Here is a 42,589-nt window from a genome sequence, read left to right as displayed (position 1 = left end):
ATGTCTGTCGGGTTCGATGCCGCGCATGCCGTGGCAGGTACGGTCGACGCCGCCGGGCCGCTGTCAGACGCCGAACGGGAACAACTGCTCACCTGGGGCCTCGGACCGGTACGGGAAGTCCCGGCCGAGCCGATCCACGACCTGGTCCTGCACTGGGCCCGACACACCCCCGACGCCGTCGCCGGCATCGCCGGTGACGAGACACTGACCTACGCCGAACTCGACCGCCGCTCCGCCGCCCTCGCCGCCCACCTACGCGCCCACGGCGTCGACGACGGCGACGTCGTCTCCCTCGCCCTGGACCGCAGCCTCTGGACCCTCGTCGCCACCCTCGCCGTCCTACGCGCCGGCGCCGCCTACACCCCCATGGACACCACCTGGCCCACCGCACGCATGCACATGCTCCTCAACGACCACGGCGCACGCATCGTCCTCACCACCAGCCACACCGCCCCCCACATCCCCCGCACCGACAACGTCCACGTCATCGCACTCGACGACGACTGGCCCACCATCGAGGCCTGCGAGCCATCGACGCTGCCGACCGTGCCCGCCACCGCCCCCGCGTTCGTCATCTACACCTCCGGCTCCACCGGCACCCCAAAGGGCGTCGTGCTGACCCACCAGCAGCTGACGAACTTCCTGGCCTGGATGAGCGACGAGTGCGCCGTCGGCCCCGACAGCCGGATGCTGCACTGCTGCGCGCCCGTCTTCGACGTGGCGCTGGGCGAGATCTACACCGCCCTCACCTCCGGCGCGCGGGTCGTCGTCTGCTCCCGGGACGAGTTGCTCGACAGCCGCCGGCTCACCGACCTGATCGCCAAGGAGCAGGTGACCCACGCGTTCTGCCCGCCGACCAATTTGGCCGCCGTCGACCCGGCCGACTGCCCGAGCATGTCCTGCCTGACCCTGGCCGGAGAGCCGGTGCCGCCCCAGATGGCCCGCCGCTGGACGGCCGCCGGCGCCCGCCTGCTCAACGCGTACGGGCCGGCGGAGGCGGCGGTGGCGTGTACCTGGTTCGACGCGTCGACCGGTTGGGACGGGGCGTACGTGCCGATCGGCTGGCCCATGCCCAACCGGCAGATCCGCGTCGTCGACACCGACCTGAACCTCGTTCCCGCCGGGACACCCGGCGAAATCCTGATCACCGGATTCGGCGTCGCCGACGGATACCTGCACCGTCCCGAACTCACCACCGAACGCTTCGTCACCGACCCGCACGGCGGCGGCCCCGCCTACCGCACCGGCGACCTCGGCCGATGGAACGCCGCCGGGGCGCTGGAGATCCTCGGCCGCATGGACCACCAGGTCAAAGTCAACGGCATCCGCATCGAACTCGGCGAAATCGAAGCCGTCCTCGCACAACACCCCGATGTCGACGCCGCCGTCGTCGTCCGCCGCGAGGACCGAGGCGTCGCCCGACTGGTCGGCTACGTGACCGGCCGCAACCCCGCCGTCGCCGCACTCCGCGAACACGCCGCCACCCAACTACCCGCCTACATGGTCCCCGCCGTGATCATGGTCCTCGACCGGTTCCCCACCGGCGACACCGGCAAGATCGACCGGCGCGCCCTACCCGAACCCACCACCCAACGCCCCGACCTCGACATCGAGTACGCCGCACCCACCACCGATCAGGAACGACTCCTCACCGGCATCTTCGCCGACGTCCTCGGAATCGACCACGTCGGCACCCACGACAACTTCTTCGACCTCGGCGGCACCTCCCTGCAATCCGCCACCGTCGCCACCACCATCGACGAAACCACCAACACCGTCGTTCCCGTCTCCCAGATCCACCGCACCCCCACCCCACACACCCTCGCCCGGTGGCTGGCCACCGCACCCCGGCGTCCCGAGGCCGAACCGGAGCCACCCGTCACCGGCCGCTCCGGCCCGGCCAAACCCGTCCCGCTGACCCTGTCGGTCGCCAAGTGCGTCTGGCTCCCCTTCGAGCTGGTCTGCCCGACCACCTGGTGGATCGAGGGCGAGCTGAACCTGCGCGCCCTGATGGCCGCCCTCGGCGACGTGCACCGCCGCCACCAGGCGCTGCACGCCCGCTACCGCCGGGTCGACCCCGCGGTGGCGCTCGTCCCGCCGAACCCGGGCATGCCGCAGCTGCAGTTGCTGACCGACGCCACCACCGAACAGGAAGCCCTGGACCAGCTGGCAAACGCCGTGCAGCAGCCGCTGGACTACACCCAGGGCCGCAACTGGCGCGCCGCGCTGATCCGACACCCCTCGACCAACCGGGTCCTGTTCGGCATCGGCATCCACCACATCGCCTTCGACGGCTGGTCACACGCCCTGCTCGTGCGCGACCTCAGCCACGCCTACACCGCACGGCTCTCCGGCCAGGCCCCGGCCTGGGACCGACCCGCACCCACCCTGCGCCAGTCCTACGACGAATACACCCGGCTGCGCGAGGCCGCCGACCTCCAGGCGCAACGCGCCTACTGGCGCGAACAGTTGCGCGGCCTGCCCCGCCAGGGCGACGGCCAACTCACGGTGCCGCTGGAGCAGGCGCTGGGCTGGGGTCCGAAGGCCGGCCACATCCTCACCGTCGCCCCCGAGACGATGCAGCGCTGGGACCGGGCGGCGCGCGAACAGCGGTTCAGCCGCTCCAGCTACTTCGCCGCGGCGTTCGCGTCCGCCCTGCGGGCCGTGCACCGGCAGGACGACATCGGCCTGCTGATGATCGTCGCGAAGCGCGGCAGCCGCATCCTCGACTCCGCCTTCACCACCCGGATCAACTCCAACTGCGTCCGGGTCCGGTTCCAGCCGGGCCGGGACCTGCTCCGGCACGTCCAACAGACCGTCGACGAGCTGATGGCCGCCCAGGACATCCCCTTCTCGGAGAGCGCCGCCGACCCGGCCGTGGGGCTGCCCGGCGAGGTGGTGGCCGGCCTGCCGGGCTTCGCCTTCCAGGACAACGTGGTGCTCCCCCTGGAGCTGCCCGGCTGCCGGACCGAGGAGGTCGTCGAGCCGTACGCCCGGGAGGTGATGAGCGGTCTCACCGTCGAGGCGATCCCCCGGCACACCGACGCGCTCCTGCGCATCACCATCCGGACCGACCTGCTCCCGTTCCGCCTCGCCGAGGAGTTGGGCGCCCACATGCTGCGCTTCCTCGACGCCGGCCCGGAGGCCGCCGGGTCCGACCTGAGCTGAGGACCCCGTGGTGACCGGCGGCCCCGGTCACCACGGGTCGCCCCGCGTGATCCAGTGACAGGTTCGGCGGGGCAGTCGCTACTGCCCCGGCTGCCGGGCCGGCACGTGATCCGACGCCGGCACACGTGGCACCGGCCTGCCCTCAGGCAGGAAGCCACCTCCCGGGCCGGGCAGGTGGCTTTCTGCCTGCGTCAGGGGACGAGGGCCGCCGGGCAGTGGGCGAGCAGGTCGGTCGGGGCGTGGGCGACCAGGTCCGGGCCGGCGGCGAGCAGCGCGGCGACGTCCCCACCGTGCCAGGTGGTGGCGACCGTGGTGGCGCCGGCGTCGCGTCCGCTGAGCAGGTCGATCACCGCGTCGCCGACCATCATCGCCTGCTCCGGGGGCACGTCGAGGTGGCCCAGCGCCTGGAGCACGATGTCCGGGGCGGGCTTGGGACGGGCCACCTCGTCGGAGCCGATCACCTGGTCGAAGAGGTCCAGCACGCCGAGGGTGTCCAGCAGTGAGCGGGCCCGGGGGCCGCTCTTGCCGGTGGCGATCGCCATCCGGATGCCCCGGGACCGCAACGTCTGCAGCGTCTCCCGCACGCCGGGGAAGAGCGGCACCAGGTGGGCCATCCGGTAGCTCTCCCGGACGAAGGGCTCCTCCATCTCCAACGGCAGGCCCATCAGCCGCATGATGTCCGGGAAGTACCGGCCCATGTGCCGGTTGTACTCCTCGAACGGCGCGGGGCCGTCCCCCACCACCTCGGCGTACGCGATGCTGAACGCCTCGCGCATGACGGCCGAGCTGTCGACCACGACGCCGTCGAGGTCGAACACGACCGCACGGATCGGGCCCCGGCTCGGCGCCGGTCGGGGTACGTCGACGATGGACGGTGGATGGCTCATGGCTGCTCCCCGGAGCGAGTGAGGTCGCCGGTGGTTCTCACCGGTCGCGATGGCCCGCCAGCGCGTGCTCCCGCTCCGGCTCGGTGGGCCGGGCGGCGTGGTAGATCCGTTCGATGACGTCGATGGTCCGGCGTGCCTCGGCGGCGGCCGCCCCCCGGCTGGCCGGGTCGGCGAGCAGGTCCGGCAGGGCGTCGAGTTGGCGGTCGTACTCGACGCCGATCGACTCGGCGGGCAGTGGCAGCCGCACGGTCTCGCCGTCGCGGGTGCGGGTGAGCACCGGCGTCGGCTCCCGGTTCGGGCTGAACCCGAACGTGCAGCGCAGGGTCGCCGACCCGGCAGCGCCCTGCACGGTGATCGTGGTGCGGTCCCGGGCCTCGTGCGAGGCCCAGCAGGCGTGCACCGCAACGGACGCGCCGTCGGCGGTGAGCAGGAAGCCCCGCGCGGTGTCCTCGACGTCGCCGCGCACCCGGCCACCGGCCCCGGCCTCGCCGCGCCAGGCGGCCTGGGCGGCGTCGTCGTTGACGAAGTCGTCGGAGACGCTGCCGACGGCGTGGGTGATCGGGGCGGTCCCGAGCAGCGGCAGCACCGTGTCGAGCAGGTGCCAGCCGAGGTCGACCAGGGCGCCACCGCCGGAGAGGTCACGGCGGGTGAACCAGCCGCCCGCGTCGGGCACCCCCCGGGCGCGGACCCAGGCCACGTCGACGTGGCGGATCGGGCCCAGCTCGGCGGCCACCTCGACCAGCGCCCCGACGTCGGCCCGCCAGCGGGCGGCGCTGCCGGCCAGCAGCACGGCGCCGCCGGCGCGTTCCGCGTCGGCGAGCAGGTCCGCCTCGGTGGAGGTCAGACAGACCGGCTTCTCCAGGAAGACCGACACGCCCCGGCGCAGCAGCCGGGCGGCGACGGCGGCGTGCAGGTGGTTCGGCACGGCCACCACCACGAGGTCCGCCGTGCCGGCGGGCAGGTCGTCGACGTCGGCGTACGCGAACGGCACGTGGTGGGTGTCGCGGGCCCGCTCCCGCACGGCCGGCTGCGGATCGACCAGGGCGGTCACCTCGAAGGCCGGGTGCGCGGCGAGCCGGGGCAGCCAGATCTCGCGCCCGGCCCACCCGAGGCCGGCCACCGCGACCCGGACCGGACGGTCGGGCGCGGCGGCCGGGGGCACGGCGGTCATCCGGCGAGGACGTCGGCCAGCACGGCGGCGATGTCGTGCATCTGCTGCTCGGTGCCGAGCAGGGTGCGGTGGTGCAGCCACACGCAGTCGGCGTGGATCTGCTCGACGTTCGGGCAGCGGGCGGCGATCTGCTCGACCGTCTCGTCGGGCGCGCCGGCCGCCCAGAATCCCTCGCACCGGTAGATCGCCCGGAACGCCACGAACGCCGGGACACCCCGGGCGATGAGCGCGTCGACCACGGCACGGCGACGTTCGACGGTGATGCCGGGGACCCGGAACATCGCCATGTAGTGCGGGTTGCGGTCACCGCGCGCGTCGCTGCCCTGCGGCACCACGCCCGGGATCTCGGCGAGCAGGCTCGCCAGCAGCGGCCAGCGCTGCTCGCGCACCGCGATCTGGTCGTCCAGCCGGGTCAGCTGGGCGCGCAGCACGGCCGCGGTGAACTCGTTCATCCGGAAGTTGGAGCCGGTGGTGCGGTGCAGGTAGTCCCGGTCGGTGCGGGGCCGTCCGCAGCTGTGCACGAGGAACGCCCGCTCGCGCAGCTCCTCGTCGGGGAAGAGCACCGCGCCACCCTCACCGGCGGTCATCAGCTTGCCGTTCTGGAAGCTGAACGCGGCGACCGAGCCGAGTTCGCCGACCCGCCTGCCCTGCCACTGCGCGCCGTGCGCGTGCGCGGCGTCCTGGAGCAGCGCCACCCCGGCGTCGGCGGCGATCTTGTCCAGCGCGTCCATGTCGGCGAACTGGCCGGCCATGTGCACCGGCATGATCACCTTTGTCCGCGGGGTGATGGCCGCCGCGACCGCTGCCGGGTCGATGCAGTACGTGTCCAGGTCGACGTCGACCGGCACCGCGACCGCGCCGAGGCGCTGGGCGGCCAGCGACGACGAGATGAAGGTGAAGGCCGGGACGATGACCTCGGTACCGGGCCCGACGCCGAGCACCTCGAGGGCGACCTCCAGGGCGTGGGTGCCGTTGGTGACGGCGAGCGCGTGCGGCGTGCCGTGGTACGCCCCGAACTCCGCCTCGAAGGTGTCGACCTCGCTGCCGCCCACCCGCCACCACTGACCCTGCTCGAGGGCGCGGATCAGGCCGGCCCGCTCCTCGTCACCGAACTGCGGCCACTCGGGGAACTCCGGCACTGTCGACGGCTCACCACTCATGACTTCCCACTTCCCAATCCAGGAGGACCAGCGGTTCCTCGGCTGCGCCGTCCCCGCGACACCGGGCGCACCGGGGAGGACCCGTGCCGCACGGTCGGGTTCGAGGCGGGCGTCGCCGCGGTCGCGGCGAGTGCTCTGCTCGCGATGGACGCTAACCGACCCGGCAGGCCGCTCACCTCCCCTAACGGCCCCTACCCACCCCTTAGTCCGGCGGCTGGCCGGGCCTGCGCGGCGGCGGCGTAGTAAGACTGCGGGAACCCCGACGCCACCCGTGTCCGGGTCGCCCGACCATCGCGCGCCTCGTGGTGGACCGTGGCCGCCCCGTACGGGCGGGGGCACCCCGCGTCACACGCAGCCCGCTCGGGACGGCGGGCCACGACAGCCCGGGAAGCCGGCTCGGAACCGCGCCCCTAGCGGCCCCTACGCACCCCTTAGATCCCCGGCGGCTCGCGCCGCCGGCGGCCGGACCCCGGCGATACTGCAGGAACTGTCGTCGGTCCTGTCGGGAGGGACCGCCCCCGCGTGAGGTGAACCGTGTCCGACGTGCTGCTGCTCAACGGCCCGAACCTGGGCATCCTCGGACGGCGGGAGCCGGAGATCTACGGCACCGACACGCTGGCCGACATCGAGCGGGCCGTAGCCGAGGAGGTCGCGCCGCGCGGCTGGCGGGTGATCGCCCGGCAGCACGACTGCGAGGGCGCGCTGATCGGCGCGATCCAGAGCAACTACGACACGGTGGGCGCGATCGTGAACCCCGGCGCGCTGATGATCGCCGGATGGAGCCTGCGGGACGCGCTGGCGAACTACCCCCGCCCGTGGCTGGAGGTCCACCTGTCGAACGTCTGGGCACGGGAGAGCTTCCGGCACGACTCGGTGCTCGCCCCGCTGGCCAGTGGGGTGATCGTCGGGCTCGGCGCGCTGGGCTACCGGCTGGCCGCCCGCGCCCTCGTCACCACCGTCGCATGACCGACCGCAGCCGCACCGACGTCCGGTCCACGCAGGACCGGCCCCGGTACGGTCGTCGGATCGTCCGGCACTACCCGAAGGACACTGTGTGCGTATCCCCGTCGTCGTCCTGACCCTCATCCTCGCCTCGGTCATCCTGGCCGTGGCCGTCCCGAAGCTCACCGGCCAGGCGCAGATGCGCGAGCGGATGGCCCACCTCGGCGTCTCCCCGGGCCTCACCCGGCTGATCGGCGGCCTGGAGATCGCCGCCGTCGCCGGCCTGCTGCTCGGCCTGCTCTGGCCGCCGATCGGCGTCGCCGCGGCGGTCGGCCTGACCCTGCTGATGATCGGGGCGGCGGTCTACCACGCCCGCGCCAAGGACCCGGTCCCGATGACCGTGGTTCCGGTGGTGTTCGCTCTCGCCGCCGGGGCGCTGGCCGTCCTGCACGTCGTGAACGGCTGAGGGTCCGAGGTGCCGGCCGCGCGGGGAGCCCCGGTCGGGCTGCTGGGCGTCGACGTCGGTGGCACCAAGGTCGCGCTGCGGGCGGAGGGGGCCGGTCGGCCGGCGTACGAACGGACGTTCCGCTGGCCGCCGGGAGCCGATCCGGACGCCGACCTGGCGGCGCTCGACACCGAGGTGGCCGCGCTGCGCGCCACCTGGGGTCCGGTGCACGCCGTCGGGCTCGCGATGCCGGCGACCACCGACGCCACCGGCACGGTGCTGACCTGGCCGGGCCGGCCGAGCTGGACGGGTCTGGACCTCGCCGGGGCGTGCGACCGCATCTTCCCCGGCAGCCGCAGCGGGTACGCCGACGACGGTGACCTGGCCGCGCTGGCCGAGGCCCGCCACGCCGGCCGCGACGACGTGGTCTACCTGGGCGTGGGCACCGGAGTCGGCGGTGGCGTGGTCCTCGACGGACGGCTCGTCCCGGGCCGCGCCTCCGCCGAGGTCGGGCACATGGTGGTCGACCTCGACGGCGCACGCTGCGACTGCGGGCGTACCGGCTGCCTGCAGTCCGTGGCCTCCGGCCCGGCCACCCTGCGCCGGGCGGCCCTAGCCCGGGGCGGCGAGGTGAGCTTCGACGACCTGCGGGCCGGGCTGCGCGACGGCCGGCCCTGGGCGGTCGCGGCGGTCCACGCGAGCTGCGCCGCGCTGGCGGCGGCGGTGGTGAGCCTCGGTGAGCTGCTGGCCCCGGCGGTGGCGATCGTGGGCGGTGGCTTCGCCGACGGGCTGCCCGGCTTCGTGCCGCTCGTCGGGCACACGGCCCGGCTGGCGGCCCGCCCCGGACGCCCGGCGCCGGTGGTGCGCGCCGCCGCCCTCGGCGGCCTGTCGTCGCTGCACGGCGCGGTTCAACTGGCCCGTGACCTCGTCATCCCGTCCGAGTGCGACACAGTGGAGGAAACCTGATGATCAGGATCGGCGTCATCGCCGGCAGCACCCGCCCCGGCCGCAAGTCCGATGTCATCGCCCGCTGGGTACGCGACATCGCCGCCAAGCGCGGCGACGCCACGGCGGAACTGGTCGACCTGCGTGATCACGACCTGCCGCACCTCGACTCGCCGCTGCCGCCGTCGATGGCCCCGTCCACCCAGCCGAAGGTGCGCCGGTGGGCGAGCACGATCGCCGCCCTGGACGCGTTCGTCTTCGTCACCCCCGAGTACAACCACTCGATCCCCGGGGTGCTGAAGGACGCCGTCGACTACCTCTACCGGGAGTGGCACGACAAGTCCGCCGGCCTGGTCAGCTACGGGCTGCACGGCGGCACCCGGGCCGCGGAGCACCTGCGGCTGGTGCTCGCCCAGGTGGAGGTGGCCGACGTCCGGTCCCAGGTGGCGCTCTCCCTGCACACCGACTTCGTGAACTTCCGTGACTTCCGCCCCGCCGCCCACCAGGAGCAGGCGGTGTCGGCCATGCTCGACCAGGTGGTCGCCTGGGGCAGCGCGCTGCGCGGGCTGCGCCGCCCGTGACCGCCCCGCCGCAGCCCCTGCCCGCGATCAGCGGCACGACCCGGGTGTACGCGCTGCTCGGCGACCCGATCGCGCAGGTGCGGGCCCCCGGTCTGCTCAACCCCGTGCTGGCCCGGCGCGGCGCCGACGCCGTGCTCGTCCCGATGCAGGTGACGCCGGGCGACGTCGCGCCGGTGGTGCGCGCCCTGCGGCAGGTGGCCAACCTGCACGGCATCCTCGTGACAGTGCCGCACAAGGCGGCCGCCCTGATCCTCGCCGACCGGGCCACCGCCCGCGCCCGCCTGGCCGGCAGCGTCAACGCGCTGCGCCGGGAGCCCGACGGCACCTGGTCGGCGGACACCTTCGACGGCGACGGTTTCGTCCGTGGCCTGGTCGAGGCCGGGCACGACCCGAAGGGGCTGCGGGTGTGCGTGGTGGGCGCGGGCGGGGCGGGCAGCGCCATCGCGGTCGCCCTGCTCGACGCGGAGGTGGCCGAGTTGCGGCTGGTCGACACCGACCCGGGCCGGCTCGACACGCTGTGGCGGCGGCTGTCCGACGCGTACCCCGGTCGGGTGCGCGCCGCGACCGGGCCGCGACTGGCCGACGTCGACGTCGCGGTGAACGCGACGCCGCTGGGGTTGCGGCCCGACGACCCGCTGCCGTTCCCGGTGACCGGGTTGCCGGCGCACGCCGTGGTCGCCGACATCATCATGAGGCCGGCGGAGACGGCGCTGCTGCGGGCGGCCGCCGAGCGGGGTCTGGCCGCCCACCCCGGCGAGCCGATGCTCGCCCACCAACTGGACTCCTACCTGGACTTCTTCGACCTGTAGCCCCGTCGGAGTCGGCGGGGCCGCCGGGGGCAGCGTCACCGTCGGCGCGGCGGGCCACCGGGACCCGGACGGCCGGTGTGCCGGGGCGGTGCCTTGAGGCGCCGGAACCGGTGTGGGATTCTTGGGCGTCGATGGCCAGCCGCGCGGGGCTGACAGTCGTCCACTGGGCAACCGGAGCGGGCACCCGTCTCCGGGGGACGGCGACACGGGCGATCGAGCACCCGTTCCCTGCCACGCCCGCCGCGGCGACTCGTGCCCACCACGAGCCGGCCGCCGTCGGCCGGGCGGCCGTCCCGAGAAGGAAAGCCCGCATGACCATCCCCACCACATCCGGCCGCCGCGCCGTCCGCGCGACGGCCCTCGCGGCGAGCCTGCTGCTCGCCACCGGCATCCTGACCGCCGTCAGCCCTCCGAGTGTCCACGCGGCGAACGGCCCGGTGGCCGTGACCGTGAACGCGCGGGCGGGGCTGGCGACCGTGCCGGACACCGCGCTCGGCGTCAACCACGCCATCTGGGACCAGAACCTCGGCACCGACGAGACGTCCGACCTGCTGCGCGCCGCCGGTGTGCGGATGGTGCGGTACCCGGGCGGCTCGTACGCCGACATCTACCACTGGAAGGACCACACCGCGCCCGGCGGGTACGTCGCCCCGAACACCGACTTCGACACCTTCATGGCCGCCGCGAGGCGGGTCGGCGCGCAGCCGATGATCATCGCGAACTACGGCACCGGCACCCCGGCCGAGGCCGCCGACTGGGTCCGGTACGCCAACGTCACCAAGGGCTACGGCGCGAAGTACTGGACGATCGGCAACGAGAACTACGGCAACGGCCACTACGGGTCGGGCTGGGAGGCCGACGAGCACCCCGACAAGAGCGCGACGTACTACGCGAACCTGGTGGTCGACTACGCCGACGCGATGAAGGCGGTCGACCCGGGCATCAAGGTCGGCGCGGTGCTGACCATGCCGGGTAACTGGCCGGACGGGATCACCGCCGGCACCGACCCGGGCCCGTGGAACCAGGCCGTGCTCTCCGTCGCCGGGCCGAAGATCGACTTCGTCGACGTGCACTGGTACCCGGGCGGCACCGCCGCGCAGTCGCTGGAGCGCACCGCCCACATCGACGACGCGATCCACCTGCTGCGCGAGCAACTCACCCGGTACGCCGGCCCGAACGCCTCCCGGATCGGGATCAGCTTCACCGAGCTGAACGTCGAAGCCGGCCGGAACACCCAGCCCGGCGCGCTGTTCCTCGCCGACGCCTACAGCGACCTGCTGGAGAACGGGGTGTTCACGGCGCACTGGTGGAACGTGCACAACGGCATCGGCACGGTGTCCGAGGTGGCCGGGCACACCGACTACGGCGACTACGGCATGCTCTCCAGCGGCGGCTGCACCGCCGACGGGTCGGTCTGCCAGCCGCCGTTGAACACGCCGTTCGCGCCGTACCACGGGATGTCCATGATGAACCTGTTCGCCAGGGCCGGCGACCAGTTCATCCGGGCCGGCACCGACCAGCCGCTGGTCACCGCGCACGCGGTGCGCCGGCGCGACGGCGAGGTCGCGGTGCTGCTGGTGAACAAGGACCCGGAGAACGCGTACCCGGTCGACATCGACTACGCCGGGTTCACGCCGTCCGACGCCGCGCCGACGGTGCACACCCTCACCAACGGCGCCACCGGCATCGAGACCGGGGCCGGCGGCAGCGCCACCAGCCGGACCCTGCCGCCGTACTCGCTGACCACGCTCGTGCTGCGCCCGGCCGAGGTGGTCGGTGGCGGGCCCGCCACGCCGCTGCAACCCACCGCCACCGCGGTGACCGACCGCAGCGCGACCATCTCCTGGCCCGCGCTGCCGCCGGTGGCCGGCCCGCCCGTCAAGTACGAGGTGTACCGGCAGAACGGGGCGGTCAGCGAGCAGCTCGGTGAGACGACCGGCAGCTCGTTGACGGTCGACAACCTGAACCCGGGCACCCGGTACACCGTCAACGTGCTGGCCCGCGACGGCGCAGGTCGGGTCTCCCGGTCCTCGCCGCCGCTGACCTTCACCACCGGCAGCCCGGCCACCAGCACGTGCGCCGTCCGCTTCACGAAGAACTCCGACTGGGGCAACGGCTACATCGGCGGCGTCGACATCGTCAACACCGGGGCGCATCCCGTCGACGGGTGGACGCTGACCTGGACCTGGCCGACCACCTGGCAGCAGGTCGGCAGCGGCTGGAGCGCCACCTGGGAGCAGGTCGGCACCAGCGTCAAGGTCACCGCCACCGCCGACAACCGCAGGATCGCCGTCGGCGGCAGCACCAGCGCCGGCTTCGTCGGCGGGTACAGCGGTCCGAACGTCCTGCCGACCACGTTCCGTCTCAACGGCGCCGTCTGCACCACCCGGTGACGGCACGGGTGTCCGGGCCGTCGGGCCACCGGCCGCGGTGATCGATGCCTGCCGGCGGGGTCTCACGGACCCTGCCGGCAGGCCCACCGGCGCGTCGGAGGGCGCGGTCAGGCGGCTTCCGCCGTACGGCCCGGCGGGCCGGCCGTCAGGTCGACCGGTCGGCCGTGCGCCCAGAGGTGTTCGAACTCCTCCCGGAAGTGGCGGTACCACTGCGCGTCGGCGGCGGTCACCAGGAGCATCGGCTCCCGCGCCGCCGGGCGGTGCGAGTAGAGATCGACGTGGATCCGCCCGGTGTCGTCCCCCGCGTCCAGCAGGATCATCCCCGACGCCGGGACGAGCGGCAGCAGCCGCACCTCCAGCCGCCCGCCGCCGGGGCGGTCCGTCAGCGCGAGTTCCCGCAGCAGGTCCAGCGTGGGCCGGACCCGGTTGACGAAGATGTCGCGGTCGTCGGGCAGGGTGGCCCGGCGGGCGGCCTCGGCCGGGGCCGAGGTGGCCGGGTCGATGAGCGCGATCCGGACCCGGGCGCCCGCGACGAGCCGGCCGTCGATCTGGTCGACCCGGTTGCGCAGGGTCCGGCCGAGCGTCACCCCGACCATGGCGATGTCGTCGACGTCGGTGAGGTCGACGTCCGCCCCCGAGGCGGAGGCGCGCAGCGGTGCGCCGCCGCCGGCCTGGGCCGGCAGGTGCCGCATCATCCGCGCCGTACGGTCGAGCAGCCGCACCACGCGGCCCAGCTGCCGGCGTTCCCCGGCCAGGGTGGTGGCGAGCAGGGCGAGGGTGGCCAGGGTCGCGGCGGCCACGGTCGCGGCGTTCACGACGTCGAGGACGCCGAGCACTCCGATGGTGAGGGCGAGCACGACGGTGACCGCGGTATCCAGCTGGTTGAGCTGGCCACTGAGCGACCGCCGTCGCCGGACAGGGGTGGGCATCGAGTCCTCCCGGTGCGGGTGGTGCGGCCCGGTGCCGGGCCGGGCCGCACCGGTCATTTCCGCGCGTCCCACAGGTACGGCAGCACCCGGTGGAACGCCGCCGCCGCGTGCCGGGCGGCCAGGTCGTGGTCGCGGTGCCCCTTGGCGGCGTCCGCGTGGTCGGAGATGCCGCGCAGCACGAGCCAGCCCAGCACCCCGGTGTCGTCGGCGTACTCCTCCCGGAATCCCTGCACGAGGCCGCCGGACTCGGTCTCGACGGCCAGGCACTTCTCGTGGAACTCCTGCAGGAACCGCCGGATCCGGGAGTGCTCGTCGGTGATCACCGCACTGCCCGAGCCGAGCGGCCCCCGGGCCACCCGGAAGGTGCCGTCGCGCTCCGGCGAGGGGATCATCAGCGGCTCCCCCTCGGTGCTGAACAGGTCGTTGACCGCGATCGTCATCGGCGCGGTCAGCGCGGTGGACTCGCCGCGCCAGCGGGTCCCCTCGGCGGTCTCCCGGCGCTCGTCGTAGTAGATGATCTGGTCGGCCAGGACCACGTCACCGACGTCGAGTCGAGAGCTGATGCCGCCGGCGATGCCGACGAGGGCGACGATCGGCGGGGCGTACCAGCGCCGGAGCCGGGCGTACGCGGCGGTGGCCGAGCGCTGCCCCCGGTCGAGGGTCTGGAGCAGGACCGCCTCGAGCGGGCCGGCCGACGTGCGGAAGGTGGCCTCGTGCACCCGGGAGCGGTCGGGCAGGGTGCGCTGGCGGTAGTCGTCGGCCTGCCGGAAGACCGAGACCATCGCGCGGGTCTCCTGGGGCAGGACGGTGAGGACCCCCACGTCGGCCCGCCGCTGCGGCCCGGGGTCGCCGGGGGTCTCCCCCGCCGGTCGGGCCGTGGGGTCGCCGTGGACCGGGTTGAACGAGTCCGAGATGTTGCCGATGTGGCCGATGTCGCCACCGGCGGAGATGCCGCTGTTGTGCCCACCGGGCTGACGGTCCATGCCGCTGCTCACTTCTTGCTCGGGTTGAAGGAGTTCTTGACGTCGCCGATGGCGCCGATGTTGCCGCCGGCGTACACGCCGCTGTTGATCAGGACGTTGGCGCGCTGGCGGAACTCGGTCACGTCCACCCCGTGCGTGACGAGGAAGTCGAGGGTGGCCGCGACCACGCGCCGGGTGACGATCTCTTCGTACTTGGCGACGTCCTGCATCTGGAAGTCGTTGCGGACCTCGTCCAGGGTGGCCAGCTCCCGCACCCCGACCCGAGCGCCGCGGTCCACCCCGTACGGCAGAGCGCCCTGGTTCTCCTGCATCCGCCGTACCACCCACCGCAGCCCGGCCCGGAGCAGGTTGACCGGCGCCAGCGCCACGACCCGGGGTGACTCGGCCAGCCCGGTCCACGCCGCCCGCAGGTAGGGCACCGCTCCGAGGCTGCGGACGTCGTCGATCACGCGGTACTCGTCCCGGCACGGCGCGAGGGCGCAGGTGGCGGTCTCCAGGTAGAGGGTGCGGCCCTGCAGCGCGAAGTGCACGTACACGCTGGTGACCAGCTCGCCCTTCCAGGAGGTGACCCGACAGGCGAGGTAGTGCCGGCGGGCGTCGAGGGGCTGGCGGATGATGCCCACCATCGTCGGTCCGTCGGTGGACAGGGCCAGCTCGGTGGTCTCGGTGCCGGCGGTGAAGACGTGGTCGGTGACCGTCAGACCCGGCAGGCGGTGCTCCGGGGCGCTCGCCCGACCGAGCGGGGCGAGCTGGTCGCGGACGTACCCGACCAGTTGCTCGGCGGTGAACGGCAGTTGGTCGTACTCGCGCTGCGCCTCGGCGGTCCGGTCGTCGAAGCCCTCGGGCTGGCGGATCATCCGCAGGGCCAGGTTCGTCGTGTCGAGCACCAGTCCGGATCCGACGAACGGCGAGTAGCCCGAGTACACGATGGTGTTGCCGCCCTGCTGACGCTGGATGTCCTCGATCCGGGCGTCGAGGGGTGGCGTCGTCGGCCGCCCGGCGGGTCCGTGCTGGACGGCGTGGTGCCAGCGCAACACCCGGGTGATCACCGGTGGACCGAATCCGGCGAGGACGGTCACCATGAACGTGCCGAAGAGCATGGTGACCACGCTCGACACGGCGCTGTCGGCCCCGCCCCCGGCGAACTGGCTGACCGCCAGGCCACCGATCAGCGTGGTGAGCAGCATCAGGCTCACCGAGGAGACGGTGAAGGCGACCGTGCCGGCGGCGGCGGTCCGGATGATCTCGTACACCCGTGGGGGCTCGCCGCCGGTCAGCCGACGCAGCGTCTCGCGGAACAGCCGGACGGTGGAGACGGCGGACTGCAACCCGGCCAGCAGCACTCCGCCGACCACGATCCCGATCAGGCCGGTGGCGCAGAGGCTGAGCAGGAACACGCCGACGATCACGGCGTCCCGGACGAGCAGGATGGTGTTGGCCCGGCGGCAATGGGCGAGGACGGTGCCGAGGTCGAACCCGTACGACGGCGCGACCGCCCGACGGGGCTGCTCGTAGACCTCCTCGAGGGCGGCGCGGCAGAAGCGCTCGTCGAGGTAGGCCCCGGCGACGAGGTGTCGGGTGGCGGTGCTCAGCGCGGTGGGGTGCATCGCCCCGACGGGCGGCGGCGGGGCCGGCCGGGGCTGCGGGACGGACGAGGTCTGATCGGTCATGGCGCGACCTCCCGGAGACAGGGGAGCGGGAACGGGCAGTGGACCGGAACTGGCGACGTTGGCGTCACGGATCGTGAGAGCTTTCGTCAGGACGACGAAAACCCTTCCCCAACGTAATCGGCCGGTCGCCTTATCGTCAAGGTGACGATTGGGTAGCCTCGACGTGTGAACGGTCCAGGAACGGTGATCCCGGTGTCGCTGACGGTCGACCTGGTGGTGCTCACCGTGCGGGACGATCGGCTGCACGTCCTGCTGATCGAGCGGGGGAAGGAGCCGTTCCGGGGAAAGACGGCCCTGCCCGGTGGATTCGTCCGGTCCAGAGAGGACAGCGACGCCGCCGCGCTGCGCGAACTCGCCGAGGAGACCGGTCTCGAGGGCCGCACCCTCCATCTCGAACAGTTGCGCAGCTACACCGAGCCGGACCGGGACCCGCGCGGACGAGTGGTCAGCGTGGCGTACCTGGCGCTCGCCCCCGACCTGCCGCTGCCCGTGGCCGGCACCGACGCCCGGCACGCCCGGTGGACGCCCATCGCCGACCTCGGGCCCGGCGACCTCGCCTTCGACCACGCCAGGATCCTGGCCGACGGCCTCGAACGGGCCCGCGCCAAGCTGGAGTACACGACGCTGGGGACCGCGTTCTGCCCGCCGACCTTCACCATCACCGAACTGCGCCGGGTCTACGAGGTGGTCTGGGGAGTGAGCCTCGACGCCCGCAACTTCCACCGCAAGGTGGTCAACGCCGAGGACTTCCTCGTCGCCACGGGCACCCGGCGGGTGCCCGACGTCGGTCGGCCCGCCGCGCTCTACCGGGCCGGTGGCGCCACCGTCCTGTACCCGCCGATGCTGCGCACCGCCGCGCAGCGCCCGGCGCCCCGGTCCTGACCGTCGCCCCCGGAAACGCCGGCGGTCAGCCCAGGTACGCCGGCGGCACCGCGTCGGTGAGCCACACTCCGTTGGCGCTGCGGTAGAAGACGTGCCCGTCGCGGGCCATCGCCGCCGCGTCCACGGTCAGCACCACCACCGCGCCGGACCGGCGGGCGCCGACCCGCCGGGCCGTCGCCTCGTCCGGCGACAGGTGTACGTGGTGCCGCCCGCCCCGGTGCAGTCCGGTGGCCCGGATCGAGTCGAGCGCCGCCGCGCCGGTGCCGTGGTAGAGCCGCGCGGGCGGCGGCGAGGGTTCCAGGCCCAGGTCGACCGGGATGGAGTGGCCCTGGCTGGCCCGGATCCGCTCGGTCCCGTCGGCGTCGCGCCGCACGGCGAAGCGCTGCTTGTCGTTGCCGGCCACCACCGCGTCGAGGTCGACCCGGTCGATCCGCATCGCCGCGAGCAGGTCGTCGACGGCGACCCAGCCGGCCCGGTCGGGGACGAGCCCGAACTTTCCGGGCTGGTGCCGCAGCGCCAGTGACATCCGCTTGCTCACCCGCACCAGCGCCCGTTGATCCATTCCCGCATTCTCAGGCACCCGGCGGTCGGGTGCGAGCGGATTGTCGTCCCACCCCGGCGGGCGCCACCGGGGCTGGAGGCGTGGGCGACCACACACCGGGCCGAGGTGGAGGCCGCCCGCGCCCGTTACGACGACGCCCGATGACCGGACCGGGGCGTCCACGGTCGGCCGGGTGGCGTCACGGCCGGCCAGGCGGCTCACGGCCCGTCGGGTGGCGTCACGGTCGGGTGAACCGCTGCGCGTCCGCGCCCGCCAGCCGCCCCGCCGGTAGGCGGCGCCCGCAGACCACCAGCAGCAGGTCCTGGGCGAGCCCGCGCAACGGCGTCCCGCTGCCGAGCCGCCAGTCCAGGTCGGTCGCCTCGAGCCGGACACCGGTCAGGTCGGCGCCGAAGAACCGGATGCTGCGCGGCGACATGCCGGCCAGCACCGCCGCCATCCGGTCGAGCGGGACACGCCGGTCCAGCCCCAGCCCGACGGTGACGTCGAGGCCGTGGATCACGTCGTGCGACAGCGCGCCGGCCATGCCACCCCCCGGCGGCGTCCACGGATGGTCGGCGTTGTCTGCCAGCGCCGCGACCAGGTCGGCGGGCGACAGCCGCGCGGCGTCCCGGCGGGCGCACCGGTCGGCCATCCGGTTGACGCTGCCTCCCGCGCGCACCAACTCCACCACCGTCCGCCCGACCGAGGCACGGAACGGCATCGTGGTGTGGGCCACCACCTCCCGGACCCGCCAGCCGTCGCAGAGGGTCGGCGCGTCCCACTGCCCCGGTCGCAGCGCCGCCAGCAACGCCGCCTGCTCCCTGCGTTCCGCCGCAACCGCCGCGCGAAGCTCGTCCTCGCCCATCCTGTGACCTCCCGTTCGTACGCGAGCCCGTCGTGGGCTCCTCGACGGGGATACGGACCGACCGACCGGAACTCATCGGTGGCACCCCGGCCGTGCTGCGCCACCGCCCCGTCGGTCCCGGCACGTATGGTGACCGGGTGCGCGAGGCATCGCTGGACGTCGGGCTGGAGTCGCTGCGTACGGAGCTGACCGGTTACTGCTACCGGATGCTCGGCAGTGGCTTCGAGGCCGAGGACGCCGTGCAGGAGACGCTGGTCCGGGCCTGGCGCTCCCGGGAGCGCTACGACGCGCGGCGCGGCTCGCTGCGCACCTGGGTCTACCGGATCGCCACGAACATCTGCCTGGACATGCTGCGCAGTCCGCAGCGCCGGGCCCGCGCGATCGACCTCGGCGGCCCCGCGACGGGCGGCGGGGACCTCGGCCCGCCCCTGCCCGAGCAGCACTGGGTCCAGCCCGTCCCGGACGCCCTCGTGCTGCCGGCGCACGCCGACCCGGAGGAGACGGCGCTGCGCCGGGAGACGGTACGGCTGGCGCTCGTCGCCGCCCTGCAACGGCTGCCCGCCCGGCAGCGGGCCGTGCTGATCCTGCGGGACGTGCTGTGCTGGCGGGCCGAGGAGGTCGCCGACCTGCTCGACGCCGGCGTCGCCGCGGTGAACAGCGCCCTGCAACGGGCCCGGGCCACCCTGCGCGCCGCCGACCTGACGGCCGGGGACGTGCTGCGCCCGGCGGACGCGGCCCAGCGTGACCTGCTCGCCCGTTACTGCGACGCCTTCGCCCGGCACGACGTGGCCGCGCTGGTCGCCCTGCTGCACGAGGACGCCACCATGTCGATGCCGCCGTTCGCCTGGCGCCTGCGGGGGCGGGACCGGATCGCCGAGGCGCTGCGCGACCCGCGTGGCTCCTGCGCCGGTTCCCGGCTGGTGCCCACGGCGGCGAACGGGTCCCCGGCGTTCTGGCAGACCCGTCCCGGTCCCGGCGGGCGGCACGTGCCGTTCGCCCTGGTCCTGCTCGACGTGGCCGGCGGCCGGGTCCGGGGAATCGTCACGTACCTCGACGCGGACCGGCTGTGGCCGCTGTTCGTGCGGGCGGGCGCCGACGTCCCGGTCCCGCCGGCCGTCGCGCGCACGTGAACGGCGCCCGGACCGGGCCGGGCGCCGTCCGTCGTCGGTCAGGGCAGGTCGATGGGGCGCAGCACCCGGTCGACCGCGTGCGCGATCTGCCGGTTGCCCTTGTTGATGTCGTACGCCACCACCCGCGCGTCGCGGTCGGTGGTGTCGGCGTCGACCAGCCGCACCTGGCTGAAGTGCCACCAGCGGCGCACGTCGACCTCGACGGTGGCGCCCAGGGCGGTGGTGAGCGTCGCCCCGTCGGCCTTGACCGCCGCGCGCCGGTCGATCGTGGCGCCCGGGATCACGTGGTAGAGCAGCACGTCCTCCACGGTGTCGATGCCGAGCCCGGCGACGGCGGTGAACGCGGCCCACTCGCCGGGGAGCTTCCGGACGCCGGTGATGTCCCGGACCAGCTCCCGGAACGCGGCGTCGGTGGGGACGAACGCGGTCAGCGCGACCGTTCCGTCGGTGAGCACCGCGACCGGCGAGTCCGGCTTGGCCTCCAGCACGGCGAGCACGGCCGCGGTGAGCACGTCGAAGTCCCGCGGGTCGTGGTCGAAGCCGCCGGTGTCCCGGGTGAGCACCGCGGCCAGGCTGCGGGTGCCCGGCTGCTTCGTGCCGGCCTGGGCCGGCACGGCCATGGCGGCGGTGACCAGCGCGGTGGCCAGGGTCCCGGCGGCCAGGCGGGCGGCGAGTCGTGCGATCTTCATCGGCGAACCCTTCGTCGGTGCGACCAGATCCGTGACTGTCGTCACGACCATTGCTTCGCCCCGACCGTCCCCGGTGGATGCACCGATCTCAGCCCAGCTCGGCGACGACCTTCGCGGTGAGTTCGCGTACCACGTCGACCAGCAGGTCCACGTCGGCCTCGGTGGTACGCCAGTTGACGATCGCCGGTCGCAACGCGACGCGCCCTTCGTGGACGGTGGTGCCGGCGTACACCCGGCCGTCGGCGAGCAGCGCCGCGCCGAGCCGCCGGTTCAGTTCGTCCAGCGACTCCTCGGGCACTCCGGCGGGGCGGGCCCGGAAGCAGACGATGCAGAGCGGCACCTCGGCCAGCCGTTGCAGCTCGGGACTGGCGTCGACCCGCCGGGCCAGCCGCTGGGCCAGGTCCAGGTGGCGCTCCACCATGGCCCGGTAGCCGTCGCGCCCGTACGCGGCCAAGGTCGCCCAGATCGGCAGCGACCGGGCCCGGCGGGAGGACTCCGGCCCGAGCAGGGCGTAGTCGGCGCCCTCGCCGGGTGTCGGCAGCGCGCTCCCCCGCCCCGGCAGGTACGCCGCCCCGGGCATGCCGAACGCGACCGGCAGCCGGGACGGGTCCCGCAGGAAGGCGAAGCCGCTCTCGTACGGCACGTTGAGCCACTTGTGCCCGTCACCGGCGATGGAGTCGGCCCGTTCGATCCCGACGACCAGCCCGGCGGTACGCGGGGACAGCGCCGCGAAGAGCCCGAACGCCCCGTCGACGTGCAGCCACGCGCCGTGCCGCTCGGCCAGGTCGGCGAGGTCGGCCAGCGGGTCGAAGTCGCCGGTGTCCACCTCCCCCGCGCTGCCGATGAGGACCGCCGGGGACGCCAGTTCGGCCAACCGCCGGTCGAGCGCGACCAGGTCGACCCGGCCTGCCGCGTCGCGGCTGTGCACCTCGACGGCGTTGCGGCCGTGCCCGAGCAGTTGCAGCGCCTTGCGGTCGCTGGCGTGCACGTACCCGCCGGAGAGGACCGGCATCCGGGGCAGCCCGGCCAGCCCGTCGGCGGCGACGTCGACGCCGTGCCGCTCGCCCCACCAGTGGGTGGCGGCGGCGAGGCCGGTGACGTTGGCGAAGGTGGCGCTGGCCACCAGCGCCCCACCGAACGTCGCCGGCAGCCCGAACAGCTCCCGCAGCCAGGTCAGCGCCACCGTCTCGGCCTCGGTGGCCAGCCGGGACGAGGCGCGGAAGGCGGCGTTCTGGTCGAGCAGCGCGGCGGTCCAGTCCCCCGCCAGGGCCGCCGGGGTCGCCCCGCCGATGATGAAGTGGAAGAAGCGCGGGCCGGCCGAGTGGGTGGCCGCCGCCGTGCCGACGCGCAGCAGCCGGTGCAGTGCGGCTGACGCGCCCTCACCCCGTCCGGGCAGCGGCGCGTCGCCGGCCGGCTGCCACAGCTCGCCGAGCAGGGCGACGCTGTCCGGGTCGTGCACCGGGCGGTCGGCCAGCGACGACAGGTACGCCCCGGCGGCCTCGTACACCAGGCGCAGCGCCTCGTCGCCGCCGTCGTCGCGCAGCGGATCGGTCATCGCGGGCTCCTCGTCGCACGGTGGTGGCACGGCGGTCCGCCAGGTGAGGGCGCCGGCACGATCGGCGGCTGACCGCCGACGGTTCGCAGCCGGCCGCACCGGGCGGCGACGCCGGCCGTCTCCACCCTGGCACCGACCGGCCGGCGGTCGCGCCGGCCAATTCCGCCCCGGTGGCCCGCCCGGATTCCGTCCCGACGGGCGCCGAGCGCGGCACGACGCCAGGCCAGACCTGCCCCGACGGCCGGGCCGGTAAGGGGCGGACGTGAGGGCCGTCATAACGGCTGGACGCCCACCCCGATCGGGTTGCTAGCCTTCGGGGCAGGTCATGAGCGCCAGCGCGAAGCCCCGGCTCGCTGGCCGGCAACCCTCCTCCACGGTGGGGTGCTCCGGGTGAGGACCAGGCACCGGCGCAGCGCCGGTGCAAGCGTGGCCTGGTTCCCAGGTCAGCACCGACCAGGAGAACCATGTCTGCTCACCTTTGCGCCCCGCCCGTCGGCGGCGTCGCGTCCGCGGTCCCGCCGTACGCGCCGGCGACCGGCGTCGCGCTGGTCAAGCGGCGGCACGTCGACCTGATGCGGGTCTGCAGCGACGGCTGTCGCCGCCCGTCCGCGTAGTCGACCAGCCCTCTTCCTCGTAGCAGCAGGCGGTGTGCCCGTGCGGCACGCCGTCCCCGGCGTGCGTCCCGCGTGCGCCGCCCGATCGATTCCCGGAGACACCTGTGCGATTCCTTCGTTCCCTGTCCAGGGTGGCCGCGCTCGGCGCCGCCACCGTCCTCGCCGCCGCCACGCTGACCGCCTGCGGCGCCGACGACGCCGCCCCGTCGGCCGACAACCCGTACGGCCTGCTCCAGCCGGGCGTGCTGCGCGCCGGCACGCTCACCGACGCGCCGCCCAACGTGTACCTCAAGGACGGGAAGTTCACCGGCTTCGACAACGACCTGCTGGTCGCCGCCGCCGCGAAGGCCGGCCTGAAGGTCGAGTTCGTCGGCACCGACTTCTCGGCGCTGCTGTCCCAGGTCAACAACCGCAAGTTCGACATCGGCAGCTCCTCCATCACCATCACCGAGGCGCGGAAGAAGACCGTCGACTTCGGCAACGGCTACGACTTCGGCTACTTCGGGCTGGACGTGCCCGCCGGCTCCCCGATCACCGGCTTCGACCAGCTCGCCGGCAAGCGGGTCGTGGTCGTGCAGGGCACCGTCCAGGACGACTACGCCACCGGCAAGGGCCTGAACCCGGTCCGGGTGCCCGACTACAACGGTGCGATCAACCAGCTCAAGGCCGGCACCGCGGACGCCTGGATCGCCCCGGCCGAGATCGGCGAGAAGTCGGCCGCGGACAGCAATGGCAAGATCACCGTGGCGGCGAAGGAACTCAGCCCCGCCCCCACCGCGTACGCCTTCGCCAAGGGCAACGACAAGCTGCGCGAGGCGCTGGACAAGGGCCTGGACGAGGTGATCGCCGACGGCACCTGGACCCGGCTCCAGCAGCAGTACTACCCGGGCCGGCCGATCCCGGCCGAGTTCACACCGGGCAGCGGGACGGTCGCCGTCCCGTCGGCGTCGGCCACCTCCTGACGGTACGACCACACGAGCGAGCGGGGCGGTGGGAGAGCACTGATGGATCCGTTGAGCACCCTGTGGGAGACCTTCTTCGACATCGACTCGATGCGCGAGGCGCTGCCCGAGATGCTGACCGTCGGGCTGCCGAACACGCTGATCCTGGCGGTCTCCGCCGCCCTGCTCGGCTCGCTGCTGGGCATGCTGCTGGCCATCGCCGGCATCTCCCGTACCCGGTGGTTGCGCTGGCCGGCGCGGGTCTACACCGACATCTTCCGCGGCCTGCCCGCCGCGGCGACCATCCTGCTCATCGGCGTCGGCCTGGCGCCGCTGGGCATGCAGGTCTGGGGCCCCAACCCGTATCCGCTGGGCATCCTGGCGTTGTCGCTGATCGCCGCCGCCTACATCGGGGAGATCTTCCGCTCCGGCATCCAGAGCGTGGAGGCGGCGCAGTTGGAGGGGGCCCGGGCGCTCGGCTTCTCCTGGGGCGAGGCGATGCGCCTGGTGATCGTCCCGCAGGGCGTACGCCGGGTGCTGCCCGCCTGGGTGAACCAGCTGATCGCCCTGATCAAGGACTCCAGCCTGGTCTACTTCCTCGGCCTGCTGGCCAGCCAGCGGGAACTGTTCCGGATCGGGCAGGACTACGCGGCGAACACCGGCAACCAGTCCGCGCTGCTGCTGGCCGGCCTGTTCTACCTGGCGCTGACCGTGCCGCTGACCCACGCGGTCAACTGGATCGACCGGCGGCTGCGCCAGGGCCGCGCGGTGACCGCGCACCCGGACGACGACGGCGGACCGGCCCCGGCCGGCGAGACCGCCCTGCCGCAGCAGCGCCCGACCCGAGAGGACCAGCGATGACGGCCACCACCACCACCTCGGTCAGCCTCGCCGTCCGTGACGTGCACCTCGCCTTCGGGGCCAACCGGGTGCTGCGCGGCGCCGACCTGGACGTCGCCTCCGGCGGCACCGCCTGCGTGATCGGCCCGTCCGGCTCCGGCAAGTCCACCCTGCTGCGCACCATCAACCGGCTCATCGAGCCGGACTCCGGCGACGTGCTGCTCGACGGGCGCAGCGTGCTGCGCGACGACCCGGACGCGCTGCGCCAGCGGATCGGCATGGTGTTCCAGCAGTTCAACCTCTTCCCGCACATGAGCGTGCTGCGCAACATCACCCTGGCGCTGCGCAAACTGAAGAAGCTCTCCGAGGACGAGGCCGTCGGACTCGCCCGGGCCCAACTGGACCTCGTGGGGCTGGCCGCCAAGGCCGACTCCCGCCCGGCGCAGCTGTCCGGCGGGCAGCAGCAGCGGGTGGCCATCGCCCGCGCGCTGGCCCTGCAACCACAGATCATGCTCTTCGACGAGGCCACCTCGGCGCTCGACCCGGAGCTGGTCAAGGGCGTCCTCGCCGTGATGGCCGACCTGTCCGCCGGCGGCATGACCATGGTGGTGGTCACCCACGAGATGGGCTTCGCCCGCTCCGTCGCCGACACCGTCGCCTTCATGGACCACGGTGTGGTGCTGGAGGCCGGCGAGCCGGCGGCGGTCTTCGAGGCCCCGGAGCACCCCCGACTGCGCCGCTTCCTGTCCCAGGTGCTGTGACCGGCCGGATCGGCGCCGGTCCGCGCCGATAATGCCGGTATGCCACTGGACCACTACGGCGTGCTCGTCGGGACGCTCACCGAGCACCACCGCGACCCTCCGGACGAGCAGGGCCGCTGGTTCCACGTCAACCTGACGGTCGCGGCGCCCGCCGGCCACTACCGCTGCGCGGTGGACGTGGACAGCAAGCAGTCCGCCACCGGCGTGCAGTGGCGGCTGGTGACCCTGCCCGCGGACCGCCTGCCGACGCTCGGCGCGCTGACGACCGGGTACCACCCGCTGGCGACGACGTCGTCCTCGGGGGCGCTCGACTACCCCCGGCATCCCGCGTTCCGGCTCACCGACGGCTGTCTGACCGCCCTGCTCCCCCCGGCGGTGCGCCGGTGGCTGGCCGCCCGGGCGTGGTCGGCCGGATCCCACCTGGAGGCCGCCACGGCGCTGGAGTCGATCCTGGTTCCCGGCGCCCGTACCGCGATCTTCGGCGAGCCGTTCACGCGCGGACTGGGCATGCACAACATCCACCAGAACCAGGGCGACCCGGCCGGCTCGCAGTGGTGGGCGGAGAACGGGCCCTGGCAGGACGGGGCCACCGTGGTGTTCCGGCCGGACGGGCGCTACGACGTGTTCCTGTCGAAGTTCACCTCCCAGTCGTACGAGACCGACGGTGCGGGGCATCCGCGGTAGGTGCCGGAGCTGCCCGCCCGGCACGAACGGCCGATGCCGCCCCCGTCGGTTCGGGAGCGGCATCGGCGGACGTGGCGGATACGAACGCCGTCAGGTCATGTCGTCGTAGCGGCGGTCGATCGGCGCGGGCGCGGCGACCGGTTCCGGTGCGGTGATCGGCCCGGAGTGGCTCAGCTCCGGCGTGGCGGTCACCGGCTCGTCGTCGAGCTGCAACGGCGAGACCTCGTCGTCGGCGATGCCGGAGTAGATCTCCTTGCCCCGGCCACGGCGCTTGTCGTTGAGGAAGGCGACGCCGACCGCGGCGAAGTAGAGCGCGGAGAGGCAGATCGCCAGGGCGGTCATGCCGAACGGGTCCGGGGTCGGGGTGACCACCGCAGCGAAGGCGAAGAACACGAAGACCGCCACCCGCCACCAGCTCAGCAGCTTCCGCCCGCTGGCCAGGCCGACGAAGTTGAGCATCAGCACGACCAGCGGGAACTCGAAGGCCACCCCGAACAGCATGATCAGGTTGGTGACGAACGAGATGTACCGGGTGATGTCCAGCGTGGTGGTGATGTCGCCGCCGCCGGAGATGTTGAGCAGGAACTCCAGTCCCTTGGCGGTGACGAAGTACGCCAGCACCGCGCCGGCGGCGAAGAGCGGGGCGGCCAGGGCGGTGAAGAAGTACGCGTACCGCCGCTCGTGCCGGTGCAGACCCGGGGCGATGAACGCCCAGAGCTGGTACAGCCAGACCGGCGCGGCGATGATCAGGCCGACCCAGAGGCCGACCTTGAGCTGGAGCAGGAACAGGTCCGCCGGGCCGAGCTGGACGAAGTTGCACGACCCGTTGACCAGCCGCGCCTTCGGCAGGTCGCAGTACGGCTGCTGGAGCAGGTGCAGCACCGGGCCGGAGAGCCAGATGCCGAAGCCGAACCCGACCAGGATCGCCAGCGAGGCGCGGAACAGGCGGTTACGCAGCTCACGGATGTGCTCGATGAGCGTCATGGACCCGTCGGCGGCCCGGTCGAAGTTGCTCGGGCCGCGCTTGCGGAGCGCGAAGGCCACGGTGTTCGGGCCCTTCGGTCAGTTGTCGCGGACGCGCTGCACCGGGTCGACCGGCGGGGCGACCGGCTGCTGCGGGGCCTGCTGCGGGGCGTACTGCTGCTGCGGCTGGGCGTACGGCTGCTGCACGTACTGCTGCTGCGGAGCCTGCGGCGGCAGCGGCTGGTAGCCGGCCTGCGCATCGGCCTTCTCGGCCAGGTCCTTGTCGTCGTCGTGCAGGCTCTTGGTCTCCGCCTTGATGATCCGCAGCGAACGGCCCAGCGAGCGGGCCGCGTCGGGGAGCCGCTTCGCGCCGAAGAGCAGGATCAGCACGACCACGAGTACGGCGATGTGCCACGGCTTGAGGGCACCCATGGGAAGCTCCAGTCGCTCTGTGTCGAAGGGTGTGTCGCCGCCCATCGTACGTGCGTCTCGGGCCGCTGCCACCCGCCGGGCCGCTGGTGACGCGACCGGCCGGTGAAGTCTTGACCACCTGCAAGTGTCCCGTCAACCACCTACGGGCGCTCACTGGTGCGCGAAACGGACGCCGATCGCGCAGATCGCGCACGATTCACCGACCGCGGTCGATCACCTACCGCGTTTGGCCTTGATCAGCTCGATCCGGTCCTGGGCGAGCTCGGCGCGCTGCTGCAACGCCTCCGCCCGCACCTGGAGCACCTCGGCGGCCTCGCGCAGCGCCTCGGCGTCGGCCTGGCGGCGCTGCAGGGCCACCACCGCCCGGCGCAGCCGGGGCAGCCGCGCCACGACCGGCCGCACCGCCAGGGCCAGCACGACGAGCGCGAACAGCACCACCGCGAGCACGATCCACTTCACCACGGCGGTCAGCCTACTGGGTGCCGCTCCCCACCGCCTGATCGGCCGACGGCGCGCCGGCCGGGGTGGCGTACGCCGCCAGCGCGGCGGCGGCCTGGGCGCGGACCTGCTCGGCCAGCTCGACCGGGGCGAGCACGGTGACGTCCGGCCCGAGCCCGAGCACGAACCGGCGGGCCCAGCCCAGATCGGTCACCCGCAGTGACACCAGCCAGTGATCGCCGTCGACCTCCACCCGCTCGCACGGGTAGTACTCGGTGATCCACCGGTCGCCCCGACCGATCCGCAGGGTGATCAGCGGCAGGTCCGGCGAGGGGCGGAACACGCCGTCGCTGAGGTCGTGCCGGCGGGCCTGCGGCGGCACCACGGCCGCCTCGTCGAGTTCGGTGACCGCGTCGATGCGGTCGGCGCGGAACAGCCGTACCCCCTCCGCCCGCCGGCACCACGCCTCCACGTACGCCCGGCCGCCGACCACGAGCATCCGCAGCGGGTCGATGGTCCGCTCGGTGCTCTCGTCCCGCGCCGCGGTGTAGTAGGTGATCCGCAGCGCCCGGCCGCGCTCGACGGCGGCGCTCAGCTCGCGCACCCGCTCGGTGTCGCCGGGCAGCCGCACCGCCACCGGCGCGCCCACCAGGTCGCCGGCCGCGCTCTCGATCTTGGCGAGGGCCCGCTCGACGGCCTCCCGGTTGGCCACCCCCGGGGTCTCCGCGAGCATCCGCAGGGCCACCACCAGCGCGAGCGCCTCGTCCGGGGTGAGCCGCAGCGGCCGGTCGATGCCCGCGTCGTAGGTGATGGTGACCCGGTCGCCGTCGAAGGCCATGTCGATCAGGTCACCCGGGCCGTACCCGGGCAGCCCGCAGACCCAGAGCAGTTCCAGGTCCTCGCGCAGTTGCCGCTCGGTGACGCCCAGGTCCCCGGCGGCCTCGGCGATCTCGATGCCGGGGCGGGCCAGCAGGTAGGGCACCAGGTTGAGCAGTCGGGCCAGCCGGTCGGCGGAGGCGCGTGAGCCGCCCTTCGCGGCCGGGCGGGTCACCGGGCACCTCCGGCCACGGCCAGGTCCTCGTGCCGGGCGGCGATCTCCTTGAGCCGTTGGATCACCGCGTCGCGCACCTCCGGCGGATCCAGCACCCGCACGTCCGGGCCGTACCCGACGAGCTGACCGGCGAGGTAGTCCGGGTCGGCGTACGGCAGGGTCAGCCGGTCCCCGGCGGGGTCCGGCACCGTGCGCACCGCCCAGCGGCGCAGGCCGGCGGCCCGGCCCGGGGCGGCCAGCACGGTGGCCCGGCCGGTCCGCTCCACCGGTCCGGACCAGCGGGCCACGTGGCTGATCAGATCCACCCCGGCCGGCGGCTCGTAGCTCCCCGGCTCGCCGGTCACCCGCACGGCGCCCACCACCCGGGACAGCCGGAAACAGCGGGTGGCGTCGCGGTCCAGGTCGTGGCCGACCACGTACCACCGGCCGCGCCAGCAGACCACGCCCCACGGCTGCAACCGGCGGCGGGTCGGGGCGTCCCGGTCGGGCACCCGGTAGTCGAAGGTGACCTGCCGGCGGTCGCGGGCGGCGGCGGTCAGCGGCGCGAACGCCGGGTCGACCGTCACCATCGGCTCCAGGCCGAGGGTGGCCTGCGGGTCGACGTCCACGCCTGCGGCGCGCAGCTTGGCCAGCCCGGAGGAGGCGGCGGCGGCCAGCCCGGCGTGCTGCCAGAGCCGCGCGGCGATGCCGACGGCGGCGGCCTCGTCCGGTTCGAGCGGGATGTCGGGCAGCGCGTACTCACGATGGGCGATCCGGTACCCCGGCTCGGCGTCGAAGACGCTGGCCGTCCCGGTCTCCAGCGGGACGCCCAGTTCCCGCAGCTCGGCCTTGTCCCGCTCGAACTTGCGCTGGAAGGCCTCGTGCTCCTTGGGATCGTCCGGATCGTGCTCGTAGCCGGGCACGGTCGCGGCGATCTGCGCGGCGGTCAGGAACCGTCGTGTGGACAGCAGACAGATCACCAGGTTGACCAGGCGTTCGGTGCGGTTCCGCGACACGGGTGAACGCTAGCAGCCCGCGCGGGCGACCCGTGCACCCGCGCGGGCGCGTCGTGCCGCCCGACACCACCCGGCGACGCCGCACCGTGTCGACCGGCGCGACCCAGGGTGAGCCCCCGCGCCGGAAGGCGAGGTCAGGACCGGCAGGGCCCCGGACGTGGACGGCGACCGTCGCGCCGATAGCGTGCCGGGCATGGTGCGATGGCGGTCCGGGACGGTGGCGGCGGTACGGCGACGGTGGGCCGGCGCGGCGGAACTCGACGTCGACCTGACCGACGGGGGCGTCATGCGCGCCCTGGCCTACCCCGCGCTGGTCGGCGACCCGCAGCCCGGCGACCGGGTGCTGCTCAACGCGGGCGCGCTGCTGATGGGGCTCGGCACCGGCGGCTACGCCCTGGTCGTGGCGCTGCCCGACCGGCTCCCGCCGGACCCGCCGCAGGCCGGCGACACCCGCGACGCCGGGCACCTGGTCAAGGCCCGCTACACCCCGTTGCAGGCGATCATGCTCGGGGTGGACGAGGAGGCGTCCCCGCACCACGAGCTGCTGGCCGGCGTGGACAGCCTGGACGGCCTGCCGGTGGTCACCGCCGACCTGCACTCGGCGCTGCCGGCGATCGTGGCCGGCGTGCACGCCGACGCGCCACGGGCACGGGTGGCGTACGTGCTCACCGACGGCGGGGCGCTGCCGGCCTGGTTCTCCCGCACCCTCGACGGGCTGCGCGACCGGCTCGTCGGCACGGTCAGCGTCGGCCAGGCGTTCGGCGGTGACCTGGAGGCCACCACCGTGCACAGCGGCCTGCTCGCCGCCCGGCACGTGCTGCGCGCCGACGTCGCGATCGTCGCCCAGGGCCCCGGCAACCTGGGCACCGGCACCCGCTGGGGCTTCTCCGGCGTCGGCGTGGGCGAGGCGGTCAACGCGGTCGCCACGCTGGGCGGACGGGCGGTCGGCTCGCTGCGCATCTCCGACGCCGACCCGCGCCCCCGGCACCGGGGCGTGTCGCACCACAGCCTCACCGCGTACGGCCGGGTCGCCCTGGCCCCGGCGGAGCTGGTCGTGCCCACCGGCCTGGACTCGGCGCTCGCCGCCGACGTGGACGCCGCGCTGGCGCCCCTCGCGGCGCGGCACACCCTCGTGAGGGTGCCCACCGACGGTCTGGACGCGGCGCTGCGCGCCCTGCCGGTGACGCTGTCGACCATGGGCCGGGGCCTGGACGCCGACCACGCCTACTTCCTCGCCGCCGCGGCGGCCGGACGACACGCGGCGCGGCTCGTGCCCTGAGCCCCGGCCCTGGCCGGTCGGCTCAGAACGCGCCGTAGCCGTGGGCGACGATGTGCCGGGCCGAGTTCTCGTACGCCTGCGCGTCCTGCGGGGCGAAGGTGCCCAGGCCGTCGACGTACCGGTTGTACATGCAGAACGCGGCGGCGATCAGCACCGTGTCGTGGATCTCCAGGTCGGTGGCGCCCTCGCGGCGGGCGTCGTCGACCAGTTCACCGGTGACGGACCGCCCGTCGCGCTGCACGGCGGCGGCGACCCGCAGCAGGGCGCGCAGCTTCGCCCCGATCGGGGCGGTCTCCGGGTCGGCGCGGACCCGGTCGACCAGGTCGGCGCCCTCGGGGAGCTGCGCGGCAGCGATGGCCGAGTGCGACGAGCAGCAGAAGTGGCACTCGTTGAGCCCGGAGACGTAGGCGGCGATCAGCTCCCGCTCGCCGGGGCTCAGCGTGGGGTGCGGCGCGCGCAGCAGCGTCTCCGCCAGGGCGTTGAGGGGTTCGGCGGTCTCCGGGCGGAAGATCATGGGCCCGGTGATGCCGGGGTGCCGCTTCTCGTCGAGGCCGAGGTCGATGTGGGCGATGACGTCACCATCCCTGGACAGGGCCGCCGCGGGCGGCCACCGACTCGTGGATGGTCACGCTGGCACGCGCCGGACGCGCGGCCCAACTCCGTACGTGCGCACTTGCGGCACCGGCCCGGGGGCTCAGCCGAGCAGGAAGATCAACGCCAGCCAGCCGCCGACGATGGCGATCAACGCGACCGCGAGCACCCAGGTCGGCACGGTGTACTCGCCCCGGCGGTTGCGCTCGACTTCGGCGCGGATCTTCTCGCGGCGCCGCTCGATCCAGTTCAGCTTCTCGGTGCCGCCGCGCTCGCGGTCGGCCGGGTCGGAGGTCATCATCGCGACGCCAGCGTACCGGTGCGTCGGCGGCCGGTGCGCCGCGCACCGGCCGCCGAGACGTCTCACATGCTGGCGATCAGCCGCTCGACCCGCTCGTCGTACGCCCGGAACGGGTCCTTGCAGAGCACGGTGCGCTGCGCCTGGTCGTTGAGCTTCAGGTGCACCCAGTCGACGGTGAAGTCCCGCCGCTTCTCCTGGGCGTGCCGGATGAACTCGCCGCGCAGCCGGGCCCGGGTGGTCTGCGGCGGGGTCTCCTTCGCCTCGAAGATCTCCGGGTCGGTGGCGACCCGGTCGACCTGGCCGCGCCGCTCCAGCAGGCCGTACAGGCCCCGGCCGCGCCGCAGGTCGTGGTACGCCAGGTCCATCTGGGCGACCCGGGGGTGCGACAGCGGCAGGTCGTGCTTGCGCTGGTATCGCTCGATCAGCCGCAGCTTGCTCACCCAGTCGATCTCCCGGGCCACCGGGTCCAGGTCACCGGTCTCGACCGCGCGCAGCACCCGGCCCCAGAGCTCCACCACCCGCTTGGCGGTCTGGTCGCCGCCGCGACGCTCGACGAACTCGGTCGCCTTCGCCAGGTACTCCTGCTGGATCTCCAGGGCGCTGACCTCCTTGCCGGAGGCGAGCCGGACCTTGCGCCGCCCGGTGATGTCGTGCGACACCTCGCGGATCGCCCGGATCGGGTTCTCCAGCGTCAGGTCGCGCATCACCACCCCGGCCTCGATCATCCGCAGCACGATGTCGGCGCTGCCGACCTTGAGCAGCGTGGTGACCTCGTTCATGTTCGAGTCGCCGACGATGACGTGCAGCCGCCGGTACCGCTCGGCGTCCGCGTGCGGCTCGTCGCGGGTGTTGATGATCGGACGGCTGCGGGTGGTCGCCGAGGAGACGCCCTCCCAGATGTGCTCCGCCCGCTGGGACAGGCAGTAGACCGCCCCGCGCGGGGTCTGCAGCACCTTGCCCGCGCCGCAGATCAACTGGCGGGTGACCAGGAACGGGATGAGCACGTCGGCGAGACGGCCGAACTCACCGTGCCGCGAGACCAGGTAGTTCTCGTGGCAGCCGTACGAGTTGCCGGCCGAGTCGGTGTTGTTCTTGAACAGGTAGATCTCCCCGGCGATGCCCTCGTCGTGCAGCCGCTTCTCGGCGTCGATGAGCAGACCCTCCAGGATCCGCTCACCGGCACGGTCGTGGGCCACCAGGTCGGTGACCGAGTCGCACTCCGGGGTGGCGTACTCGGGGTGCGAGCCGACGTCCAGGTAGAGCCGGGCCCCGTTGCGCAGGAACACGTTGCTCGACCGGCCCCACGACACGACGCGGCGGAAGAGGTACCGGGCGACCTCGTCAGGGGACAGCCGACGCTGCCCACGGTAGGTACAGGTGACGCCGTACTCGGTCTCAAGGCCGAAGATTCGCCGCTCCATGATGAGACATTAGCCGCCCGGAGGCCCGGATCGTCACTGCCACAGCACAGCTGGTGCGCTCCGGTCGATCAAATCCCGTCCGAGTACGACGAACCGTCGGTGCCCAGACTCGCCACGTACGTCCGGCAGGTCTCGTAGTCCGGCAGCAGGCCGGCCTCGCGCGCCTGTGCCAACGTCGGCGCGTCGGCGTCCTTGGCGGACAGCCGCGGCGACCCGGCCGGCCACTCGATGGCCAGCTCCGCATCGAGCGGGTGCACCCCGTGCTCGCCGGTCGGGTTGTAGGTGGTCGAGCAGAGGTAGCTCAGCGTCGCGTCGTCGGTCAGCGCGCAGAAGCCGTGCCCCAGCCCTTCGCTGAGGTACACCGCCCGCCGGTCGACGTCGTCGAGCCGGACGCTGTCCCAGCGGCCGAACGTCGGCGAGCCGACCCGCAGGTCCACCACCACGTCGAGCACCGCGCCCCGGACACAGGTGATGTACTTCGCCTGCCCGGGCGGCACGTCGGCGAAGTGGATGCCGCGCACCACGCCCCGGGCCGAGACCGACAGGTTGCCCTGCGCCAGGCGCAGCGGGTGCCCGACCGTCTCGGCGAGGCGGTCGAAGCGGTACCACTCCATGAACAGCCCGCGCGGGTCGCCGTGCTGCTGCGGGGTGATCTCCCAGGCGCCCTCGATGCCCAGCTCGCGCATCTTCACTTCGCCACCTCCGTTCGCGCCCGCGCGGCTCGCCGAGCCGGCTCGTGCCACGCGGTCATCGTCCCGCCGTCTCGTTCTTCTCCGCCAGCAGACCGAGCAGGTAGTCGCCGTAGCCGCTCTTGGTCAGCGGCTCGGCCAGCTCGCGCAGCCGGTCGTCGTCGATCAGGCCGGCCCGCCAGCAGACCTCCTCGACACAACCGATCTTCATACCCTGGCGTTCCTCGATCACCCGCACGAACTCGCCGGCCTGCATCATCGAGGTGAAGGTGCCGGTGTCCAGCCAGGCGGTGCCCCGGTCCAGCACGGTCACCGACAGCTCGCCGGCCGTCCGGTACGCCTCGTTCACCGCGGTGATCTCCAGCTCGCCCCGGGCGCTGGGCTTGAGGTCACGGGCGATCTCGACCACCCGGTTGTCGTAGAAGTACAGCCCCGGCACGGCGTAGCGGGACTTCGGCTTCTCCGGCTTCTCCTCGATCGAGAGCACCCGGCCGTCGGCGTCGAAGTCGACCACGCCGTACGCCTCCGGGTTGGCCACCGGGTACGCGAACACCCGACCGCCCACCGGATCGCCACCGGCGGCCAACTGCCGACCCAGGCCGGCGCCGTGGAAGATGTTGTCGCCCAGGACCAGCGCCACCGACTCGTCGCCGATGAAGTCCGCGCCCAGCACGAACGCCTGCGCGATGCCCTCCGGGCGGGCCTGCGTGACGTACTCCAGCCGCAGGCCCCACTGGCTGCCGTCACCGAGCAGCCGCTGGAACTGGGTCTGGTCCTCCGGCGTGGTGATCACCAGGATCTCGCGCACCCCGGACATCACCAGCGTCGACAGCGGGTAGTAGACCATCGGCTTGTCGAAGATCGGCATCAGCTGCTTGGAGACCGCCCGGGTGATCGGCCAGAGCCGGGACCCGGTGCCACCAGCGAGAAGGATTCCACGCACCCGGGGAGACTACCTGCACCGGCGTGAACCGGACACCGGGGTCGCCGTCCCCCGGCCCTGCTGCGGATTCGCGTACACTTCCGGACCCGTGAGGATTCTCGTCACCGGCGGAGCCGGATTCATCGGGTCGGAGTACGTACGGATGCTGCTGGGCGTGCCCGGCGGTGACGCGTCCGGGGTGCCCGCCGTCGAACCGGCCGCGGTGACCGTGCTGGACAAGCTGACCTACTCCGGCAACCTGGACAACCTCGCCCCGGTGCGCGACGACCAGCGGCTGCGCTTCGTGCAGGGCGACATCTGCGACCCGAAGCTGGTCGACGAGGTCGTCGCCGGTCACGACGTGATCGTGCACTTCGCCGCCGAATCGCACGTCGACCGCTCGATCGCCGGCGCCGCGCCGTTCGTCACCACCAACGTGCTGGGCACCCAGACGCTGCTCGACGCCGCCCTGCGCCACGGCACCGGCCGGTTCGTGCACGTCTCCACCGACGAGGTGTACGGCTCGATCGACTCCGGTTCCTGGACCGAGACCTGGCCGCTGTCGCCGAACTCCCCGTACTCGGCCTCCAAGGCCGGCTCGGACCTGCTCGCCCTGGCGTACCACCGCACCCACGGCATGGACGTGGTGGTCACCCGCTGCTCCAACAACTACGGGCCGTACCAGTTCCCGGAGAAGGTCATCCCGCTGTTCGTGACCAACCTGCTCGACGGCGGCACCGTCCCGCTCTACGGCGACGGCGGCAACGTGCGCGACTGGCTGCACGTGCACGACCACTGCCGGGGCATCGCCCTGGTGCAGCAGAAGGGCCGCGCCGGTGAGGTCTACAACATCGGCGGCGGCACCGAGCTGACCAACAAGGAGCTCACCGGCCGGCTGCTCGAGGCGTGCGGCGCCGACTGGGACCGGGTCGTCCCGGTCGCCGACCGCAAGGGCCACGACCGCCGCTACTCGCTGGACATCAGCAAGATCAACGCCGAGCTGGGGTACGCCCCGAGCATCGACCTCGACCGGGGCCTCGCCGAGACGGTGCAGTGGTACCGCGACAACCGGGCCTGGTGGGAGCCGCTGAAGGCGGCCAAGGCCGCATGACGCGCGTCCTCGTCACCGGCGCGGGCGGCATGCTCGGGCAGGACCTGCTGGCCGTGCTGGCCAACCGGTCCGACCGCACGGTGAGCGCTGCCACCCGCGCCGAACTGGACATCACCGACGCCGAGGCCGTCCGCGCCGCCGTCGCCGGGCACGACGTGGTGTTCAACACCGCCGCCTGGACCGACGTCGACGGCGCGGAGCAGGCCGAGGCGGCCGCCACTGCGGTCAACGGCGACGCCGTGGCGCACCTCGCCCGGGCCTGCGCCGACACCGGGGCCCGCCTGGTCCACGTCTCCACCGACTACGTGTTCCCGGGCAACGCGGACGCCCCGTACGCCGAGGACGCGCCGACCGACCCGATCAACGCGTACGGCCGCAGCAAGCTGGCCGGGGAGCGGGCCGTCGTCCGATTTCTCCCCGAAACGGGCTACGTGGTGCGTACCGCGTGGCTCTACGGCGCGCACGGGCCGAACTTCGTGGCCACCATGCTGCGCCTGGCCGGCCAGCGGGAGCACCTCGACGTGGTCGACGACCAACAGGGCCAGCCCACCTGGTCGTACGCCCTGGCCACCCAGTTGGTGGCGCTCGCCGACGCGGCGCTGGCCGGGCGGGCCCCCGCCGGGATCTACCACGGCACCTGCTCCGGCCGCACCACCTGGTACGGCCTGGCCCGCGCCGCGTTCGCCCTCGCCGGGCTCGACCCGGAACGGATCCGACCCACCACCAGCGACCGGTATCCCCGTCCCGCCCCCAGACCGGCGTACAGTGTGCTAGGGCACGACCGCTGGGCGGTGGCCGGACTGCCGCCACTGCCGGACTGGCACGACACGCTGTCCGACGCGTTCGACTCCCCCACTCCACCCGCCCCGTGGAAGGTCGCATGAAGCTCACCCTGGTCACCGGCCTGACCGGCCTGATCCTGCTCGTCACCATCGTCGAGCTGCTGCGTCGCCGGCAACTGCGCGAGAAGTACGGCATGCTCTGGCTCGCCGTGCTGCTGATCGTCATCCCGCTGTCGCTGTTCCCCCGGCTGCTGGACAACGTGGCCGGCACACTCGGCGTCGCCTCCGGCGTCAGCCTCGTGCTCTTCCTCGGCATCGTCTTCCTGCTGCTGGTGTGCGTGCACCTGAGCTGGGAGGTCAGCGCCCTGGAGGAGGAGACCCGCACCCTGGCCGAGGACTTCGCCCTGCTCCGCGCCGAGGTGGAGGCCGAGCGGGCGGCCCGGACCGCATCCGCCCGAGACGAACTGGTGTCCCACGATGGTTAACGGCAAGCGCGTACTGATCATCATCCCCGCGCTCAACGAGTCCGGCTCCATCGCCGACGTCGTCGGCGAGGTCCGCGGCGAACTGCCCGGCGTCGACGTGCTGGTCGTCGACGACGGGTCCACCGACCGCACCGCCGCCGTGGCCGCCGCCGCCGGCGCCCGGGTCGCGAAGCTGCCGTACAACCTCGGCGTCGGCGGGGCCATGCGGCTCGGCTACCGGTACGCCCGGGACAACGGCTTCGACGTCGCCATCCAGATCGACGCCGACGGCCAGCACGACCCGCGGTACGTGCCGAAGCTGGTCGACCTGCTCGACGAGGTCGACCTGGTCATCGGCGCCCGGTTCGCCGGCGAGGGCGACTACAGCGTCCGCGGCCCCCGCCGCTGGGCGATGGTCATGCTGTCCCTGGTGCTGTCCAAGGTCGCGAAGACGAAGCTCACCGACACCACGTCCGGCTTCCGGGCCGCCAACCGGCGGGTCATCGAGATGTTCGCCGCCTGGTACCCGGCCGAGTACCTCGGCGACACCGTCGAGACGCTGGTGCACACCGCCCGGCGCGGCTACACGATCCGCCAGGTCCCGGTCGCCATGCGCAAGCGGATGGCCGGCACCCCCAGCCACTCCCCCGCCAAGGCCATGATCTACCTGGGCCGCGCCTTCGCCGTACTGACGCTCGCGCTCATCCGCCGGTGATGCGGCGCCTGCTCAACCTCGTCCCGCCCGGCACCCTCGCGGTGGGTGCCGGGCTGGCGTTGCTCGGGCTGGCCTCCTACGTCCACCTCGCGGTGGCCGGACACAGCCTCACCGAGGCCGACTACTCCTCCCTGTCGGTGCTCTGGTCGATCGTCTTCACCCTCGGCATCGGCGTGTTCCTCCCCGTCGAACAGGAGATCGCCCGGGTCGTCGCCACCCGCCGCAGCCAGGGTCTGCCGCCGGGGCCGGTGCTGACCCGCGGCGCCACCCTCGCCGCCGGCGTGCTCGCGCTCATGGTGGTGGTCCTGCTCGCCGGCCACGACCTGCTCGCCGACCGGCTCTTCGCCGGCGACGGCGCGATGGTCTGGGTGCTCATCGGCTCACTCGCCGCCATGGCCGTGGCCTACACCACCCGAGGCGTCCTCTCCGGCCTGCAGCTCTTCCCCTGGTACGGCGGCCAGCTCGGCGTCGACGGCGGCCTGCGCATCGCCATGGTCGCCCTGCTCGGGCTCACCGGCGTCACCTCCCCCCTCTGGTACGGGCTGGTCCTGGTGATCGCCCCGCTGGTCGGCGTCCTGCTCACCCTGCCGCCGGTGCTGCGCGCCGTCGGCGGCGGCGTGCCGGTGGCCTGGGGCGCGCTGCTGCGCGGCCTCGGCCTACTCACCGTCTCCAGCCTGCTCTCCCAGGTCGTGGTCAACATCGGGGTGATCAACGTCCGGCTGCTCGACCCGTCCGACGTCGCCACCGCCGGGGCGCTGCTCTCCGCGCTGGTGCTGGTCCGCATCCCACTGTTCGTCTTCGCCTCCCTGCAGGCGTCCCTGCTGCCCGGCCTGGCCACCTCGGCCAGCACCGGCGACCTCGGCGGCTTCCACAACCTGCTGCGCCGGGCGCTCGGCATCGTCACCGCCCTGGGCGTGCTCGGCGCGGTCGGCGCGGTCGCCCTCGGCCCCTGGCTGGTCGGCGCCCTCTTCGACGCCTCCGACGTGCTCGGCCACGGCGACTTCGCCTGGCTGGCCGTGGCCACCCTGGCCTACCTGTGGGCGATGGTGCTCGGCCAGGGCCTGCTCGCCCTCGACCGGCACCGGGCCCAGGCCGTCGCCTGGACGATCGGCGTGGCCGCCCTGCTCGTCGTGACGCTCACCCCGATGTCGGTCGCGCTGCGCGTCGAACTCGCCTACGCCGTCGGTTCCGTCGTGGTGGCCGCCACCATGGCGCTGCTGCTGCGCCGCGGCAACCGTCCCCACCCCGTCCCTGCCCGGCCCCTCGACGAGGCCGTGGCGACCGGAGTTTCCGGAGGCATCCGATGACCCGCCCGCAGGTCTCCGCGGTGATGCTGGCCTACGGCGCCGAGCCGTACCTGGTCGACGCCGCCCGCGCCGTACTCGACAGCACCGACGTCGACATCGAGCTGATCGTGGTCGACAACGGCTGCACCGGCGACGGCATCGACATCGTCAAGGGCTTCCCCGGCGTCCGGGTGATCCGCCCCGAGGAGAACACCGGCTACTCCGGTGGCTGCCGGGTCGGCGCCGCCGAGGCGACCGGCGAATGGCTCGCGTTCGTCAACTCCGACGCCGTCGTCGCCCCCGACGCGCTGGCCAAGGTCGTCGCCGTGGCCGGCGAACCGGGCGTCGGCGCGGCGATGGCCTCGATCCGGCTCGCCGACGACCCCGAGCTGATCAACACCTCCGGCAACCCGCTGCACTTCACCGGTCTGTCCTGGGCCGGCGGCAACGGCGAGCCGGCCAGCGCCCACGCCGTCCGCACCACGGTGCCGTCGCTGAGTGGCTGCTGCTTCGTCATCAACCGGGCGCTCTGGCGGGAGCTGGACGGCTTCGCCGCCGAGTACTTCGCCTACCACGAGGACACCGAGCTGAGCCTGCGGCTCTGGCAGCGCAACCTGCGCCTGGAGTACGTCCCGGACGCCGTCGTGCGGCACCACTACGAGTTCTCCCGCAACGCGCTCAAGCTCTACCTGGTCGAGCGCAACCGGCTGGTCACCCTGCTCACCGCGTACGAGACCCGCACCCTGGTCGTGCTCGCACCCGTCCTGCTGCTCACCGAGGTGGCCATGCTCGCCGCCTCGCTCGCCGGCGGCTGGTCGAAGCAGAAGTTCAAGGGCTGGGGCTGGCTCTGGACCAACCGGGCCTGGCTGCGCGCCCGCCGCCGGCAGCTGCAGGCCGAGCGGACCGTTCCCGACGGGATCATCGCCGAGCTGATGACGGCGAAGGTGGCCCCGTCGAACGTCGACTCGCCGCCCGGCATGGGCGTCTTCAACGCCGTCGCCGCCGGCTACTGGGCCCTGGCCCGGCCGCTGCTGCGCACGCGCTGACCGTCCCCGCGAACGGCCGCCCCGGCAGGCTCCGGGCGGCCGTCGCCGTATCCGGCCTACGAACACCCTCCCCGCTGATCCACGTCGCCGCCTCGTCAGGCGCCCCGGCCGACCATCGACGAGCATCCGCTGCCGCACCACGCCCCTCCGTGGCCTGCACTTTCACGGAATGAGTGGCTATTCTGCGCAGGATAGCCACTCATTCCGTGAAACTGCTTGCAACGGCGGGGTGGTCTGGTGCGCGGGTGGTTGGGGGCCGGTCGTGGGCGTAGGACCGGCGGCGTGGACGCGGGCCGAGGGCGTGCTGGTCCGGACACGCCGCAGGGGCCGGGGAGAACCCCCGACCCCCGCGGACCTGAGGCCCTTACGCCTCCGGCTGCTCGTCCTGCTGGCCCTCCAGGTCCGCCGAGCCGGCGGACGTGGTCGGCTTGTGCGCCTCCTCGGTCGGCACGGTCGGCGTCTTGGCCCGGCCGCCGGCCGGCGCGGCGTCACCCGACGCGTCGCCGTCCAGCAGGGCGGTCAGCGCCGCACCGGTGATCCGCCGGAAGGTACGGCCCACCCGGGCGCGGTCCAGGACCGCCACCTCGAGCTGGTTGGCCGCGATGGTCCGGGCGGCACCGCCCTCACCGCCGACGCTGCTCAGCGCCCGCACGGCCACCCGCACCGCCTCGCTGAGCGTCATGTCCGGCCGGTGGTCGGACTTGAGGACGTTGGTGATCGCCTCGGCCTGCCCGCCCATCGCCATCCGGCCCGGCTCGTCGTTGACCGAACCGTCGTAGGTGATGCGGTAGAGCTCATCCTCCTCGGACGTGGCGCCGACCTGCGCCACGCAGATCTCCACCTCGAACGGCTTGGACTGCTCGGTGAAGATCGCGCCGAGGGTCTGCGCGAACGCGTTGGCCAGGGCGCGGCCGGTCACGTCACGCCGGTCGTAGCTCAGGCCGTTCAGGTCGGCCATCCGCACGCCGGCCCGGCGCAGGTTCTCGAACTCGTTGTAACGGCCGACGGCGGCGAAGCCGATCCGGTCGTAGATCTCGCTGACCTTGTGCAGGGCGCTGGAGAGGTTCTCCGCGACGAAGAGCACCCCACCGGTGTAGCTCAGGACCACCGCGCTACGGCCCCGGGCCACGCCCTTGCGGGCCAGCTCGGAGCGGTCGCGCATGATCTGCTCGGGCGAGGCGTAGAACTGCATGGCCACGGCGGCGGTTCTCCTTCGGGCGCTGTGCTGACGACTGCTGACTGCTGGGTGGGGTGGGAGCGGGGTCAGCCGCCCGGGTTCTCCATCCGCGCGGCGACGACCGACTCGGCGATCGACGCCGTCTGGGCGTCGGTGAGCCGGTGGGTGCCCTCGGCCGTCGCCGTCATCACCACCGGGTAGATCCGGCGGGTCAGGTCCGGCCCGCCGGTGGCGGTGTCGTCGTCGGCGGCGTCGTAGAGCGCCTCGACGGCCAGCCGGGTCGCGTCGTCGATCGACAGTCCCGCACGGAACCGCTTCTTCAGCGCCGACTTGGCGAAGAGCGAACCGGAGCCGATCGCGTCGTAGCCGGTCTCCTCGTACGGGCCGCCGGTCACGTCGAAGCTGAAGATCCGGCCCGCCCGGGCCGGGTCCTTCGCGGCCAGGTCGAAGCCGGCGAAGAGCGGGATCACCGCGAGGCCCTGCATGGCCGCGCCGAGGTTGCCGCGGATCATCGAGGCGAGCCGGTTGGCCTTGCCGTCGAGCGAGAGCATCGCGCCCTCGATCTTCTCGTAGTGCTCCAGCTCCACCTGGAACAGTCGCATCAGCTCGATGCCGATGCCGGCGGTGCCCGCGATGCCGACCAGCGAGTACGCGTCGGCCGGGTGCACCTTCTCGATGTCGCGCTGAGCGATGAGGTTGCCCATGGTGGCCCGTCGGTCGCCGGCCATCACCACGCCACCGGCGGCCGAGATGGCCACGATGGTCGTCGCGTGCGGTGCCATGTCGGCGGCCATGCCCGGCGGCAGCGGCCGACGGCCGGGCAGCATCTCGGGGGCCACCTGACTCAGGAACGTAGTGAAGGAGGACGTCCCCGCGTTGGTGAACACATCTGGTAGACGCCCGGATGGATCAAAACCCGCTGCCACGTGGTTCCTCTCAGGTACGTGATCGCCCTGGCCAGCCTCGTGGGACTGTCACGGAACCGGCCAAGACCACCGTTGCAGTTGAAGCAGAGTATCCCGCGCACCCACCCGGTGCGATGATCGTGGTCCAGATGTTGGGGATCTTCCCCGCCGCAGATCGCGCAGACGCCACCCTGCTCGGCGAGGAGTTCCTGGAACTCCTTCTCGCCCACGCCGTAGCGACGGCGCAGGTGGTACTCGCGACAGGGTTTGCCGAAGCTGCCGCGACCGTCGGGCCGACGACTGTTGGAGCAGAACTCATCGAGAGGCTTCCACTCATCGCAGTCGCGACAACGGCGGAGGCTGTCCCGATCATCAGACGGCCGAGGTGTGTCTGATTTGCCAGGCTACGCCCTATTGGCCCCCTTTCTGCACGTAG

46 protein-coding genes and 1 riboswitch (1 of these 47 running past the window's edge) are annotated in these 42,589 nt (G+C 73.3%); of the genes, 22 read left to right on the top strand and 24 right to left on the bottom strand.

Annotated features, from left to right (window positions below):
* Positions 1-30: 30 nt before the first annotated feature.
* The gene (locus ACPFP2_RS24320; RefSeq protein ID WP_424091728.1) at positions 31-3,168 is read left to right on the top strand and encodes an amino acid adenylation domain-containing protein; all 3,138 of its coding nucleotides are present in this window, start codon (positions 31-33) and stop codon (positions 3,166-3,168) included.
* 191 nt (positions 3,169-3,359) lie between these two features.
* On the opposite strand, the gene ACPFP2_RS24315 is transcribed toward ACPFP2_RS24320, so the two are convergent.
* From ACPFP2_RS24315 to ACPFP2_RS24305, 3 genes are read right to left on the bottom strand one after another with little or no spacing between them, the layout of a single operon-like run.
* A complete protein-coding gene (locus ACPFP2_RS24315; protein ID WP_424091726.1) occupies positions 3,360-4,055 on the bottom strand; it encodes an HAD-IA family hydrolase in 696 nt (231 codons plus the stop codon).
* Between the two features lie 37 nt (positions 4,056-4,092).
* Positions 4,093-5,226: a Gfo/Idh/MocA family protein gene (locus ACPFP2_RS24310; protein WP_424091723.1), complete on the bottom strand. Its 1,134-nt coding sequence runs from the start codon at positions 5,224-5,226 to the stop codon at positions 4,093-4,095.
* Positions 5,223-6,386, bottom strand: a complete 1,164-nt coding sequence (locus tag ACPFP2_RS24305; RefSeq protein ID WP_424091721.1) for a DegT/DnrJ/EryC1/StrS family aminotransferase — start codon at positions 6,384-6,386, stop codon at positions 5,223-5,225. The genes ACPFP2_RS24310 and ACPFP2_RS24305 overlap by 4 nt, the downstream gene beginning before the upstream one ends.
* Before the next feature lie 534 nt (positions 6,387-6,920).
* Here ACPFP2_RS24305 and ACPFP2_RS24300 point away from each other — a divergent pair.
* The 6 genes from ACPFP2_RS24300 (at position 6,921) to ACPFP2_RS24275 (ending at position 12,501) form a co-directional block, all read left to right on the top strand.
* On the top strand, positions 6,921-7,352 hold the full coding sequence (locus ACPFP2_RS24300; RefSeq protein ID WP_088978805.1) for a type II 3-dehydroquinate dehydratase: 432 nt from the start codon (positions 6,921-6,923) through the stop codon (positions 7,350-7,352).
* A gap of 88 nt (positions 7,353-7,440) precedes the next feature.
* Positions 7,441-7,794 (top strand): DoxX family protein, encoded by a 354-nt coding sequence (locus ACPFP2_RS24295; protein WP_424091719.1) that lies wholly within the window; start codon positions 7,441-7,443, stop codon positions 7,792-7,794.
* A 9-nt stretch (positions 7,795-7,803) separates the two neighbouring features.
* The gene (locus ACPFP2_RS24290) at positions 7,804-8,739 is read left to right on the top strand and encodes an ROK family protein (protein ID WP_424091717.1); all 936 of its coding nucleotides are present in this window, start codon (positions 7,804-7,806) and stop codon (positions 8,737-8,739) included.
* Positions 8,739-9,299 (top strand): NADPH-dependent FMN reductase, encoded by a 561-nt coding sequence (locus ACPFP2_RS24285; protein ID WP_424091715.1) that lies wholly within the window; start codon positions 8,739-8,741, stop codon positions 9,297-9,299. Before ACPFP2_RS24290 ends, ACPFP2_RS24285 begins: the two co-directional genes overlap by 1 nt.
* The gene (locus ACPFP2_RS24280) at positions 9,296-10,108 is read left to right on the top strand and encodes a shikimate dehydrogenase family protein (RefSeq protein WP_424091713.1); all 813 of its coding nucleotides are present in this window, start codon (positions 9,296-9,298) and stop codon (positions 10,106-10,108) included. The genes ACPFP2_RS24285 and ACPFP2_RS24280 overlap by 4 nt, the downstream gene beginning before the upstream one ends.
* A gap of 311 nt (positions 10,109-10,419) precedes the next feature.
* Positions 10,420-12,501 carry a cellulose binding domain-containing protein gene (locus ACPFP2_RS24275; RefSeq protein ID WP_424091711.1) on the top strand — a complete coding sequence of 694 codons (2,082 nt, stop codon included), beginning with the start codon at positions 10,420-10,422 and terminating at the stop codon, positions 12,499-12,501.
* Positions 12,502-12,608: 107 nt separating this feature from the next.
* Here the strand turns inward: ACPFP2_RS24275 and ACPFP2_RS24270 are convergent, their stop codons facing one another.
* The 3 genes from ACPFP2_RS24270 to ACPFP2_RS24260 are packed head-to-tail and all read right to left on the bottom strand — an operon-like array spanning position 12,609 to position 16,083.
* Positions 12,609-13,430, bottom strand: coding sequence for a hypothetical protein (locus ACPFP2_RS24270; RefSeq protein ID WP_424091709.1), 822 nt, complete (start codon positions 13,428-13,430; stop codon positions 12,609-12,611).
* Between the two features lie 53 nt (positions 13,431-13,483).
* Positions 13,484-14,413, bottom strand: coding sequence for a hypothetical protein (locus tag ACPFP2_RS24265; protein WP_424091707.1), 930 nt, complete (start codon positions 14,411-14,413; stop codon positions 13,484-13,486).
* A gap of 8 nt (positions 14,414-14,421) precedes the next feature.
* Positions 14,422-16,083, bottom strand: a complete 1,662-nt coding sequence (locus tag ACPFP2_RS24260; RefSeq protein WP_424091706.1) for a hypothetical protein — start codon at positions 16,081-16,083, stop codon at positions 14,422-14,424.
* 165 nt (positions 16,084-16,248) lie between these two features.
* On the opposite strand from ACPFP2_RS24260, the gene ACPFP2_RS24255 reads away from it, so the two are divergent.
* On the top strand, positions 16,249-16,965 hold the full coding sequence (locus ACPFP2_RS24255) for an NUDIX hydrolase (protein ID WP_424091704.1): 717 nt from the start codon (positions 16,249-16,251) through the stop codon (positions 16,963-16,965).
* 25 nt (positions 16,966-16,990) lie between these two features.
* On the opposite strand, the gene ACPFP2_RS24250 is transcribed toward ACPFP2_RS24255, so the two are convergent.
* Positions 16,991-17,527 carry an RNA 2'-phosphotransferase gene (locus ACPFP2_RS24250; protein WP_424091701.1) on the bottom strand — a complete coding sequence of 179 codons (537 nt, stop codon included), beginning with the start codon at positions 17,525-17,527 and terminating at the stop codon, positions 16,991-16,993.
* A gap of 217 nt (positions 17,528-17,744) precedes the next feature.
* Positions 17,745-18,371, bottom strand: coding sequence for a maleylpyruvate isomerase family mycothiol-dependent enzyme (locus ACPFP2_RS24245; RefSeq protein WP_424091699.1), 627 nt, complete (start codon positions 18,369-18,371; stop codon positions 17,745-17,747).
* Between the two features lie 137 nt (positions 18,372-18,508).
* Between ACPFP2_RS24245 and ACPFP2_RS24240 the strand changes: the two genes are divergently transcribed.
* Entirely contained in the window at positions 18,509-19,501 is a 993-nt protein-coding gene (locus ACPFP2_RS24240; protein ID WP_424091697.1) for a sigma-70 family RNA polymerase sigma factor, read from the top strand.
* A 38-nt stretch (positions 19,502-19,539) separates the two neighbouring features.
* Here ACPFP2_RS24240 and ACPFP2_RS24235 read toward each other — a convergent pair whose 3' ends face one another.
* On the bottom strand, positions 19,540-20,190 hold the full coding sequence (locus tag ACPFP2_RS24235; RefSeq protein WP_424091695.1) for a fasciclin domain-containing protein: 651 nt from the start codon (positions 20,188-20,190) through the stop codon (positions 19,540-19,542).
* A gap of 88 nt (positions 20,191-20,278) precedes the next feature.
* On the bottom strand, positions 20,279-21,745 hold the full coding sequence (locus ACPFP2_RS24230; protein ID WP_424091694.1) for a pyridoxal phosphate-dependent decarboxylase family protein: 1,467 nt from the start codon (positions 21,743-21,745) through the stop codon (positions 20,279-20,281).
* 321 nt (positions 21,746-22,066) lie between these two features.
* Positions 22,067-22,178: riboswitch (SAM riboswitch) on the top strand.
* 31 nt (positions 22,179-22,209) lie between these two features.
* Here ACPFP2_RS24230 and ACPFP2_RS24225 point away from each other — a divergent pair.
* From ACPFP2_RS24225 to ACPFP2_RS24205, 5 genes are all read left to right on the top strand, one after another.
* Entirely contained in the window at positions 22,210-22,359 is a 150-nt protein-coding gene (locus ACPFP2_RS24225; RefSeq protein ID WP_424091692.1) for a hypothetical protein, read from the top strand.
* 131 nt (positions 22,360-22,490) lie between these two features.
* A complete protein-coding gene (locus ACPFP2_RS24220) occupies positions 22,491-23,321 on the top strand; it encodes an ABC transporter substrate-binding protein (RefSeq protein WP_424091690.1) in 831 nt (276 codons plus the stop codon).
* Positions 23,322-23,363: 42 nt separating this feature from the next.
* Positions 23,364-24,161, top strand: a complete 798-nt coding sequence (locus tag ACPFP2_RS24215; RefSeq protein ID WP_424091688.1) for an amino acid ABC transporter permease — start codon at positions 23,364-23,366, stop codon at positions 24,159-24,161.
* Complete coding sequence (locus ACPFP2_RS24210) at positions 24,158-24,901, top strand: amino acid ABC transporter ATP-binding protein (RefSeq protein WP_424091686.1); 744 nt, start codon at positions 24,158-24,160, stop codon at positions 24,899-24,901. Before ACPFP2_RS24215 ends, ACPFP2_RS24210 begins: the two co-directional genes overlap by 4 nt.
* 39 nt (positions 24,902-24,940) lie before the next feature.
* Entirely contained in the window at positions 24,941-25,585 is a 645-nt protein-coding gene (locus ACPFP2_RS24205) for a DUF2278 family protein (RefSeq protein WP_424091684.1), read from the top strand.
* 90 nt (positions 25,586-25,675) lie between these two features.
* Here the strand turns inward: ACPFP2_RS24205 and tatC are convergent, their stop codons facing one another.
* The 5 genes from tatC to ACPFP2_RS24180 form a co-directional block, all read right to left on the bottom strand.
* Positions 25,676-26,629, bottom strand: a complete 954-nt coding sequence (tatC, locus tag ACPFP2_RS24200) for a twin-arginine translocase subunit TatC (protein WP_424091682.1) — start codon at positions 26,627-26,629, stop codon at positions 25,676-25,678.
* Positions 26,630-26,647: 18 nt separating this feature from the next.
* Positions 26,648-26,980 carry a Sec-independent protein translocase subunit TatA gene (tatA, locus tag ACPFP2_RS24195; protein ID WP_424091680.1) on the bottom strand — a complete coding sequence of 111 codons (333 nt, stop codon included), beginning with the start codon at positions 26,978-26,980 and terminating at the stop codon, positions 26,648-26,650.
* Between the two features lie 213 nt (positions 26,981-27,193).
* Positions 27,194-27,442, bottom strand: coding sequence for a hypothetical protein (locus ACPFP2_RS24190; protein ID WP_424091678.1), 249 nt, complete (start codon positions 27,440-27,442; stop codon positions 27,194-27,196).
* Between the two features lie 10 nt (positions 27,443-27,452).
* A complete protein-coding gene (locus tag ACPFP2_RS24185) occupies positions 27,453-28,469 on the bottom strand; it encodes a helix-turn-helix transcriptional regulator (protein ID WP_424091676.1) in 1,017 nt (338 codons plus the stop codon).
* Positions 28,466-29,464, bottom strand: coding sequence for a helix-turn-helix transcriptional regulator (locus ACPFP2_RS24180; protein WP_424091675.1), 999 nt, complete (start codon positions 29,462-29,464; stop codon positions 28,466-28,468). Before ACPFP2_RS24180 ends, ACPFP2_RS24185 begins: the two co-directional genes overlap by 4 nt.
* 193 nt (positions 29,465-29,657) lie before the next feature.
* On the opposite strand from ACPFP2_RS24180, the gene ACPFP2_RS24175 reads away from it, so the two are divergent.
* Positions 29,658-30,743 carry a DUF3866 family protein gene (locus ACPFP2_RS24175; RefSeq protein ID WP_424091673.1) on the top strand — a complete coding sequence of 362 codons (1,086 nt, stop codon included), beginning with the start codon at positions 29,658-29,660 and terminating at the stop codon, positions 30,741-30,743.
* Between the two features lie 22 nt (positions 30,744-30,765).
* Here ACPFP2_RS24175 and ACPFP2_RS24170 read toward each other — a convergent pair whose 3' ends face one another.
* From ACPFP2_RS24170 to rfbA, 5 genes are all read right to left on the bottom strand, one after another.
* The gene (locus ACPFP2_RS24170) at positions 30,766-31,314 is read right to left on the bottom strand and encodes a carboxymuconolactone decarboxylase family protein (protein WP_424091737.1); all 549 of its coding nucleotides are present in this window, start codon (positions 31,312-31,314) and stop codon (positions 30,766-30,768) included.
* A 123-nt stretch (positions 31,315-31,437) separates the two neighbouring features.
* Positions 31,438-31,635, bottom strand: a complete 198-nt coding sequence (locus ACPFP2_RS24165) for a hypothetical protein (protein ID WP_088979720.1) — start codon at positions 31,633-31,635, stop codon at positions 31,438-31,440.
* Positions 31,636-31,697: 62 nt separating this feature from the next.
* Positions 31,698-33,056, bottom strand: coding sequence for a Pup--protein ligase (gene pafA / locus ACPFP2_RS24160; protein ID WP_088978783.1), 1,359 nt, complete (start codon positions 33,054-33,056; stop codon positions 31,698-31,700).
* A gap of 68 nt (positions 33,057-33,124) precedes the next feature.
* Positions 33,125-33,748, bottom strand: a complete 624-nt coding sequence (locus ACPFP2_RS24155; protein WP_424091671.1) for a dTDP-4-dehydrorhamnose 3,5-epimerase family protein — start codon at positions 33,746-33,748, stop codon at positions 33,125-33,127.
* 55 nt (positions 33,749-33,803) lie between these two features.
* A complete protein-coding gene (gene rfbA / locus ACPFP2_RS24150) occupies positions 33,804-34,688 on the bottom strand; it encodes a glucose-1-phosphate thymidylyltransferase RfbA (RefSeq protein WP_424091670.1) in 885 nt (294 codons plus the stop codon).
* Positions 34,689-34,776: 88 nt separating this feature from the next.
* On the opposite strand from rfbA, the gene rfbB reads away from it, so the two are divergent.
* From rfbB to ACPFP2_RS24120, 6 genes are read left to right on the top strand one after another with little or no spacing between them, the layout of a single operon-like run.
* Complete coding sequence (gene rfbB / locus ACPFP2_RS24145; protein WP_424091667.1) at positions 34,777-35,778, top strand: dTDP-glucose 4,6-dehydratase; 1,002 nt, start codon at positions 34,777-34,779, stop codon at positions 35,776-35,778.
* Positions 35,775-36,662 carry a dTDP-4-dehydrorhamnose reductase gene (rfbD, locus tag ACPFP2_RS24140; RefSeq protein WP_424091666.1) on the top strand — a complete coding sequence of 296 codons (888 nt, stop codon included), beginning with the start codon at positions 35,775-35,777 and terminating at the stop codon, positions 36,660-36,662. The genes rfbB and rfbD overlap by 4 nt, the downstream gene beginning before the upstream one ends.
* Positions 36,659-37,045, top strand: a complete 387-nt coding sequence (locus tag ACPFP2_RS24135; RefSeq protein ID WP_088978778.1) for a DUF2304 domain-containing protein — start codon at positions 36,659-36,661, stop codon at positions 37,043-37,045. The genes rfbD and ACPFP2_RS24135 overlap by 4 nt, the downstream gene beginning before the upstream one ends.
* Entirely contained in the window at positions 37,038-37,739 is a 702-nt protein-coding gene (locus ACPFP2_RS24130; protein WP_424091664.1) for a glycosyltransferase family 2 protein, read from the top strand. Before ACPFP2_RS24135 ends, ACPFP2_RS24130 begins: the two co-directional genes overlap by 8 nt.
* Entirely contained in the window at positions 37,739-39,046 is a 1,308-nt protein-coding gene (locus tag ACPFP2_RS24125) for a lipopolysaccharide biosynthesis protein (RefSeq protein WP_424091662.1), read from the top strand. The genes ACPFP2_RS24130 and ACPFP2_RS24125 overlap by 1 nt, the downstream gene beginning before the upstream one ends.
* Positions 39,043-40,071 (top strand): glycosyltransferase family 2 protein, encoded by a 1,029-nt coding sequence (locus ACPFP2_RS24120; protein ID WP_424091660.1) that lies wholly within the window; start codon positions 39,043-39,045, stop codon positions 40,069-40,071. Before ACPFP2_RS24125 ends, ACPFP2_RS24120 begins: the two co-directional genes overlap by 4 nt.
* A 364-nt stretch (positions 40,072-40,435) precedes the next feature.
* Here the strand turns inward: ACPFP2_RS24120 and prcA are convergent, their stop codons facing one another.
* The 3 genes from prcA to ACPFP2_RS24105 all read right to left on the bottom strand — a co-directional run bounded on the left by prcA (position 40,436) and on the right by ACPFP2_RS24105 (position 42,383).
* On the bottom strand, positions 40,436-41,269 hold the full coding sequence (prcA, locus tag ACPFP2_RS24115; RefSeq protein ID WP_424091658.1) for a proteasome subunit alpha: 834 nt from the start codon (positions 41,267-41,269) through the stop codon (positions 40,436-40,438).
* A 65-nt stretch (positions 41,270-41,334) separates the two neighbouring features.
* Positions 41,335-42,174: a proteasome subunit beta gene (gene prcB, locus ACPFP2_RS24110; RefSeq protein ID WP_424091657.1), complete on the bottom strand. Its 840-nt coding sequence runs from the start codon at positions 42,172-42,174 to the stop codon at positions 41,335-41,337.
* Entirely contained in the window at positions 42,093-42,383 is a 291-nt protein-coding gene (locus ACPFP2_RS24105; protein ID WP_424091656.1) for an endonuclease VII domain-containing protein, read from the bottom strand. The genes prcB and ACPFP2_RS24105 overlap by 82 nt, the downstream gene beginning before the upstream one ends.
* Here ACPFP2_RS24105 and ACPFP2_RS24100 point away from each other — a divergent pair.
* On the top strand, positions 42,303-42,548 hold the full coding sequence (locus ACPFP2_RS24100) for a hypothetical protein (RefSeq protein ID WP_424091739.1): 246 nt from the start codon (positions 42,303-42,305) through the stop codon (positions 42,546-42,548). The genes ACPFP2_RS24105 and ACPFP2_RS24100 overlap by 81 nt on opposite strands.
* A 16-nt stretch (positions 42,549-42,564) precedes the next feature.
* Here the strand turns inward: ACPFP2_RS24100 and ACPFP2_RS24095 are convergent, their stop codons facing one another.
* On the bottom strand, positions 42,565-42,589 hold the end of the coding sequence (locus tag ACPFP2_RS24095) for a ubiquitin-like protein Pup (protein WP_074477166.1). It continues 191 nt past the right edge of the window; 25 of the gene's 216 nt are visible here — the last part of the coding sequence; its start codon lies off the right edge, out of view; its stop codon occupies positions 42,565-42,567.

Origin of the sequence: Micromonospora citrea, assembly GCF_049629545.1 — a bacterium.
In the GTDB taxonomy this organism is placed as follows: domain Bacteria; phylum Actinomycetota; class Actinomycetes; order Mycobacteriales; family Micromonosporaceae; genus Micromonospora; species Micromonospora citrea_A.
Note: the sequence above shows the minus strand (reverse complement) of the source record. Positions and strands in the feature narration are given on the sequence as shown.

Coding starts and splice junctions, on each gene's coding strand:
- ACPFP2_RS24315 (WP_424091726.1), bottom strand. CDS start 4,055: ATGAGCCATCCACCGTCCATCGTCGACGTACCCCGACCGGCGCCGAGC.
- ACPFP2_RS24310 (WP_424091723.1), bottom strand. CDS start 5,226: ATGACCGCCGTGCCCCCGGCCGCCGCGCCCGACCGTCCGGTCCGGGTC.
- ACPFP2_RS24305 (WP_424091721.1), bottom strand. CDS start 6,386: ATGAGTGGTGAGCCGTCGACAGTGCCGGAGTTCCCCGAGTGGCCGCAG.
- ACPFP2_RS24285 (WP_424091715.1), top strand. CDS start 8,739: ATGATCAGGATCGGCGTCATCGCCGGCAGCACCCGCCCCGGCCGCAAG.
- ACPFP2_RS24275 (WP_424091711.1), top strand. CDS start 10,420: ATGACCATCCCCACCACATCCGGCCGCCGCGCCGTCCGCGCGACGGCC.
- ACPFP2_RS24270 (WP_424091709.1), bottom strand. CDS start 13,430: ATGCCCACCCCTGTCCGGCGACGGCGGTCGCTCAGTGGCCAGCTCAAC.
- ACPFP2_RS24265 (WP_424091707.1), bottom strand. CDS start 14,413: ATGGACCGTCAGCCCGGTGGGCACAACAGCGGCATCTCCGCCGGTGGC.
- ACPFP2_RS24260 (WP_424091706.1), bottom strand. CDS start 16,083: ATGACCGATCAGACCTCGTCCGTCCCGCAGCCCCGGCCGGCCCCGCCG.
- ACPFP2_RS24250 (WP_424091701.1), bottom strand. CDS start 17,527: ATGGATCAACGGGCGCTGGTGCGGGTGAGCAAGCGGATGTCACTGGCG.
- ACPFP2_RS24245 (WP_424091699.1), bottom strand. CDS start 18,371: ATGGGCGAGGACGAGCTTCGCGCGGCGGTTGCGGCGGAACGCAGGGAG.
- ACPFP2_RS24235 (WP_424091695.1), bottom strand. CDS start 20,190: ATGAAGATCGCACGACTCGCCGCCCGCCTGGCCGCCGGGACCCTGGCC.
- ACPFP2_RS24230 (WP_424091694.1), bottom strand. CDS start 21,745: ATGACCGATCCGCTGCGCGACGACGGCGGCGACGAGGCGCTGCGCCTG.
- ACPFP2_RS24225 (WP_424091692.1), top strand. CDS start 22,210: ATGTCTGCTCACCTTTGCGCCCCGCCCGTCGGCGGCGTCGCGTCCGCG.
- ACPFP2_RS24215 (WP_424091688.1), top strand. CDS start 23,364: ATGGATCCGTTGAGCACCCTGTGGGAGACCTTCTTCGACATCGACTCG.
- ACPFP2_RS24210 (WP_424091686.1), top strand. CDS start 24,158: ATGACGGCCACCACCACCACCTCGGTCAGCCTCGCCGTCCGTGACGTG.
- ACPFP2_RS24205 (WP_424091684.1), top strand. CDS start 24,941: ATGCCACTGGACCACTACGGCGTGCTCGTCGGGACGCTCACCGAGCAC.
- tatA (WP_424091680.1), bottom strand. CDS start 26,980: ATGGGTGCCCTCAAGCCGTGGCACATCGCCGTACTCGTGGTCGTGCTG.
- ACPFP2_RS24175 (WP_424091673.1), top strand. CDS start 29,658: ATGGTGCGATGGCGGTCCGGGACGGTGGCGGCGGTACGGCGACGGTGG.
- ACPFP2_RS24165 (WP_088979720.1), bottom strand. CDS start 31,635: ATGATGACCTCCGACCCGGCCGACCGCGAGCGCGGCGGCACCGAGAAG.
- pafA (WP_088978783.1), bottom strand. CDS start 33,056: ATGGAGCGGCGAATCTTCGGCCTTGAGACCGAGTACGGCGTCACCTGT.
- rfbD (WP_424091666.1), top strand. CDS start 35,775: ATGACGCGCGTCCTCGTCACCGGCGCGGGCGGCATGCTCGGGCAGGAC.
- ACPFP2_RS24135 (WP_088978778.1), top strand. CDS start 36,659: ATGAAGCTCACCCTGGTCACCGGCCTGACCGGCCTGATCCTGCTCGTC.
- ACPFP2_RS24130 (WP_424091664.1), top strand. CDS start 37,038: ATGGTTAACGGCAAGCGCGTACTGATCATCATCCCCGCGCTCAACGAG.
- ACPFP2_RS24125 (WP_424091662.1), top strand. CDS start 37,739: ATGCGGCGCCTGCTCAACCTCGTCCCGCCCGGCACCCTCGCGGTGGGT.
- ACPFP2_RS24120 (WP_424091660.1), top strand. CDS start 39,043: ATGACCCGCCCGCAGGTCTCCGCGGTGATGCTGGCCTACGGCGCCGAG.
- ACPFP2_RS24100 (WP_424091739.1), top strand. CDS start 42,303: ATGTTGGGGATCTTCCCCGCCGCAGATCGCGCAGACGCCACCCTGCTC.